Below are 57,231 nucleotides of genomic sequence, written 5' to 3'. Positions count from 1 at the left end.
CGTGCCGTCAGCGGCGACAGCCTCGATCTCGAGCTTCGAGCCCAACCGGTCGATCGCCTGGCGATGCAAGGAATTGACCTTGATGTCGCCCGCGCCGAACACGCCGGCGAGGCAACTGCCTGGCTTGATCGAAATGGTCTGGTGAATGGCGAAGCGCTCATCCTGTTTGTCGCTCACCGCCGCGCGGTGGTCCAGCGACCCCTCGCGCTCCTGGATCTCGGTGCCCAGTGTACCGCCAAGCGCCACGTTCAGCTCCTGGATGCCGCGGCAGATGGCAAGCAGCGGCACGCCGCGCTCGATCGCCTTGCGGATCAGCGGCAGCGTCGTGGAGTCGCGCGCGGTGTCATAGGGGCCATTGGCTTCGCTGGCATCGCCGCCATAGAGTGAGGGATCGACGTTGGATTTCGAGCCGGTCAGCATGACGCCGTCGACCGACGACAGGAGTTCGTCGAAGTCCAGCCGGTCGCCGAACGAAGGCACCAGCAGGGGGAAAACGCCGGCACCTACGATTGCTGCTTCCAGATATTGTTGGGGCGCGGCATGCCAGGTGTAGTTGTCGAATTGACGGACGTCGGTCGATATGGCGACGAGCGGCTGCTGCATTTTGGGTCTGTTTTCCATCTGGCAAGGGATGTCCTGCCTTTAAAATAAGCGATCCCCCGGCATTTTTCCAGCCAAGTTTCAGCGTGTCGCATGGGCCAGGAAACCGCCTGTTAGACTATAGTTGCAGGGTCGCACGGCTTCGCCACCAAATCCGGCCGCGGTGCTGGACTCGACTCCTTGCCCGTGTATTGTTTCGTGCGAACCGATGCGGGGGCCGAGGATTTCCCGAACGTCGGTCTGTTGATCCAAAAGGGAGGAACTGCATGGATCGTCGTTCATTCATCCGCAAGGCCGGCGTCACCGGCGTCGGCGCAGCCGCGGCAGCGGCCACGCTCGCCGCACCGGCAATAGCCCAGTCCAATCCCAAGGTGACATGGCGGCTGGCGTCCTCCTTCCCGAAGTCGCTCGACACCATCTATGGCGGGGCCGAAGTGTTCTCCAAGATGCTGTCTGAAGCCACCGACGGCAATTTCCAGATCCAGGTCTTTGCCGCAGGCGAACTCGTTCCCGGTCTGCAGGCCGCCGACGCCACCACGGCCGGCACGGTCGAGGCCTGCCATACGGTGGCATATTATTACTGGGGCAAGGACCCGACATGGGCGCTGGGTGCGGCGGTGCCCTTCTCGCTCAACGCGCGCGGCATGAATGCCTGGCACTACCATGGCGGCGGCATCGACCTATTCAATGAGTTCCTCGCCACGCAAGGTCTGTTCGGCCTGCCGGGCGGCAACACCGGCGTGCAGATGGGTGGCTGGTTCCGCAAGGAGATCAACACCGTCGCCGACCTCTCCGGACTCAAGATGCGCATCGGCGGCTTTGCCGGCAAAGTGGTGCAGAAGCTCGGCGTCGTGCCGCAGCAGATCGCCGGCGGCGACATCTATCCGGCGCTGGAAAAGGGCACCATCGACGCCGCCGAATGGGTCGGCCCCTATGACGACGAGAAGCTCGGCTTCTACAAGGTCGCCCCCTATTACTACTATCCGGGCTGGTGGGAGGGCGGCCCGACCGTCCACCTGATGTTCAACAAGGCGAAATACGACGAGCTTTCGCCGACCTACAAATCGCTGCTGCGCACGTGCGCCCAGGCCGCCGATGCCAACATGCTGCAGAAATACGACTACGTGAACCCTCCGGCGGTGAAGCGGCTGGTGGCCGGCGGGGCGAAACTGCGTCCGTTCAGCCAGGAGATCATGGCCGCGTGCTTCGAGAAAGCCAACGAGGTCTATGCCGAAATGGAAGCCTCGAACGCGCCGTTCAAGAAGATCTGGGAATCGATCAAGGGCTTCCGCAAGGAGCACTATCTCTGGGCGCAGGTGGCCGAATACAACTACGATACCTTCATGATGGTCCAGCAGCGCAACGGCAAGCTGTAGGCGATCGCACTTTGTTTGTTCGAAAGCCTCGGGGCTTTTCTGTCCCGGGGCTTTTCTTTGCTCAACGGCGACGGCAATTGCCAGACGCCCGAAGCCCGCGCCTCAGCCCAAACCCGGCACCACCAGCACCTTCACTTCGCCTGGAGCCGGCGCGTTGGCGATCACCGTCGGCGCCTCTTCGAGCGTGACTTGCCTGGAGATCAGCCGGTCGATCTCGATCGCGCCCGACGCGATGAGCGCGGCGGCGCGGCGGTGCGTGTAGGGGTTGAGAAACGAGCCCAGCACCTTCAGCTCCCGGAACAGCAGGTCGAAGGGCTCGAATTCCGCCTTCATGCCTTGCGGCGTCACGCCGACGATGACGACGGTGCCGCCGGCCCTTGCCAGCCGCATCGACTGCTCGACGGTCTCGCGCACACCGGCGCATTCGAACACGACGTCGCCGCCGTCAGGCATCAGGCCGGTCGGACCGGCGATGGCGTCGATCACATCGGCGGCGGTGGGATCGACCGTCGCCGTCGCACCGAGTTCCCTGGCAAGCGCGCGCCGCGAGGCTTGCCTTGTCGACAGGATGATGGTGGTGGCCCCGGCAAGCCGCGCCAGTTGAACGGTGAGCAGGCCGATGACGCCGCCGCCGAGCACGACAACCGAACTGCCCGGCTTGATCTCGGCAAGGTCGACGCCGTGCAGGCAGCAGCCGAGCGGCTCGCAGAAAGCGCCATGTGTCGGCTTCATATCCGCGGGAAGAACAAAAGCCTGTTTCTGCGGCATCACCACATAGTCGGCAAAGCCGCCGTCGCGGTGGATGCCGATGGCGGTGAGATTGCGGCACAGATTGACGCGGCCGGCATGGCAGTGGCCGCAGCGTCCGCAGGCAATGTTGGGATCACCAGTGACCCGGTCGCCGACGGCAAAGCCGGAGACGGAGGTGCCGACCGCCTCGATGATGCCGGAGAATTCGTGCCCGGGCGTCACAGGCGGCTTGCAGGGGAATTCGCCGTGGAAAAGATGCCGGTCTGTGCCGCAGACACCGCAGGCCTCGATCCGCACCAGAAGCTCGTCCGGGCCGGGGGCCGGCTTGGCGACTTCGCGTAGCGCGATGCTGCCCACTCTCTCCAGCCGCACGGCTTTCATGGCGTCTTCCCCTCCTCCGAGCTCAGTTGAAATTCGGCGGCTGCGACAGGTCCGGCGTCGGTGTCGCCGGCTTGGCTGGCGGCGTATCGCCGAAATTCGGCGGTTGCGACAGGTCGGGCGTGCCGGGCGTCGCCGGTGCGCCACCGCCATTGGCAGGCGCGCCGCCACCTTCCGGCGTACCAAGCGGCGACAGGCTGGGCATTTCCGGCACCTTGTAGTCGATCGTGCCGGAATCGACGGCCGCGCCCTTGTAGCGCATCACCATTTGCGGGAAGGCGATGGTCAGGCCGATCATGATCACCTGGATGCAGACGAACGGCACCGCGCCCCAATAGATCTGGCCCGTCGTCACCGGCGCGATCTGCTTGCCGGTCAGGCGGTCGAGGTAGGGCACGCGCGAGGCGACCGAGCGCAGGTAGAACAGCGCGAAACCGAACGGCGGATGCATGAAGCTGGTCTGCATGTTGACACCCAGAAGCACGCCGAACCAGATCAGGTCGATGCCGAGCTTGTCGGCGGCCGGCGCCAGCAGCGGCACAATAATGAAGGCCAGTTCGAAGAAATCGAGGAAAAAGGCGAGGAAGAAGACGAGCAAGTTGACGCCGATCAGGAAGCCGACTTCGCCGCCCGGCAGCGAGGTCAAGAGATGCTCGACCCAGATCTGGCCGTTGACCCCATAGAAGGTCAGCGAGAACACCCGCGCGCCGATCAGGATGAACAGCACGAAGGACGACAGCCGCGTCGTCGAGGCCAGCGCCTGCTTGATCACGTCCATCGACAGCCGGCCCTTCATCGCCGCCATCGCCAGCGCGCCGACCGCGCCCATGGCGCCGCCCTCGGTTGGGGTGGCGATGCCGAGGAAGATGGTGCCGAGCACCAGGAAGATCAGCGCCAGCGGCGGGATCAGCACGATCACGACCTGCTGTGCCAGCCGCGACATCATGTTGATGTTCAGGCCGCGGTCGAGAATCGCGACGACGTAGATGAAGATGACGCCGACTGCCGCGCCGAGGATGTCGGCATTGTCGCCATGAGCGGGCACCAGGTAATGGTAGGCCGCATAGGCGATGGTCACGGCCGCTACCAGCGCGATCAGCAAGGACACCACGCCATGGCCGAGTGTCCGCGCCGCGAGCGGCAGGGCCGGCATAGATTTGGGCCGGACGATCGACATGATCACGATGTAGAGCGTGTACAGGCCGGTCAGCACCAGGCCGGGGATCAGGGCGCCGGCATACATATCGCCCACCGAGCGGCCGAGCTGGTCGGCGAGAACGATCAGCACCAGCGATGGCGGAATGATCTGGGCAAGCGTGCCCGACGCCGCGATGACGCCCGATGCCACCCTGCGGTCATAACCATAGCGCAGCATGATCGGCAGCGAGATCAGCCCCATGGCAATGACGGATGCCGCCACCACGCCGGTGGTCGCCGCCAGCAGCGCGCCGACGAAGATCACCGCATAGGCGAGGCCGCCGCGGATCGGTCCGAACAACTGGCCGATCGTGTCCAGCAGGTCCTCGGCCATGCCGGATCGCTCAAGCACGATGCCCATGAAGGTGAAGAACGGGATGGCCAGCAGCGTATCGTTCGACATCACCCGGCTGCCGTAGAAATTGTCCGGCAGCGCATAGAGCAGCGGCCAGGCGAGATTGATCGCGCCGCCCGAATAGGGCGTCAAAAGCACGCCGATGAAGAAGAACATCAGGCCGTTGGCGGCGAGCGAAAAGGCGACGGGATAGCCGATCAGCATGAACAGGATCAGCGAGGCGAACATGATGGGCGCCATGTTCTGGGCGATGAACTCCATCACGAACGCACCTCTTCGGCGAGCGCCTTGGCTTCTTCAGCGAGCGCCTTGGCTTCGAGTTCAGCCTGTTCGTGCACGGAAATGAATGGGTTGGGATCCTCAATGACGCCGCGCATGATGGCGATCTTCTTGATGATCTCGGAAATGCCCTGCAGCGCGAGCAGGAAAAAACCGACCAGCAGGATGGCCTTGGCCGGCCACACGATCAGGCCGCCGGCGTTGGTCGACATTTCACCGCTGTGGAACGACAGCGATACGTAGGGCACGAAATAGAACACCATCAGCGTCACGAACGGCATCAGGAAGAAGACGTGGCCGAAGAGGTCGATCCAGTGCTGCACGCGGCGTGAAAACAGGCCGTAGACGATATCGATGCGGATATGCTCGTTCTGTTTCAGCGTGTAGGCGGCGGCCAGCATGAAGGCGGCGCCGAACAGGTACCATTGCAGCTCGAGCCAGGCGTTCGACGACGTGTCGAACACCTTGCGGATGACCGCGTTGGCCGCACTCACCAGGATCGCCAGCAGGATCAGCCAGGATACCGATTTGCCGATGAACTCGTTCATACGATCGATCGTTCTGGATAGAGCGAGAAGCCCTGCCATGCATTCCTCCCTGATGCGGTGACGCGCGATCCCCCTTTTTGGTCGCGCCGCCTGGCCCAACCGTATGCAGTGCGTGGTCCGGTTGGTCAACAAGAGGAGGAAGGATGCAGGCCATCGGCTCTTGCGGCACGGTGGAAAACCGCAGCCTGACGATACGTCATGCAACCAAAGTCTGATGGGGTTCAGACGACCTTGCCGGTGTCGCGGCCGGCGCCGATCAGGATCAGCATGGCCACCAGGAACAGATACATCCACGCATCGCGCCATTCGACCGGGAAATAGCCGGCCCACAATGATTCGGCCATGCCGAAAGCGGCCGCTCCCAGCGCGGCCCTTGGCGGCGAGAGATAGCCGCCGACAGCCGTCACGAACAGGATCTTCAGGCCGTAGACCAAGCCGGAACCGAAGCTGACATTGCCGTAATAGAGACTGGCCATGACCCCGGCCAGTGCGGCGCAGAAGCCTCCGAACAGCACGGCGCGCCTAAACACGCCACGCACGTCGACGCCGCACAGGGCGGCGGCCCTGGGGTCGTCGGAGACGGCACGCCAGCACCGGCCGAAGTTTGAGTGGGCAAACGCCCATGTAGCGAGTGCGACCGCCGCCAGGACCACGACGCAGTCGAGCACCTGGATCAGCGTCAGCGTCGCCTTGAAACCGGAGCCTTCGGCGAAAACGATGGGTTCGGCCAGCATCGGCGGCAGCCACAGATCATGCGTGTCGGCCGCGATGCGGCTTGCTTCCGACAGGACGATCAGGATGCCGAGCGTCGTCACCACGATGGCATTGGGCGAGCGGTCCGCCAATGGTTCAAAGACGCTGCGTGACAGGACATGGCTGATGAGCGCGGCATAGAGAAACGCCGCGACGACGCCGAACAGCACCGAAGCCAGCAGTGTGAACCACAGCACCTGGTAGCCGAAGGCGACGCTCAGGATCATTGCCTGGCCGCAGAAGGCAAACAGCGCGCCATAGGCGAGGTTGGTGCGGTGCAGGATGCCGTTGGTCAGCACGTAGCCGAAGGCGAGCAGGGCATAAAGCGCGCCCGAATGCAGCCCGTTCAGCACCTGCTGGAAGAAATAGAGCATGCTCGACAACACCAGAAGCATCCCGCCCAAGAGCGGATCGGACAGGAGCGGATCGGATAGAGGCGATCATACCGTGCGCATCTGAGGTTTGCATCGCCGAATCTAACTTGTCAAATGCGATTTATCGGTTAGATTTTCGGAATGACAGTCGCCTGGACCCCGCACCGCTTCACCGGCGGCCTGCTTGCGCTCGACACGGCAAACACCGTCGTGCTCCGTGGCGATCCGGCGCGCACGTTCGACCGCTTCGACGATCCGGCCGAAATCGCACGCTTCTCCGACGCGGCCAGCGGCTTTCGCGCCGTCGAGCTTGGCGACAGGCGGCTGGCGGTGTCCTCGCCGGCTGCAATCGCGCCCGTCGTGCTGTCGATCCGCGAGACGACCGACCGGCTGTTCCGGGGCGCGGTCTCGAAGGGCGCTGTCGCCACCGCCGACCTGCCCGAATTCCTGCGGGCCTGCGCCGACGGCCTGGCCGCCGGCCGGACCGAGATCGGGGCGCCGGGACGGCCGTTCGGCGATCCGGCGACGCCGATCGCCTTCGAGGCGGCGCTGGCGGTTTCAGCTCTTTCACTGCTGCGCGACGACACGGTCGCGAGGCTCAGGATCTGCCCCAACTGCACCTGGCTGTTCGTCGACAGAAGCCGCAATTCCAGCCGCCTTTGGTGCGACATGGCGGTGTGCGGCAACAGGCAGAAGGCAAGCCGCCACTATCGCCGCCGCATCGCGGCCAATGAGGTCAGGAATGGCTAGAATTCTTTCCCGCTTGATCGTTGTTGGCGTGGCGCTGGTAACGGCGATGGCACTCGGCGCCTGTCGCGATACCGGCGGCGAGGGCAAGCTGTTCGAGGTATCCGGCAAGATATTCATCTTCAATTACCGTCTCGCCAGGGCGACCTATGTCGTGACGCTGCGGCCCTTGCGGCCGATGGGCGAGGGTCAGGTGGCGGTCGCCAGTTTCCAGAATCCGGCCGGCGGCGCGCCCTTCGTGGTCGAACAGAAGATCTGGCCGAAGCTCGACAAGGTGAGCCTGGAAAGCCCGGCGCTCACCTGCGTCGTCAAGAACAAGCCCTATGCCATCGCCATCAGCATCAAGGGCGCCGACGGTGCCGTCCTGCAGACCATCGACACCACGCTGATGTCGACCGAAGACCAGTCCATCCTGCCTGACCGGCCATTGGTCATCGACCAGCTCTACACGGCCAATCCCGATCTCGTCGGCCATCCCGACGGCAAGCTGCCGGGCGAGCCGAAGCTGGACTGCTCGAAAGCCGGCTGACGCCGTCCGACGGCATCGATTTCGCCCGGAATTTTTGTGCACCGTCGCGCTGTCGGCCCACGCTTTCATGCGCGGCCCAGCACCCGCCGGACTGTTTGTTGCGCGTTGGCTGGTCCTTTCGATTTTGTTTGACCTGTCTTGCAAGGGAAGAAAGGATGCGTCATCCGATCCCGACGTTGGCCGCTGCCGCGCGCGGCCTTCGCAGAGGAAATGCCTGATGACGCTGCATGATGTCGCGCTCGACGACAAATTCGATCTTGGTAAGGAGCGCATCTTCCTGTCCGGCGCGCAGGCGGTCATCCGCATGCTCCTGATGCAGCGCGAGCGCGACCGCCGCGACGGCCTGAACACGGCAGGCTTTGTCTCGGGCTATCGCGGCTCGCCGCTAGGCGGCCTGGATATGCAGCTTTGGAAGGCGAAAAAGCAGCTCGCTGGCGCCGACATCGTTTTCCAGCCGGGCCTCAACGAGGAGCTTGCCGCCACCGCCTGCTGGGGCTCGCAGCAGACGGAACTGCTGGGCGAGGGCACCCATGACGGCGTCTTTTCGGTCTGGTACGGCAAGGGTCCGGGAGTCGATCGTTCGGGCGATGTGTTCCGCCACGCCAATCTCGCCGGCTCGTCTAGATATGGCGGCGTCCTTGCGCTCATGGGTGACGACCACATGGCCGAATCCTCGACCAATGCGCACGCCACCGAATTCCTCTTCGTCGACACCATGGTGCCGATCCTGAACCCGGCCGGAGTCCAGGAGATCATCGACTACGGCCTGTATGGCTTTGCCATGTCGCGCTTCGCCGGCACCTGGGCGGCGATCAAATGCGTCAAGGACAATATCGAATCGACAGCTTCGGTCGATGCCTCGCTCGAACGGTTGAACATCGTCGTCCCGGATTTCGACATGCCGCCGGGCGGGCTCAACATCCGCCACGAGATCGACATGCTCGGCCAGGAAGAGCGGTTGCATGAGCACAAGCGTGCCGCGGCCTCCGCCTTCATCCATACCAATGGGCTGAACAGGATCGTCTATTCGGGCGGCCGCAATCCGAAGCTCGGCATCATCACGCTGGGCAAGAGCTATCTCGACGTCCGCCAGGCGCTGGAGGATATCGGCATCGACGAGGCGGAAGCCAACCGCATCGGCGTGCGGCTGTTCAAGGTCGGCTGCCCCTGGCCGCTCGACCTGCAGCACATCGCCGAGTTCGCGCGCGGTCTCGACACCATCGTCGTCGTCGAGGAGAAACGCTCGCTGATCGAGGTGCAACTGCGCGAAAGCCTTTATGGCACCGCCATGCAGCCGGTCATCGTCGGCAAGAAGGACGAGCGCGGCGACTGGCTGTTCCCGGCCAAGGGGGCGCTGGACCCCAACGAGATCGCCATTGCACTGGGCGAGAGGATCGTGAAGACCATCGGCCCGTCCGAAGAGATTTCGGCAAGGGTCGCGAAGTTGCGCCAGTTCCAGGCGATGCTGAAGGACGCTACCGACATCGGATCGCGCACGCCCTTCTTCTGTTCGGGCTGTCCGCACAATTCCTCGACCAAGGTGCCGGACGGCTCGATCGCCGCCGCCGGCATCGGCTGCCACTTCATGGCGCTCTGGATGGACCGCAACACGCTCGGCTTCACCGCCATGGGCGGCGAGGGCGCGCAATGGGTAGGCCAGGCGCCGTTCTCGAAGCGCGGCCACATCTTCCAGAATCTCGGCGACGGCACCTACAACCATTCCGGCACGCTGGCGATCCGCTTCGCCCTGTCGAGCGAAGCCAACATCACCTACAAGATCCTCTACAACGACGCCGTCGCCATGACCGGCGGCCAGCCGCATGAAGGCGGGCTGACCGTGGACATGATCGCCAGGCAGGTGCGGGCGGAGGGCGTCGACCGCATCGCCATCGTCACCGACGAGCCCGACAAATATGCTGGGAAGGCCGAGTTTCCGGCGGGCGCGACTATCCACGACCGCGACGACCTCGATCTGGTCCAGCGCGAGCTGCGCGAGGTCAAGGGCGTATCGATCCTGCTCTACGACCAGACCTGCGCCGCCGAAAAGCGCCGCCGCCGCAAGCGCGGCACTTTTCCCGATCCTGACAAGCGCGTCTTCATCAACGAACTGGTCTGCGAAGGCTGCGGCGATTGCGGTGTGCAGTCGAACTGCGTCTCGATCCAGCCGGTCGAGACCGAATTTGGCCGCAAGCGCAAGATCGACCAGTCGAGCTGCAACAAGGACTTCTCCTGCGTCAACGGCTTCTGCCCGTCCTTCGTCACCGTGCACGGTGCCAAGATCCGCAAGGCAGAAGGCCTGGCCGGCAGGGCCGACCCGCTCGAAGGTGTACCGACACCGGCCGAATTCCCGCTCGGCGTCGAGGGGTGGGCGGCGATCATCGACGGCGTCGGGGGCACCGGCGTCGTCACCGTCGGCGCCGTGCTCGGCATGGCGGCGCATCTGGAGGACAAGGGTTGCGGCATGATCGACATGGCCGGCCTCGCCCAGAAGGGCGGCTCTGTGTTCACCCATGTCCGCATTGCCCGCACACCCGAAGACATCAATGCCATCCGCGTTTCGGCGGGCAAGGCCGACCTCGTGCTCGGCTGCGATCTCGTCGTATCGGGGGCCAAGAAGGTGCTGACGGCGGTGCGCGAGGGCCATACGATCTTCCTTGCCAACACCGCCGAGATCATGCCGGGCGAATTTGCCCGATCGGCCGATTTCTCGCTGCCGGTCGAGCGCCTGAAGAAGGCGATCCGGTCCGCCGCCGGCGACGACAAGGCCCATTTCTTCGACGCCACCCGTACCGCCACCGCACTGTTCGGCAATTCGCTCGGCGCCAATATGTTCATGCTTGGCTTTGCCTTCCAGCACGGTGGTCTGCCGCTCTCGGCCGAAGCCGTTGAAAAGGCCATTGAATTGAACGGCGAAGCGGTAGCGATGAACATCGCCGCTTTCCAGTGGGGCCGCCGCGCCGCACATCAGCCGGATTTTGTGCGCGGCCTCGTCGCCCAGCCGGGCTCAACCTTCGCCGACAAGACCGGGCAGACCGCGCCGGTCGCCGAGACGCTCGACGAGATCATCGCCCGCCGAGGCACTTTCCTCACGGCCTATCAGAACGCTGCTTACGGCAAGCGCTACGCCGACAGGATCTCGACGCTGCGAGCGGCGGAAACCAAGGCCATGCCGGGTTCGACGACCGTGACCGAGGCCGCCGCCAAAAGCCTGTTCAAGCTGATGGCGATCAAGGACGAATACGAGGTGGCGCGGCTCTACACCGACGGCTCCTTCGCCGCCGAGCTTGGCAAGCAGTTCCAGAGCTATGAGAAGCTCGAATTCCATCTCGCGCCGCCGATCATGGGGCGTCGCGGCAATGACGGCAAGCCGAGGAAATCGAGCTTCGGGCCTTGGATGATGAAGGGCTTTCGCCTGCTGGCGGCGATGAAGGGCCTGCGCGGCACGGCTTTCGACCTGTTCGGCTACACCGCCGAGCGGCGCATGGAACGGCAATTGCTGGCGCAGTACGAAGCCGATCTGCAGCTCGTGGCCAGCTCGCTGGCGCCGGGCAAAATCGAGGCCGCGGTAGCCCTGGCCTCGGTCCCGGCGCTGATCCGCGGCTATGGCCACGTCCGGCGGGCAAGCGCCGAAAAGGCGGCGGGCGAGCGTTCCAGACTGCTCCAGCGGCTGACCCAAACGATGCCGATACCGGTTCTCAGTGCCGCTGAGTGATTCCCCCACCAAGCCTTTTTCGGGCTGTAAGGCCCTCTCGCCTTGGCAGGCGGACCGAAGCCGTTGCTAACCCCCCTGTTCTAAGCCTTTCTTAAGGCGGTTGTGGCATGACAAGGCCTAGCGTTGGGCCGACCATATGGGCAAAACAAAGACCGAAAGCATCCCCGCGGATGTTTATATCCAATTTGTGCGGTCGTTGTTCGACAACGCGCACATGTTGGTAATCGGTGGTGCGTGCTACTGGATCCTCGGGTTCACGATTTATCTGCGCACGCAAAATCCGTTGTTTCTGGCCTTTTCCTTTATTCTGCTGCCGATCAGCCTTCTCCGTTATTTCGGTATTCGCAGCTTCCTGAAGACGGGCGGTGTGATTGCCGATGTAGAACACGCGCACCGACTGGAGCGCAGCTACATCCTCAAGGGCTGCTTGCAGGGCCTCGGGTTGGGTGCGCTGTGCTTCGTGTCGATCTATGTGTATCCCGACCCATTCGCCGAACTGGCGGCGATGTCGCTGACGCTGGCAACCCTGGTCACGGTTGTCGCCCGCAACTACGGGTCTCCGCGCATGGTGCGGATTTTTTCGGTAACCTTCATCGGTCCGGCGGCACTTGCACTCCTGCTGCGTATGGATGGCCCGTCTCTCGTCCTAGGTCTGATGATCTTCCCGATGACGTTCATCACCATCAATAGCGCCGACCATGTTCGTAATGTGCTGTTTTCCGCGGTCATCGGCCACCAGCAGGCGAAAAGCATAACGCGCAGGTTCGACCGTGCGCTCAACACCATGTCGCACGGCCTGGTCATGCTCGGCCCTGACGGGCGCGTCGCGGTCGCCAACGCCGAGGCCGCTCACCTGATGTCGCTGAAATCGGCCGACGCGCTGCTCGGGCGCTCCATCCACGGCCTTCTGATGCGCGGCGTTGCCGGCGGCATGCTGGCGCCGAAGGACTGCCGCTACGTCGAGGCGCAGCTGACGCGCGCCCTGCGCGAGGGCAGGGACCGCAAGGTGCTTGTTTCGCTCGCCAACGGCCAGCATTACGAATTCTCCGCGCGTGAAGGCAGCCAGGAACTCGGCGTGATCACCTTCGAGGATGTTACGGCGCGCGTCGAAGCGGAGGACAAGATCCGGTTCATGGCGCGCTACGACAATCTGACCGGCCTTCCCAACCGCGCCTATTTCCATGAACTGGTCGGCGAGCTGATGGCCTCCGGCGACCGCGATCGCCTGTGCGGCCTCGCCGTGATCGACCTCGACGATTTCAAGAGCGTCAACGACACGCTCGGCCATCCTGTCGGCGATGGCCTGATCTACGCCGTCGCCGACCGCCTGGCGGCCATCGCGGGGCAAGGCCTTACCGTCAGCCGCTTCGGCGGCGACGAGTTCATGCTGTTCTTCGACCGCATCGATGACGAGAGCCACCTGGAGAGCCTGCTCGACCGGATTTTCGCCGAGCTGCAGGGCGAGGTCGACGTCGCGGGCCACGGGTTACGGATCCAGGCCAGCGCCGGCGCGGTGCTGTCCAAGGTCGGCGGGACCGATGTCGACGCCATGATCGTCAAGGCGGACCTGGCGCTCTACAAGGCCAAGGAGCTCGGCAAGAACGGTTGGCGGCTGTTCGAGGCGGCGATGGATGCCGCGTTCCGCAACCGCCAGCTGATGAAGGCGGATCTGCGCAGTGCCGTGGAAAGCAGGGACCTGCGGGTCGTCTACCAGCCGATCGTTGCTATGAACACTATGCGCATCGCCAGCTGCGAGGCGCTCTGCCGCTGGGACCATCCCGATCTCGGACCGATTTCGCCCAGCATCTTCATTCCGCTGGCCGAGGAGATGGGCATCATTTCCGAGATCAGCACCTTCGTGCTTCATGCAGCTTGTACCGAATGCGCCAAATGGCCTGACCAGACCAGCGTCTCGGTCAATCTCTCGGCCAGGGATTTCCGCAGCCGCGACGTCATCCAGAAGGTGCGCGATGCGTTGGCGAACTCCGGCCTCGCCGCCAGCCGCCTGGAGATCGAAGTCACGGAAACCGCGCTGCTCGATGACAAGTCCTTGACCCGCCAATATATCGAGGAACTGAAGCAGCTCGGCGTCCGCATCGCCCTCGACGATTTCGGCACCGGCTATTCAAGCCTGAGCTATCTGCACAAGCTTCCACTCGACAAGATCAAGATCGACCGATCGTTCGTGATGGACATCACCCACAATCCGCGCTCGCTCGAGCTGTTGAAGGGCGTCGTCGACCTGACCCGTATCCTGGGGCTCACCGTCACCATCGAAGGCGTGGAGACATTCGAGCAGCTTAAGGTCCTCATGGATTCGGTGAAGCCGGATCTTGTCCAGGGCTTCCTGTTCGGCGCAGCGCTCAGCGCGTCGGGCATCGAGACGATGTCGAACGTCACCTGGCCATTTGCCGCGGACCTGCGTCTCGCCGCCAAGCGTACAGCCGGCTAGCTTTCGCCGCAAATTCCCGCCCATTGAAGTCAATGATGTGCCTTGCTTGGATCGTGCAGCGGGCTGGTACGAACCAGCATATTTGAGGCACATTTGATAGCGACTAGGAACAATTCCAAGCAAAGCGCTCAGTAGTTTTCGCGCGAACTTGGATATGGACTCCCAAACTGCTCCTTTAGCTAGCATCACTCTGCCGCCAGGATCTCCGGTTGTTAAGGTTAACAAGTGGTAAATCGGGAGGGTCGAATTTTCGGCTTGTGTCTCATTTCAACTCGAATAGCCTGTTCAGAGGCGGATACGAGGACTTGAGAATGGATGCTGCGAGAAACGATGCGCGGGCTGGCGCCGGCGCAAATGCTGGGTCGGCGCTGAACCAGTCGATCATGCAATTGCTGGAGCACGTCGACTATCGTCTCATCACTGGAGGCGAGGACCTGGAGGCGATCTACCGCCTCCGCTATCAATCTTACCTTCAATCGGGCATGTGCGGCCCGATCGCCAGCGGGATGTTCGAGGATCGCTGGGACAATCTGCCGAATTCCTATCGGTTCGGCGTCTATTTCGATGGACACTTGGTCAGCACACTACGGCTCCACTACATTTCCCGAGAGCACCCCTATTCGCCGTCCGTCGACGCCTATCCGGAAATATTGACCGAACGGCTCGCCCGCGGAGAGACGTTCATCGACGGGACTCGCTTCGCAACCGATGCCGACAGTGCGCCCGCGCCCGGAGTCCTGCCTTTTCTGACGCTCAGGCTTGGCATGGTGGCCGCCAGTTACTTTAACCTCACGGCAGTGCTTACGCCAATCAAGATCGAGCATTCCGCTTACTATGCTCGCATCTTCCATGCCATTCAGAGGACAGAGGGCAAGGTATTCCCGGGTGTTCTTGCGCCGATCGCTCTGTTCGAGATCCCCTGCGGCGAAAACTTGCGCCAGACACTCGATCGGTTCCCATTCTTTAAGTCGACGGCGGTGGAGCAGCGGATGATGTTCGCCAATCCGGCCATCAACCGGCTGACGCCGCTGTCCATCGTACCGACGGCGAAATATTATCGCGACGCTGCCTGAACGGGCGCCGTCCCTGGCATCATGAACCTTTCCCGCGGCTTCGCCGTTATAAGTAGTGGCGTCGCCATCGAGTGTCGCCGCAATTCTGCCCAACGGGCGTTCGCCCCGGGCCCATGTCGGATTGTTCGTGGGAAGGAATACGGGTCATGACCATCCACTCGCTCGCGCTCACGCCGCTGATCTCGCTGATCGCCGGTGTGCTGATCCTGATCATGCCGCGGCTGCTGAACTATATCGTCGCGCTCTATCTGATCATCGTTGGGCTGCTCGGGCTTTTTCCTCACCTTGCTGGCTGAGACGCTGGGCAGGCCTCGCGCAAAACCCATCCCTTCGGACATCGGCCCGCCGGCTTCAATTTTCCCTTGAGGCAGTTGTCGGCTGCGATGCGGCAATAGCGCCATTGCTCTCCGCGCGGCTTTTCGGTATGTGCCTGAAAGATGTCTTCGAAGGGGTATTCCTATGGCTGAGCATACGCCGAGCGGTCCTGCAGAACTGGGCGCGAAGATGGACTATGCCGAGCATGACCGCACCTATGCGGGCTTCCTGGCGCTGGCCAAATATGGTTCGCTCTTCTGCGGTGCGCTTCTCCTGGCGATGGCTTTCGGCTTCTTCGCGGGCGGCTTCTTCTCTGCGCTGATCCTGTTCGTGCTTATTCTGGCCGTCGGCGCCTTCATTCTGCGATAGACCTTCCAAAAACCCTCTTGCGGTTGAAGTAGCCGGATATCCCGGCCGACACTTCGCGCAGACAGGTTCCAGCCGAAAGGATCATGCGGTGGGACAGACGGTTTTCATCCCTCGTGAGCTCGATGCGAACGAGCCGCGCGTTGCCGCCTCGCCCGATACGGTGAAGCGGCTGGCGGGGCTGGGCTTCGACATCATCGTCGAAGCCGGTGCCGGCACCCGCTCGCGCATCCCCGACGAGGAGTTTGCCAAGGCAGGCGCCGTGATCGGCAAGGCCGCCGATGTCGCCAAGGCCGACGTCGTGCTGAAGGTTCGCCGGCCAACGCATGCTGAGCTGAAGGGCTACAAAGCCGGCGCAGCGGTGATCGCCATCATGGATCCCTACGGCAATGATGCTGAAGTCGCGGCCCTTGCCAACGCAGGTGTCACCGCCTTCTCGATGGAGTTCATGCCGCGCATCACCCGCGCGCAATCGATGGACGTGCTGTCCAGCCAGGCCAATCTTGCCGGCTACCAAGCGGTGATCGACGGAGCCGCCGAATATGACCGGGCGCTGCCGATGATGATGACGGCCGCGGGCACGGTGCCGGCGGCGAAGGTCTTCATCATGGGTGTCGGCGTCGCCGGCCTGCAGGCGATCGCCACCGCGCGCCGTCTCGGCGCGGTCGTCACCGCCACCGACGTTCGGCCCGCCGCCAAGGAACAGGTCGCCTCGCTCGGCGCAAAATTCCTGGCGGTCGAGGACGACGAGTTCAAGGCCGCCGAGACCGCGGGCGGCTACGCCAAGGAAATGTCGAAGGACTATCAGGCCAAGCAGGCGGCACTCACCGCCGAGCATATCGCCAAGCAGGACATCGTCATCACCACGGCGCTGATCCCCGGCCGGCCGGCGCCGAAGCTCGTCTCGGCCGCCATGGTCGCCTCGATGAAGCCCGGCTCGGTGATCGTCGACCTCGCCGTCGAGCGTGGCGGCAATGTCGAGGGTGCCCAGCCAGGCAAGATCGTCACCACCGCCAACAATGTGAAGATCGTCGGCCATCTCAACGTGCCGGGTCGCATCGCGGCATCCGCCTCGCTGCTCTATGCCAGGAACCTGTTCGCATTCCTCGAGACGCTGGTCGACAAGACCACCAAGACGCTGGCCATCAACCGCGAAGACGATCTCGTCAAGGCGACGATGCTGACCGATGGCGGCAAGGTCGTCCATCCGGCCTTCGCCAAGGCCGACCAGCAGCCTTATATCGAGCCGCCCGCGATCCCGGCCACGACCATGGTCGCCGATGCTTCGGCTGCGCCGAAGAAGTCAGCGACCCGGAAGACCGCCGCATCCAAGTCACCCTCGCCGAAGCCGAAAGGGACCGCGTGATGGATCAGACCTTGCAGAAAGCCCTGGACCAGCTCGACCAGGCGAGTGCCGCCGTCAGGCTCGCGGTGAAGAACCTGGCTAATGCCCCGGGCGGCACTGAGGCCGCCGGTGACGCCGCGCACGCGCTGTCGGGCGGCGCCATCGACCCCTTCGTCTTCCGTTTCGCCATCTTCATCCTGGCGATCTTCGTCGGCTACTACGTCGTCTGGTCGGTGACCCCTGCACTGCACACGCCGCTGATGGCGGTCACCAACGCCATTTCCTCGGTCATCGTCGTCGGCGCGCTGCTCGCGGTCGGCATAGCGGCCTCCGGCGTCGCAGCCGGCTTTGGCTTCGTCGCGCTGATGCTGGTCTCGGTCAACATCTTTGGCGGCTTTCTCGTCACCCAGCGCATGCTGGCCATGTACAAGAAGAAGGACAAGTAGAGCGCCATGAACGCCAACTTCGCGTCCTTCCTCTATCTGGTTTCCGGCGTCCTGTTCATCATGGCGCTGCGCGGCCTGTCACACCCGACCACCAGCCGCCAGGGCAATCTCTACGGCATGATCGGCATGGGCATCGCCATTGCCACCACATTGGCGCTGGCAGTCCCGTTGGTCCCGTCGGCCGGCCGCTACGGTCTGATCGTGCTCGGTCTCGCCATCGGCGGCGGCGTCGGGGCCGTGACCGCGCGCCGCATCGCCATGACCTCGATGCCGCAACTGGTCGCCGCTTTCCACAGCCTCGTCGGTCTCGCTGCCGTCATGGTCGCGGCCGCGGCCATCTACGCGCCCGAAAGCTTCGGCATCGGCACTATGGGCGACATCCATGCCCAGGCCCTGATCGAGATGAGCCTGGGCGTCGCCATCGGCGCCGTCACCTTCACCGGCTCGGTCATCGCTTTCCTGAAGCTCGACGGCCGCATGTCCGGCAAGCCGATCATGATCGGCGGCCGTCATTTCATCAATGCCGCACTTGGCATCGCCCTGATCGTGCTGATCGTGCTCCTGGTCGCCACCGAATCGAAGCTCGTGTTCTGGCTGATCGTCGCCGCATCGCTGGTGCTCGGCGTGCTCCTGATCATTCCGATCGGCGGCGCCGACATGCCGGTCGTCGTGTCGATGCTGAATTCCTACTCGGGCTGGGCGGCCGCCGCACTCGGCTTCACGCTCGGCAATCTGGCGCTGATCATCACCGGCGCGCTGGTCGGCTCGTCCGGTGCGATCCTGTCCTACATCATGTGCAAGGGCATGAACCGGTCGTTCATCTCGGTCATCCTCGGCGGCTTTGGCGGCGAGACGGCGGCAGTCGCCGCCGACGGCATCGAGCGCACCGTCAAGCAGGGCTCGGCCGACGATGCCGCCTATCTGATGATGAACGCGCAGAAGGTCATCATCGTGCCAGGTTACGGCATGGCGGTCGCGCAGGCGCAGCACGCGCTGCGTGAAATGGCCGACAAGCTCAAGGCCAATGGCGTCGACGTGAAGTACGCCATCCACCCCGTCGCCGGCCGTATGCCTGGCCATATGAACGTGCTGCTCGCCGAAGCCAACGTGCCCTACGACGAAGTGTTCGAGCTCGAGGACATCAACTCGGAGTTTGCCCAGGCCGACGTCGCCTATGTCATCGGCGCCAACGACGTCACCAACCCGTCCGCGCGTGATGACAAGAGCAGTCCGATCTACGGCATGCCGATCCTCGACGTCGACAAGGCGCGCACCTGCCTGTTCGTCAAGCGCTCGCTCGGTTCCGGCTATGCCGGCATCGACAACACGCTATTCTACAAGGACGGCACCATGATGCTGCTCGGCGACGCCAAGAAGATGACCGAGGAAATCGTCAAGGCCATGGATCACTGACCGGGCGGCCTTGAGACAAGATACGCCCGGCCTAGCGCCGGGCTTTTTCTTGGCTTGACGGCGGTTTCGAGGTTACGATGTCGAATTCCCGTCTTGCCGACGGGATTGTCGTCAACGGAGACGTTGGTGCCTGACCCCGTCGCATCACCGGCCACCGGAAAAGCGCCGCGCAAGCTTAGCCAGGCGGTGGTGATCGTGCATGGCATGGGCGAACAGCGGCCCATGGGGACGTTGCGGGGTTTTGTTCAGGCTGTCTGGAGCCATGATCCCGCCCGCGCGCCGTTTTATGCACATGTGGCCGATCCGGACGATCCCGCTGGCGCGAAGATCAACCAGAGCTGGATCACACCTGACAGCCGGACAAATTCGTACGAACTTCGCCGGATCACCACGCCCTATGATGTCGATGGCCGCCGCACCGATTTTTACGAGCTCTACTGGGCCGACATCACGCAAGGCACGACACGGGGCCGGCTTGCCGCATGGGTGACAAATCTGCTGTGGCGCAAGCCCGCCGACGTTCCGCGCGACGCCCGCGGGCTCTATCTCGTCACTCTTTTTGCCGTCATCGTCGTCCTGTGCGCGTCGCTGGCGCTGGCGACGTCGGTTTGGCAAGGCTATGTATCCTGGGCCGCCGGCGTGCTCGTCACGATCCTGGCCTCATTCATCATCTGGTCCGTGGACCGGTTTGGCCTTCCCTATTTTGGCGATGTCGCGGCCTATGTGCGAGCGGAAGCGGCAACGGTCGAGAAGCGCGCGCTGATCCGCGATCGCGGCCTGAGGCTGCTGAAGCGTCTGATGATGGACGATGCGTACGACCGGATCGTGCTGGTTTCGCACAGTCTTGGGTCAATGATCGCCTATGATCTCCTGCAGATATTGTGGGCCGATTTCAGGCCCCGAAAACTCGAGGCCATCCGCGACAAGGCGAAACTGAAGGCAATCCGAACTATTGAAAAGGAAACGCTTGTTGCCGATGGATCTGGATGGCCCGATGGCCTGGGTGATCTCGCCGGCTTCCGGCGCGATCAGTGGGAGCTCTACCGGCAACTCCGCACCAGGGATGCCGACCATCCACTGCCGTGGAAGATCAGCGATTTCGTCACGCTTGGCAGCCCGCTGACCCACAGCGAATTTCTGGTGACGTATAATCTCGCCGAATTAAGGCGCGGCATTGCCGAGCGGCTGTTCTCGGCATGCCCGCCGATTGCCGAAGGGGCGGTGGCCGGCGGCACTGTCCTTTATCAAGAAGGGCGCGGCCTTTCAGGCAAGCCGCAGCGCGCGGTGCACCATGGCGCGGTGTTTGCCGCGACGCGGTGGACCAACATCTTCGACAGGGGCAATGGCTGGTTGACGGGCGACCCGATTTCCGGATCGATGACGGAGAATTTCGGTCCCGGCGTCGAGAATGTCCAGGTCAAGCTGCGCGGTTCCCTCGGCCGTATCTTCACGCACACACTCTATTGGTCGCTGACGGCAAACGGCGTCGAGGTCGCGATGCCGGCTGGCGTTGCGTCGCGCTCGCATCTTGCCGTGCTGCGCGACGCTGTCGACCTCGGCCGCAAGCTGGAGCCGAGCCAGGCCAAAGCACCGGCGATCCGGCAGGGTCTTCCGTTCCAGCAGGTTATAAAATGATTTTGTCTGCCGCGGATGGAAACAATTGGCGCGCCGCGGCGCGCCAATTTCGAGATCCGGGGTCGAGATCAAATATCCAGATTGGCGACCGACAGTGCGTTGTCCTGGATGAATTCGCGTCGTGGCTCCACCTCGTCGCCCATCAGCCGCGAGAACAGGCTGTCGGCATCGGTCGCGTCGTTGACCTTGACCTGCAGCAGCGAGCGCACATTCGGGTCGAGCGTGGTCTCCCAGAGCTGCTCGGCATTCATCTCGCCGAGACCCTTGTAGCGCTGCATGGTCAGTCCCTTGCGTCCTGTCGCGAAGACCGCGTTGAGCAGCGCCAGCGGTCCCGAGACGGTTTCGGACAACTCCTTGCGGCGCAGCACCGGCGGCGTCCCGTAGACCTCGCTGAGGCGCTGGGCGTAGCGGTCGAGCTGGCGTGCGTCGGCGGAATTGATCAGTGCCATGTCGAGATGGGCATATTCCTTGACGCTGCGCACGGTGCGTTCGAAGACATAGCCGCCGATGCCCTCGTTCGAGGTCGACATGCGGCCGGTCCAGCCGCGCTCGGTGTCCTCGGCAATGATGTCGAGGCGTTGCGCGATCCGCTCGGCCATCGCGTTGGCGCGACCGAGATCGGCGAAGACATCGGGATTGAGCCCGCCGGCGATCGCCGCCTGCTCGACGACATTGCGGTTGTAGCGCGTGTGCAAGCCGTTGATGAGCTGGCGCACAGCCAGCGCATCGGCAACGGCGCCGTGCAGATCCTGTCCGGTCCGCACTTCCCCTGAGCCAAGCGTAAGGGAAGCTTCCTCCAACCCTGAAACGATCAGGAATTCTTCGAAGGCGCTCTCATTCTTGATGTATTGCGAGCTCTTGCCGCGTGTCACCTTATAGAGCGGCGGCTGGGCGATGTAGAGATGGCCACGCTCGATCAGCTCCGGCATCTGCCGGAAGAAGAAGGTGAGCAGCAGGGTCCTGATATGGGCGCCGTCGACGTCGGCGTCGGTCATCAGGATGATCTTGTGATAACGCAGCTTGTCGGCGTTGAATTCGTCCTTGCCGATCGAGGTGCCGAGCGCGGTGATCAGTGTGCCGATCATGTCGGACGAGAGCATGCGGTCGAAGCGGGCCCGCTCGACATTGAGGATCTTGCCGCGTAGGGGAAGGATCGCCTGGTTCTGGCGCGAGCGGCCGCCCTTGGCGGAGCCGCCGGCCGAGTCGCCCTCGACGATGAAGATTTCGGACTTCGCCGGGTCGCGTTCCTGGCAGTCGGCCAGCTTGCCCGGCAGCGAGGTGACGCCGAGCGAGGTCTTGCGGGTGATGTCGCGCGCCTTGCGCGCGGCTTCGCGCGCCGCCGCGGCCTGGATCACCTTGTCGACGACAACCTTGCCCTCGGCCGGATGCTCCTCGAGCCACGTGCCGAGCGCTTCGTTGACCAGCCCCTCGACCACGGGACGGACTTCCGACGAGACCAGCTTGTCCTTGGTCTGCGACGAGAATTTCGGATCGGGAACCTTGACCGACAGCACCGCCGTCAGGCCTTCGCGGCAATCGTCGCCGATCAGCGAGACCTTTTCCTTCTTGGTGAGGCCCGAGGATTCGCCATAACCGGTGATCTGACGGGTCAGCGCGCCGCGAAAACCGGCCAGATGTGTGCCGCCATCGCGCTGCGGAATGTTGTTGGTGAAGGCGAGCACATTCTCGTGGTAGCTGTCGTTCCACCACATCGCCACTTCGACGGTGATGCCGTCACGCTCGGCCCTGATGGAGATCGGCTTCCCGATCAGCGGTTTCTTGACGCGGTCGAGATATTTGACGAACTCTTCGAGGCCGCCGTCATAGTGCAGTTCATGCCTCACGACATCGGCATGGCGGGCGTCTGTCAGCACGATGCGCACGCCGGAGTTCAGGAAGGCGAGTTCGCGCAGCCGGTGCTCCAGCGTGCCGAAATCGAACTCGACCATGGTGAAGGTCTCGGACGACGGAAAGAAGGTGACCTCGCTGCCGCTGCGGCCCTCATTCGTGCCCGGGCGCTTGTCCTGCTCGTAGCTGCCGGTCGCCTTCAGCGGCGCGTCGGCATTGCCATGGGTAAAGCTCATTTCGAAGATCTGCCCGTTGCGGCGGATCTTGAGCTTCAGCCAGGCCGATAGCGCGTTGACCACCGAGACGCCGACGCCATGCAGGCCGCCAGACACCTTGTAGGAGTTCTGGTCGAATTTTCCGCCGGCATGCAGCTGCGTCATGATCACTTCGGCCGCCGAAATGCCCTCGCTGGGGTGAATGTCGGTCGGAATGCCACGGCCATTGTCGATAACCGTCACCGAGCCATCGGGGTTGAGCGTCACCGAAACCAGGTCGGCATGGCCCGCCAGCGCCTCGTCGATGGCGTTGTCGACCACCTCATAGACCATGTGATGCAGGCCCGAGCCGTCATCGGTGTCGCCGATATACATGCCCGGCCGCTTGCGGACAGCATCCAACCCCTTCAAAACCTTGATGGAATCGGCGCCGTATTCGGCTTCAGCGCCGTTGGTGTTCTCGGTCTGGTCGCTCATGAAAACCTATTGTCTAGATGCCGTTTTTGCAGCGCGAAAAATTGGCCCCGAATCGCGCTTCTGAGATCGACTAGATATAGGCGCTAAAGGCGGTTTTTCCAAGGTTTGCAGGCATTTCCGGCGCAAATCCCAAGCCGGCAGCCGGCTATTTTTTTCGGGCGTTGATTTTGGCGAGAAGGCCGCGCAAATATTTGATCGTGGATTTGTCCCTGGGCGTCAGCCGGCCCGTGCGGTCGAGCTCCAGCGTCAGGTTCAGCGCCTTGGTCAGCACCGCCTTCGGATCCTTAGCCACATACGCATAGTTGATGTAAGCCTGCACCAGATCAAATTGCCAAACCGCGTTGTTCGGATCGGACTGAGCCAGTTGCTGGCGGATGCCGAGGCTGGCTTCGAAGGCCTTCTTGGAGCCCTCGAAGTGGCGCTGCTTGGTCTCCAGCATGCCGATTTCCGACAGAGTGATCGACAGGTCGCGTTGCCAGTCGGAATTGCCTGGGTCGAGCTGGGCCAGCCGGTCGGCAATGGCAAGACTGTCCTGGTAGTTTTGCAGCGCCTCGCTGACATTGCCCTGCGCATCAAGCACACCGGCAACCTTTTCCAGACAGACCGACAGGTCGCGCTGCCAGCCGGTGTTGCCGGGGTCGCTCTGGGCAAGGTCACGCGCTACGGCCAGCGCTTTCTGATAGGAGACCAGTGCTGCCGGCCAGTTCTCCTGGTCGTTGAGCGCGTTGCCGATCTTGGCGTAACTGATCGACAGATCGCGCTTCAAGTCGGTATCGTTAGGGTCGCGGCGCACCAGGCTCCCGGCGATCGCCTGGCTCTTGTTGTAGGCCACAAGCGCCCCGGCGGCGTCGCCTCGCTCGCGCAGCACGTCGCCAATCCTCTCGTGGCTGACAGAGACAGCCCGCTGGCGCTCAAGGTCGTCGGGTTTGTTCTCGGCCAGCGCCAGCCGGATTCTCAGGCTCTCTTCAAAGGTGGTCTGGGCGCTGTTCAACTGGCCGGCGGTACGGGCAAGGTCGCCGATTTCGTCATAGGTTATGGTCAGGTCGCGCAGCAGATAAGCGCTGTTCGGCTCGGCGTCGGCCAATTTCTGCTTGATCGACAGGCTTTGTTGATAGGCCTGGGCCGCCGCACCCACATCGCCTTGCGTCGCCAGCACGTTGCCGATCTTGTCATTGGCCATGGCAAGATCACCGAGCCAGTCTTTCTTGTCCGGCACGCTTGCGGTCAGCTCCTGCAGCATGCCCCTGGCCGCCTCATAGTTTTCGAGCGAGTTTGGCAGGTCGCCTTGCGCCATCTCTATGTTGGCGAGCTTGATGTGGCTGATGGCGAGATCGCGTTTGACGCTGGGATCGGTTTCCCGAAGCGACCGCTGCTCGAGGTTGGCCAACAGGGCGGTGAAGGCCCGGCCGGCCGCCTCGACATTGCCGACCGTCGTATAGAGCAGACCGAGCTCGTCCAGCGTGCTGCTCTGGCGGTCGGCTTGTTCCAGGCTGAGCGAGGTCTGCCCGGCCTCGCCATACAGCGACAGCACCGTTTCATAGCCCTTGATGGCCGCTGCATAATCGAGGTCGGCGCGCGCCGTGCCCGCCGACAGGAACAGCGTCGCGGCCTGCGACAGCGTTCGATCGACGAAATTCACCTTCAGCGCCTTGCGCGACATTTCGTCGATGCCGACCGCCTCGGCCAACTTCGCCTGTGCGGTGCCGAAGGCGCCCAGGGCCAGCTGCTCCTCGGCCTGACGGCGCAGGTCCGTCACACGCGGATCGTCGGCAGCCAGCGTCTTCATCTCGGCGCGCACCTTGACGAAGGCGTCCGCCGCCTCGCGCAGCCGGGCATTCAGGCTCTCCGCCGACAGATGGCTGGTGTCGGCGCTGATCAACGCCCCATAGAGCGGCGCCAGCGGCATGTCAGCGTCGCTGGCGATCCGCTCGACCTCGCCCCGCGTCTCCGGCGTCACGTCGGCCATGGCCAGCAGCAGCCTTTCGCGCTCCGGCAATTGCTCCTTGGCGGCAGCGGCGAAAAACAGCTTAGGCAGGCCGCTCTCGACATAGGGTAGTTGCTTGCCGCGCGACAGGTCGTAGACCTCCTGCTGCACCAGCGTCAGCACCGAGCGAATCTCGAGCCCGTCGGTGCCGAGATATTTGGTCAACGCCGTAGTGAAGGGTGAGTTCTGGCCGGTGCCATCGACGGCCGTCTCGCCGGGTGCGGCCGAGAACGCGAACAGGATGTTTTCCGCCCGCCCGATGCGGCCAAGACCCGGTTTTACGCTGTCGGCGACATCCTTGGCCAGCGAGGTGGCGCCACGACCGGTGCCGCTGCTCCCCGAGAACGGATCGCTGCGGCAGGCATCGAGCACGATCAGCCCGACTTTCGCGGTGGCGGCGACCGCGTCGCGCACCTCTTCCAGCGGCAGGCTGGTCTTGTCCAGCGCATCGAGCGAAGACGCGTCGGCATCGACCGGCAGCAGCCGGTTGTCGCCCGATATTTCGACGCCATGGCCTGAGAAATACACCAGCGCCACGTCCGCGCCCTTGGCGTCTTCGCGGAAGTCGTCGAGCGCGCGGCGCATGCGCCTGAGGTCGCGGTTGGTTTCGAGCACCACCTCGAAACCAAGTTTCTTCAGCGCCGCCTCCATCGCCTCGCCGTCATGGATGGGGTTGGCAAGCGGCCGGACCAGCCGGTAGTCGTCATCGGCCATGACCAATGCCACGCGCCGCTCCGCCACCGCCGAGGCGGTGGTCGCAAGCATCAGCAGCAAGGCAAACAGCAAACGCAAGTCGAACCGCCCCCGGCTCAGTCATCTGCCGACCATTCCACCTCTTTATGGCGCGAGCAAGCCGCGCTGAGAGCGGCTCTATCAGGCAGCGCGCATCGGTTTCAACGCCTCGCTCCAGCGCAACAGTTCGTCCAGCATGGTCCTGGTTCCGCCCCGCACCTGCTCGCTGGCATCGAAGGCGCCATTCTCGTCGAGCAGTTTCTGGTACAGCGGCAGCGCGACACCTTCCGGGATCGGCATGATCCCGACCGCGGTCAGCAGCGGTTTCAGCGCCTGCGCCGCGCGCAGGCCGCCGGAAACACCGCCATAGCTGAAGATGGCGGCTGGCTTGTATTTCCATTCGCGGGCGAGATAGTCGATCGCGTTGACGATCGCGGGCGCCACGAAATAATTGTATTCCGGCGCCACGAAGACTAAGGCGTCTGCGGCGTCGATCGCCTTCGACCAGACCTTGGTGTGGTCGTTTTGATAATTGCCGAGCCTTGGATGATGGGGTTCGTCCAGCACCGGCAGACCGAACGCGGCGATGTCGGTCAGCACCGGCTCAAATTTTCCGTGCTCGCGCGCGAACGCCTCCAGCCACTCGGCAAAAACCGGGCCGGCGCGGCCGGGCCGCGTGCTGCCGATGATGATGTTCAACTGGTGCTTCAAGGCAGGCTCCTCTGTCGGGCGGTATCCGTTGGTGACCGTCACTACGGCAGAGCGTTCCAGCGGACAAGGTCGGAGCCCTGACGGAACGGTCACGATCGGATGAACAGACCGTCTGCCCTGCGTTCCTGAAGTCATGGTCCGCTCTGCCGTTTGGCCACATGGACGCCCGGTGTGCCAGCCACTACATTGATGGGAACAGCGGAGCACTCCATGGATATTCAGCCCGCCCCCTTCGTTCCTCCCGCCCCGAAGCCGCGCACGTCGCCGCCTTCGACGCTGGAGATGATCCGCATCGTCTATCGCAACCCGCTCGAACTCTGGGGCGAGCCGACCTACAACGAACCCTGGATTTCGGCCAAGGGCGCCGGCGGGCCGCTGGTCATCGCCAATGATCCCGCCCTGATCCGCCATGTGCTGGTCGACAACGCCAAAAACTACAAGATGGCGACGGTGCGCCAGAAGATCCTGAGGCCGATCCTGCGCGATGGCCTGCTGACCGCCGAGGGCGAGGTGTGGAAGCGGTCGCGCAAGGCGATGGCGCCGGTGTTCACACCGCGCCACATTTTCGGCTTTGCCCAGCCGATGCTGAAACGCACGCTGGAGTTTGTCACCCGTTACGAGGCGGGCGGCACGTCCGATATCGCCCATGACATGACGCTGCTCACCTACGACATCCTGGCCGAGACGCTGTTTTCCGGCGAGATCGCAGGCGAGCCGGGCAGTTTCGAAAACGAGATCGACCGCCTGTTCGAGACCATGGGCCGCGTCGACCCGCTCGACCTGTTGCGTGCGCCCGACTGGCTGCCACGGCTGACCCGCATCCGCGGCCGCAAGACGATGGCCTATTTCCGCAAGATCGTGACCGACACGGTCAAGATGCGCGAAGAGAAGTTCGGGCGCGACCCCGATGCCGTGCCTCAGGATTTCCTGACGCTGCTGCTCAAGGCCGAAGGCCCCGACGGACTGACACGCCCGGAAGTCGAGGACAACATCATCACCTTCATCGGTGCCGGCCACGAGACCACGGCGCGCGCGCTCGGCTGGACGCTTTATTGCCTGGCCGAATCGCCCTGGGAGCGCGACCGCGTCGAACAGGAGATCGACCAGGTGCTGGCGCGCGAGCCCGATCCGACGAAGTGGCTCGACGCCATGCCGCTGACACGCGCCGCCTTCGACGAGGCGCTTCGGCTCTACCCGCCGGCGCCATCGATCAACCGCGAGCCGATCGTGCCGGAAATGTGGAGGGATCTTTATATTCCCAAGCACGCCGCCGTGCTGGTGATGCCGTGGGTCGTCCACCGCCACAGGAAGTTGTGGGACCGGCCGGACGCCTTCCTGCCCGAACGCTTCCACCCGGGAAACCGTGAAAAGATCGACCGCTTCCAGTATCTGCCCTTCGGCGCGGGACCGCGGGTCTGCATAGGCGCCAGTTTCGCCATGCAGGAGGCGATCATCGCGCTCGCCATCCTTTTGTCACGCTTCCGCTTCGACGCGACCGCTGAAACAAAACCCTGGCCGGTGCAGAAACTGACCACGCAGCCGCAAGGCGGGTTGCCGATGCGGATCACGCCTCGTCAGCGTTGAGGGCTGACGCTTCTGGAGATTATACCGCGGGCTTGCGCTGCTGGAACTGGCCGGCGGCGCGGAAGCGCCAGAGATAGCTGGGCAGGATCGTCGCGATCGATTGCGGCTGGATGCCGAGCCCCGCCAGTGTCCGGTTGGCCTTGGCGGCTTCGTCCGAAACGATGTTGTGCTCACGCAGCTGCATCACTTGGTCCTTGGTCAGCATCGGGTTGGGCAGCAGGCCGAGGATCGAGGCCTGGATGTTGGCCACCCACCAGGGCACCGGCACCAGCAGGCGCTTGCGCTCGATCACGGTGAGCATTTCCTGCATGCACTCCTTGAAAGTGAGCACGTTGGGGCCGCCAAGCTCATAGACCTGGCCGCCATCGATCTTGCCGTCGACCGAGCGCGCAACAGCTTCAGCAACATCGCCGACATAGACCGGCTGGAACTTGGTCTGGCCGCCGCCGATCAGCGGTAGCACCGGCGAATAACGCGCCATGTTGGCGAAGCGGTTGAAGAACGCATCCTCCGGCCCGAAATTGATCGACGGCCGGAAAATGACGGCGTCCGCGATCGTCTCCAGAACGGCCTTTTCACCCAGCGCCTTGGTGCGTGCGTACACCGATTCGGACTCCAGATCGGCGCCGAGCGCCGAAATATGGGTGAGCCCGGCGCCGACGGCGCGCGCGGCCTCGGCGATAGCGCGAGCACCGAATTCGTGCACGGCGGAGAATTTCTGACGGCCGCTCTCATGCAGGACGGCGACGAGATTGACGACGTGGTCGGCGCCTTGCACGGCGCGGTCGACGGACCAGCGTACGCGCACATTGGCCTGCACCGGCTGGATCTGACCGACATTGCCGAGTGGCTGCAAATGGCCGGCAAGATCGGGCCGCCGGCAGGCGACCCGGATGCGATAGCCGCGCTTGGCCAGCGCCCGCACGACATGACGGCCGACAAAGCCTGACCCGCCAAAGACGACGACGAGCTTTGGGGTCTGCAGGATTTCGGTCATGGAGGGCTCCGGCGCGCGTTCCAGATGGCTTGGCTGAGCCGTTTCATAGTCCGTTTTGCGCTAAAGGCAAAGGGTGACGCGTCGTCGCGTCATCCTTGTCTCTTGGACAATTCCAGAAAAAGTGTGAAGCGGTTTTCCGCGAAAGCGCATGGCACTTTCATCATGTTTTGGCGCCGCGAACGATAAACGCAGAAAACCCCGCCGAAGCGGGGTTTTCCGGGTGACGTTCGCGCCGAAAGCAGGGTCCAACGAGGCGGCCTGACCTGAGACGGTATCAGCGTGGCGTGAAGCAAGTACGCCCGCCCCAGCCCTGAACGCATCCGGCAGAAGACACCGACCGGGCAAACCCGCCCCGGACAGCCATTGGTCGTCGGGACGCGTGGAAAGGTTCACCGACGCGCGGGAAATTTCGTCAGTTTCTTCAGGCCGAATAGCGCTCGGCGAATTCGGAGATGCGCTGGATCACCGCCTTGGGCGCGGTGATGCCGCGCGCCTGCGCCTTCTCGACCGCTTCGGCCCGGGCGCGGCCGGGCACATGCACGCCATAGCGTCGGCGCAGCCGGTCGAGCTGGTCTTTCATGCGCTGCTCGAAATCCGGATCGAGCAGCTTCGGCTCGACCGCGAGCACGAACAGGCCGGTTCCCGGACTGTCGGCGCCGCCGCTGAACCACGGTGCGTCGAGCGACCAGTTGGCGCCCGACAGGCCCGCCGCCAGCACTTCGACCATCAGCGCGATGTTGGCGCCACGCTGGCCGCCAAAGGCAAGCATGGCGCCCTTCATGGCGGCGGCCGGGTCGGTCGTCGAATTGCCGCTGGCGTCCAGCGCCCAGCCTTCGGGAATCTTCTTGCCGTCTTCCGCCGCCTTGCGGATGTTGACGAAGGCGGTGGCGCTCGACGACTGGTCGATGACCAGCGGCGCGCCGTCGGCGGCGGGCGCGGCGAACGACATCGGATTGGTGCAATAGACCGGCTTGACCGACCCCGAGCCGGCCAGGACGGCCGGGCCGTTGGTGGCGGCGAAGGACACCAGTCCCTGCGCCGCCAGCCGGCCGGTGAAGTAGCCGAGCGCCCCGCACGTATAGGCGTTTTTCTGCGAGAAGATGGCCACGCCGAACAGTCTTGCCGCCTTGGCGAGGTCGTCGATGGTGCGGTCGAATCCGGTATGCGCCAGCCCGCGGCGCGCGTCCGAGAGATAGATGGCCAGCGCCGGCCGCGTGATCACCGGATCGGCATTGCCGTCGATGCGCCCGGCCTCGAACGCCTCGAGGTAATCGATGAAATGCGACAGCCCGACGGTGGCAAGTCCTTCCGCCTCGGCCGCGATGATCGAGGCGGTGAGCGATTGCGCCGCTTCCTCATTGGCGCCGGCGCCAAGTGCCGCCATCCGGCACAGTCCTTTTGCCTGGTCGAGACTGAGTTGCATTGTGCGTGCCTTTAGTGTGGTCGTTAGTGAGTAGTGAGTAGTGAAAGGGCTGGCCAGCCGGTCACCACTCACTACTGACTACTCACTGAACTTACCCGATCTTGACCGGAATCCGCGCCTCGATCCGGCTGAACGCGAAGACCAGAATGCCGGTGATCGCCATATAGATCAACGCCAGGAGCAGCAAGGGCTCGTAGGTGAGGTAGGTGTCCTGCCGCACCTTGGACGAGACGGCGAAGATGTCGATCACGCTGATGGTCGCCACCAGCGGCGTCGATTTCAGCTGCAGCACGGTCTCGCCGGTCAGCGTCGGCAGCGCCCGGTAGAAGGCTTGAGGCAGCCAGATGCGGCGGAAGATCTTCCAGCGGCTCATGCCGAAGGCGCGGGCGGCTTCCAGCTGCCCCTTTTGCACGCCGGCAAAGGCGCCGCGCATCACTTCGCCTTCATAGCCGGCAAAGGACAAGGTCAGCGCCAGCACGCCGTACGGCCAGGCCTGCCTGAGATAAGGCCACATCCAGGATTCGCGGATCCATGGATATTGCGGGAACAGCGAGCCCAGCCCGTAATAGAGCAGCCATAGCTGCAGGAGCAGCGGCGTGCCGCGAATGATGGTGCAGAAGACTTTCGCCGGTGCCGCGACCCAGATCGAACCGGCCGCCTGCGCCAGCCCGACGGGCAACGCGATCATGAAGCCGAGCGTACAGGTGACGGCCAGGATCCACAGGGCACGCCAGATGCCCATCAGGCCCATTTCCCAATATTGCGGCAGCCAGTCCCAGCGCATGAAATAGGCGGCCGACGCCACGAGCCCCAACGCGATGAGGATCAGCACGATGCGATGTGGCTGCAGCCAGAGCGAAGCGCGCGCCGCCGTGTCGATGACGGCTGTTTCGCTGGTCATCAGCGTGCCTCCTTGATGGAAGGCATGCCGCGCCGCGCCCATTTCTCGGCGCGGCCAAGCAGGAAGTTCGAAACCAGCGTCACGCAGAGATAAAGCACGCCCGCGGCGAGGAAGAAAACCAGATAGGCCTTGGTGACGCCCGCCGCCTGTCGTGTCGCCAGCGTTAGTTCGAAGAAGCCGACGACGGCCAGCAGAGCGGTGTCCTTGGTGGCGATCAGCCACAGATTTGCGAGGCCCGGAATGGCGAAAGGCAGCATCGCCGGCAGCGTGATGCGCCGCAACAGAAGGCCGGGAGACATGCCGAAGGCGCGGGCGGCTTCGATCTGGCCCTGTGGGATGGCGAGGATCGCGCCGCGGATGACCTCAGTCGAATAGGCGCCCTGGACGAAGCCGAGCACGGCAATGCCGGCCACCAGCCCGCTTATATCGACACGCTGGTATCCCGTCGCGGTCAGCACCTGGTTTATCAGGTCGGTGCCGGCATAATAGAGCAGCAGTATCAGCACCAGTTCCGGCACGGCGCGCACCACCGTGGTGTAGACCGCGAACAGGTCGCGCACCACGGGCCCGCCGTAGAGCTTGCCATAGGCACCCCAGGTTCCAATCAGCAGGCCGACGATCGTGGCGCCGACGGCGATCTCGAGCGAATGCAAGAGCCCGAGCAAAAGGGTCCCACCCCAGCCGACGGGCGCCGGCGAGAGGAGTTCGACGATGCCGGCCGCGGAGGCCGGAAGAAAGGATTCGATCAGCGTCGCCCCCGGATTGCTGGCTCGATCCGCCGGCACCAGCGGCCGGCGGCAAGCATGCGTGGACTGGCTAGCTGGAGGACGGGGACGTCAGCGCCCCGTCCTCCAGCCCATGCGAGGGTCGTCAGTTCGACTGCGTGGCGCCGCCGTAAATGTCGAAATCGAAGTATTTCTTCGAGATCTCGTCATATTTGCCGTTGGCGCGGATCGCCTTGATGCCGGCGTTGATCTTCTCTTTCAGATCGGTGTCTTCCTTGCGCACGCCGGCGCCGACGCCCGGTCCGAGCACTTCGTCGTCAGGGGCCACCATGCCCTTGAGATCGCAGCAGGCCTTGCCCTGGTCTGTCTTGAGGAACTCCTTGAGCGCGATGGAATCGGCCTGCACCGCGTCGAGGCGGCCGGCGGCAAGGTCATTGTTGGCTTCGTCCTGCGTCTGGTATTCCTTGATCTCGGATGCCGTGGGGCCGAAATGCTTCTTGGCGTAGACGGCATGCACCGTCGACACCTGGACGCCGAGGACCTTGCCCTTGAGATCGTCAGGCGTGGCGCCGAACTTCTGGTCCTTCGGGCCAATGATCGCGGTCGGCGTGTTGTAGTACTTGTCCGAGAAGTCGATGGTCTTCTTGCGTTCGTCGGTGATCGACATCGACGAGACGATGAGGTCGATCTTCTTGGTGGTCAGCGCCGGGATGATGCCGTCCCAGGCGACAGGGGTGATGACGCAATCGAGCTTTTCCTCGGCGCAAACGGCGTCGATGAACTCGATCTCCCAGCCGACCCATTTGCCTGAAGCATCGGGCGAGGTGAAGGGCGCGTAGGGTTCGGCAGCGACGCCGATCTTGACCGGATCGGCTTTGGCCACGCCCATGGCGGCGACGCCGAGCAGCAGCGCCGCGGCGAATGTCTTCAGAACAGTCTTCATTTTCAGAACTCCCAGTTTGTTGTTGGTTCCCGGTTTTCTTCCGTCCCGGCCGTTCCCTAGCCGATGTTGCGGATGAACTGCTTGAGCCTTTCGGATTTGGGCGCGCCGAAGATCTGCTCCGGTGGTCCCTCCTCCTCGACCAGCCCGTTGTAGAGGTAGACGACGTGGGTCGCGACCTCGCGGGCGAATTTCATTTCGTGGGTGACCAGCACCATGGTGCGGCCTTCGCGCGCCAGATCGCCGATCACCTTCAGCACTTCGCCGACCAGTTCAGGATCGAGGGCCGAGGTCGGTTCGTCGAACAGCATGACGCGCGGATTGATGGCCAAGGCGCGAGCGATCGCGGCGCGCTGCTGCTGGCCACCGGAGAGATAGGCCGGATAGACGTCGCGCTTCTCGGCGAGCCCGACGCGCGCCAGCAGCTTTTCGGCCTGGGCGACAGCCTCGTCGCGCTTGACGCCCAGCACATGCACGGGAACCTCGATGACGTTTTCGATCAGCGTCATGTGGCTCCATAGGTTGAAGTTCTGGAACACCATGCCGAGCTTGGAGCGGATGCGTTCGATCTGCCTGCGGTCGGCCGGAATGGTGTGGCCATGGCTGTCCGCCTTGAGCTTGATCTCCTCGCCATTGACCCGGATGATGCCGCTGGTCGGATTTTCCAGGCAGTTGATGCAGCGCAGCAGCGTCGATTTGCCTGAGCCCGAGCCGCCGATGATGGCGATGACCTCGCCGTCGCGTGCCGACAGCGATACGCCCTTCAGCACATGCAGTTGACCGAATTTCTTGTGCAGGTTCGCGACATGGATGGCTTCTGCGGCGCAGTCCTGCGCCTCGCCGGATGAGATCTTGGCAGCTGCCACAGCGCTCACCAAATGACCTCCATATGGCCGCCGGCGGTTCGTCGAACGTCTATCCGGCTAATCAACATACGCTGTACTGCCCTGCTCCAGATTTCAAGCATGGACTCAACAGAGCGAGCCCGTCAATCCCGCTCATTACGGCACTTGCGGCCTTGTTGTGCAAGTGTATAAATAACCTCTCATGAAATTTTCTCGATTTTTTTCAGCTTAAAAAGGGCATTGATGAGCGCTTTCGGATCACAGTCCATGGCGGCGCCGCTGCGGCGCGTGCTGATGCGGTCGGCGGCCAACGCCATGCGCGACGCCGACAGGGCCAAATGGCATTATGGCCCGGGATTCAACCCGGCGAAAGCAGCCTCGCAGCACGCGGTCCTTGCTGAACTGGTGGCCGCTTCAGGCGCCGAGATCGAATGGATCGAGGACAAGGCCGACGGACTTTCGGATTCGGTGTTCACGCACGATCCCTCGCTGATGACCGACCGCGGCGCGCTGATCCTGTCCATGGGTAAGTCGTTGCGCGCCGGCGAGCCTTCGCTGCATGAGGAAACCTACAGAAGACTGGGCATTCCGATCCTCGGCCGCGTCGAGGCTCCTGGCCAGGTCGAAGGTGGTGACTGTGTATGGGTCGATGCCCGCACGCTGGCGATCGGGCGCGGTGTCCGCTCCAACCAGGAAGGCATCCAGCAGGTTTCCAATCTGCTGACGCCGCTGGGCATTTCCGTCTACGGCTTCGATCTGCCGCTGTGGCAGGGCGAAGAGGCGTGCCTGCATCTGATGTCGGTGATCAGCCCGCTGGCCGACGACCTGGCGCTGGTCTATTCGCCGCTTTTACCGGCCCCGTTCTATCAGACGCTGAAGGCGCGCGGCATCCGGCTGGTCGAAGGCGATGCCGAAGAGTTCGCCGCTTCCAATGGCCTCAGCCTGAACGTACTGCCGACTAGCCCGCTCAACGTCATTGCCGTCGCGGGCTTTCCCAGGACCAAGGCCGCGATGGAAGCCGCCGGCTGCACGGTTGAAATCTTCGAGGCGGATGCGCTCTGCATCGCCTGCGAAGGCGGGCCGACATGCCTGACGCGGCCGATCCTGCGCCAATGAATGCGCGCCGCAAGTTCCGTCGCGAGGGCGAGGGGCGGCGGCGGCAGGATCTGATCGAAGCGACTCTGGACAGCGTGGCGGAACATGGCCTGCAAGGCGCTAGCCTGCGCACCATCGCATTGCGTGCCGGCGTCACCGCCGGGCTGATCGGGCACTATTTCCCGGGCAAGGAAGAATTGCTGCAGGAAGCCTATACGGCGCTGGTCAGCCGCATGACCGAGCAGGCGAAGGCGGCGTTGGTCATGGACGGCGCCTCGCCGCGCCAGCGCCTTGCGGCCTTCGTCACCGCCAATCTCAATGCGCCGATCATCGACGCGCGGGTGTTTTCGCTCTGGGCAACCTTCATCGGCCGCGCCAGTGCGGATCCTGCCCTGGCCCGTGCCCACCGCGAAGGCTACCTTGGCTTTCGCAACGAGGTGGAAGCGGTTGTGGCTGAAGTGCTCGCCGCCGAACAGCACAAGCCGGACGCAAGCGAGTTGCGCCACCATGCCATCGCGATCAATGCGATCATCGACGGGCTCTGGATAGAAGGCTGCCTGGCCGGCGAGATGTTCTCGTCCGGCGAATTGGCGGCGATTGGCATCAAGGCTGTCGAGGCCGAGCTCGGCCTCGCGCCGCTAAAGCAATTCCAGGAAAAGTGAGAAGCGGTTTTCCCGGGGAAAAGCGCGTAGCGCTTTCCCTTCGGAATTGCGTAAGAAACAAAGAGACAGAGCGGGAGAAAACCAATGACCACCATCGGCGAAGCATTGATTTCGCTACTCGAGGCCCATGGCGTCGACACCGTCTTCGGCATCCCCGGCGTCCACACGGTCGAGCTCTATCGGGGCCTGGCGAGGTCGAAGATCCGCCATGTCACGCCGCGCCACGAACAGGGCGCCGGCTTCATGGCCGACGGCTATGCCCGCGCCAGCGGCAGGCCGGGCGTCGCCTTCGTCATCACCGGGCCGGGTCTGACCAACACCATCACCGCCATGGGCCAGGCACGCGCCGATTCGGTGCCGATGCTGGTGATTTCTGGGGTCAACGCCACCGATACGCTCGGCAAGGGGCTGGGCTTTCTGCATGAATTGCCTGATCAGCGCGGCATGATGGAGAAGGTGGCGTTGTTGTCGGTACGCGTCACCGGGGCCAGCGAGTTGCCCGGTGCGCTGGCGCGGGCCTTCGCCCTGTTTTCCTCCTCGCGCCCCGGCCCTGTGCATATCGAGATCCCGACCGACGTCATGGTCAAGCCGGCGGACGGTGTCGCCGCCCTGCTCAGCAATGCGGCGCCTCCGGCACCGAATGGCGCGGCAATTGCGAACGCGGCCAAGCTCATCGCCGCCGCGCGCCGTCCGCTGATCCTTGCCGGCGGCGGCGCCAAGAAGGCGGAAGCCCCGCTGCGGCGCCTCGCCGAAAGGCTGGGCGCTCCCGTCGTCGAGACGACCAATGCGCGCGGGTTGCTGCACCGCCATCCGCTCTGCGTACCGGCAAGTCCGAGCCTGAAGGCGGTTCGCGCGCTGATGGCCGATGCCGATCTGGTGATCGCCGCCGGCACCGAATTCGGCGCGACCGACTATGACGGCTATGGCGACGGCGGCTTTGTGCTGCCTTCAAACCTGATCCGTATCGACATCGGTGCCGACCAGCTTGCGCGGCGCCCGGTAACGGTCGCCATCCAGGCCGACTGCGCCGAGGCGATCGAGGCCCTGCTTGCGGCGATCGATCCTGCCCACAGAGCCGGTGAAGACGGCCATGGCCGCGCCATGACGGGGCGAAAGGCCGCGTTTGCCGAGTTGAGCCCGGCCTATGCGGCTCAGGTACGTGCGGTGGAAATGATCCGCGATGCCTTGCCCGGGGCCATCATCGTCGGCGACTCGACGCAGCCGATATACGCCGCCAACCTCTATTACGACCACGACCGGCCTGGCGGATGGTTCAATGCCGCGACCGGCTTCGGCGCGCTGGGCTATGGTCCTCCGGCGGCGATCGGTGCGGCACTCGCCATGCCCGGTGCACCGGTGGTCTGCCTGACCGGCGACGGCGGCTTCCAATTCACCTTGCCGGAGATAGCCGTAGCGCTGGATTCCGAGGCGCCTGTCATCTTCGTCGTCTGGAACAACAGGGGCTATCGCGAGATCGAGACCTCGATGCTCGATGTCGGCGTGGAACCTGTCGGCGTGTCGCCGGCGCCGCCCGATTTCTGCAAGCTGGCCGAAGCCTATGGCATTGGTGCCGAAAGGCTGGCCGACATCGACGCCTTGCCACAGGCGCTGAAGCACGCCCGGGCAACGGGACTGCCGCGCGTGATCGAAATCACGGTCGTTTGAACCATCCAGGCCTGCCTTGGTCCCCCGTCCCGAAGCGGATCATTCGCCGGCTTAGTCCTGAAAGGCGTGTGCTGCTTCCGGGTGGCTTCGCTATTCGACGATGTCCTGACGCATGCAAAGACGTGACGGCTGCCATGTCGAGATATCGGTTGAGTGATCGGCTGAAAGGCGCGACGCTTCGCGTCGGCGCGGCAAACCAACGACAAAAGTCATAAAAATGACAGGAGCGGTCCAGGATGATGGAAACACTTGAAGGCAGGCATATCGTTGTGACCGGTGGAACCGGCGCGCTCGGTGGGGCGGTGGTCGGCAGGCTGCTGGAGCAGGGCGCGATCTGCCATGTGCCGAACGCGCACGCCGCCGCGCCTTCACATTTCCCCTTCACCGCGCATGACAATGTGAAGCTGGCGCACAATGTCGACCTGTCGGACTCCGCCAAGGTCGAAGCCTTCTATTCCCAGGTCCCTGCCTTGTGGGGATCGATCCATCTGGCGGGCGGCTTTGCCAAGGCACCGGTGGAAAAGATCGAATCGGCATCCTTTGCCGAGATGATGGACACCAACGCCCGCACCACCTTCCTGTGCAGCCGCGCGGCTATCCGCTCGATGCTGGCGTCGGGCTCTGCCGGCCGCATCGTCAATGTCACCGCGCGAGCCGGGCTCGACCCCAGACGCGGCGCCGGGATGGTCGCCTACACCGCCAGCAAGGCGGCGGTGGCCGCCATGACGGTGGCAATGGCGGAAGAGCTCAAGGCCAATGGCATCCTGGTCAATGCCGTCGCCCCCTCGACGCTTGACACGCCGGCAAACCGCGCCGACATGCCGGATGCCGATTTCACCAAATGGGTCAGCCTCGAAGCGGCGGCTGAAGCAATCGCCTATCTCGCCTCGCCCACCAACCAGGCGATGAGCGGAACGCTGGTGCCGCTTTACGGACGCGCTTAATGCATGTCGCCCGGAAGTGTCCTCGGTTCCGGGATAACGACATGCAAAAATCAGAAGCTTACAGCCGGTCGGGCGAACCCTATTCGCCGCGACATGCTGTAGCCGGCCTCCGACAGCATTCGTCAAAGAAAAACCCCGCCGGAGCGATCCGGCGGGGTTTTGTTTTCAAGGCTGCGAGAAGAGCTTAGCTGCCCTGCTTCTTCAGCGCGGCACCCAGGATATCGCCCAGCGAAGCCCCGGAGTCGGTCGAGCCGTACTGGGCGACCGCTTCCTTCTCCTCGGCGATTTCCAGCGCCTTGATCGAGACCTGCAGCTTGCGGGTCTTCTTGTCGAAGGCGATGACGCGGGCGTCGACCTTCTGGCCGACGGTGAAGCGCTCGGGGCGCTGCTCGTCGCGATCGCGGCTGAGGTCGGAGCGCTTGATGAAGGTCTCGATGCCGCTGTCGACCAGCCGCACTTCCAGACCGCCATCCTTGACGCCGATGACTTCGCAGGTGACGACCGCGTTCTTGCGCAGTTCTCCGCTCGTCGCTGCTTCGCCGACCGTGTCCTTGGCCAGCTGCTTGATGCCGAGCGAGATGCGCTCCTTGTCGATGTCGACGTCGAGCACCTGCGCCTTGACCATGTCGCCGCGATTGTACTCTTCGATGACCTGCTCGCCCGGACGGGTCCAGTCGAGATCGGAGAGGTGCACCATGCCGTCCACGTCGCCTTCGAGGCCGATGAACAGGCCGAACTCGGTCTTGTTCTTGACCTCGCCCTCGACCTGGCTGCCGACCGGATGGCTGGAGGCGAAAGCCTGCCACGGATTCTCGAGCGTCTGCTTGAGGCCGAGCGAGATGCGGCGCTTGGCCGGATCGACCTCGAGCACCACCACGTCGACTTCCTGTGTCGTCGACAGGATCTTGCCGGGGTGCACGTTCTTCTTCGTCCACGACATTTCCGAAACGTGGATGAGACCCTCGATGCCCGGCTCCAGCTCGACGAACGCGCCGTAGTCGGTGATGTTGGTGACGGTGCCCTTGATCTTCTTGCCGATCGGGAACTTGGTGCCGATCTCGGACCACGGATCGCTCTCGAGCTGCTTCATGCCGAGCGAGATGCGGTGGGTTTCCTGGTTGATGCGAATGATCTGCACCTTGACCGTCTGACCGATGTTGAGGATTTCGGTCGGATGGTTGACGCGGCGCCAGGCCATGTCGGTGACGTGCAGCAGGCCATCGATGCCGCCGAGGTCGACGAACGCACCGTAGTCGGTGATGTTCTTGACGACGCCCTCCACAACCTGGCCTTCTTCGAGGTTCTGCACGATTTCCGAACGCTGTTCGGCGCGGCTCTCCTCGAGTACGGTACGGCGCGACACCACGATGTTGCCGCGGCGGCGATCCATCTTGAGGATCTCGAAGGGCTGCGGGTTGTGCATCAGCGGGGAAACGTCGCGGATCGGGCGGATATCGACCTGGCTGCGCGGCAGGAAGGCCACGGCGCCGTCGAGGTCGACGGTGAAGCCGCCCTTGACCTGGTTGAAGATGACGCCTTCGACGCGCTCACCCTTGGTGAACTTCTCTTCGAGACGGACCCAGCTCTCTTCGCGGCGGGCCTTCTCACGCGAAAGCATGGCTTCGCCAAGCGCGTTCTCGATGCGCTCGACATAAACTTCGACGGTGTCACCGACCTTGAGGGTGGTGTCCTTGCCCTTGACGCCGAATTCCTTCAGCGGCACGCGGCCTTCGACCTTGAGGCCGACGTCGATGATGGCCATGTCCTTTTCGATCGCGGTGATCGTGCCCTTGACGACCTGGCCTTCGCCGGAGTGGCCGGCGGTGAATGATTCTTCGAGCAGGCTCGCGAAATCATCGCGAGTGGGATTTGCAGTTGACATTGTTTCTCCTGGAGTGCCCCGCATCTCAAGCGGGACGGGCGCCGTGGGTTAGCGTTGCGTTGGCCTGCCGGCGTTCCGGGCTAAAAGCCCTGGGCCGCTTTTTGGGCGGCAATTCCGGCGCATGAAGAATGCTGGCAGGCTGGTTCGTGCCCGATATGGGTATTTTCTTCGCCTCCGGCAATCGGAAGCAGCATGAAAACCCGGATCAGGCCTTGTTTCTCTTGGCCAGCACGTCGTCGATGACAGACATGGCCGCGAGAAACGCGGCTTCTATAGCCATTTCGCTGGTATCAAGCAAGTGCGCGTCGGCGGCCGGCTTCAGTGGCGAGTCGGTTCGGCCCATGTCGCGCTCGTCACGGCGTTGGATATCGGCAAGGATTTCGGCGAAATTGGCGGTGCCGCCGATGCTTTCGATCTCGGCCAGCCTGCGTTGTGCCCGCACTTCGGCGCTGGCCGTCACGTAGAGCTTTATGTCGGCGTCGGGGCATACGACGGTGCCGATGTCGCGGCCGTCAAGCACCGCGCCCGGCGGTGTCCTGGCGAAGTCGCGCTGCTTTTCGACCAGGATGCGGCGCACGGTCGGGAAAACCGCGATTTTCGAAGCCGCTTCGCCAACCGCATGCGCCGACAGCACCGCCCGGTCGAGTTTTGCCAGGTCGACCTGGCGCGCCGCTGTCTCGGCCGCCGAGACGTTGTCGAGCGGCAAGCCAAGCCGCAGCAGTGCGTATGCCACCGCGCGGTAAGTGAGGCCGGTGTCGAGCAGGTTCAGCCGGTAGTGGTCGGCGAGCCGCCGCGCCAGCGTGCCTTTGCCGGCACCGGCGGGGCCGTCGATGGCGATGGTGAAGGTAGCAGTCATTGGCTGGTCACCATGATCGATTCAGTCAGAGGGGGACGCTGTCCCGCTAGCATCTCGGTTTGGCTCCAACCCATCGGTCGCTACCCAATCTCCGCGCCAAGTCCCTTCATCAACCCCATGAACTCCGGAAAGCTCGTCGCGATCATCGCCTGGTCGTCGATCGTCACCGGCTTCTCCGTCGCCAGTCCCATCACCAGAAAGCTCATGGCGATGCGGTGGTCGAGATGGGTCTCAACGGTCGTGTCCCGCCCGTTGGGATGACCGCCCAGACCCTTGCCGCCCGGCTTGCCGCGCACGGCAAGCGAAGCTTCGCCCTCGGTGCAGTCGACGCCGTTGAGCTTCAGTCCGCTGGCCACCGCCGACAGCCGGTCGGATTCCTTGACGCGCAGTTCTTCCAGCCCTTGCATCAGCGTCTCGCCCTCGGCGAAGCTCGCGGCAACGGCCAGCACCGGATACTCGTCGATCATCGACGGCGCCCGCTCGGGAGGCACGGTGACGCCTTTCAGTTCGGAATAGCGCACGCGCAGGTCGGCGACGTCCTCGCCGCCGGCATTGCGCGGGTTCAAGATGTCGATCTGGCCGCCCATCTCCTGCAGCGTGAGAAGCAGGCCGGTGCGGGTCGGGTTCATCAGCACATTTTCGATCGTGATGTCCGAGCCCGGCACGATCAGCGCCGCCACCAGCGGGAAACCCGCCGATGAAGGGTCGCCCGGCACCGCGATGGTCTGGCCGGTCAGCTTGCCCTGGCCTTCGATGAAGATGTGGCGCACGCCGCGCTCGTCGGTCTCGACCGACAGATTGGCGCCAAAGCCTTTCAGCATCTTTTCGGTATGGTCGCGCGTCATCACCGGCTCGATCACCGTGGTGATCCCCGGCGTGTTCAGCCCGGCCAGCAGCACCGCCGACTTCACCTGCGCCGAGGCCATCGGCACGCGGTAGGTGATCGGTGCCGCGTGTTTTGGGCCATGCAGCGTGATCGGCATGCGGTCGCCGGGCGTGGCTTTGAGCACCTGCACGCCCATCTGACGCAAGGGTTCAAGCACGCGCCCCATCGGCCGGCCGGATAGCGAAGCATCGCCGATGAAGGTCGTCTCCATGTCATAGGTGCCGACAAGGCCCATGGTCAGCCGGGAGCCGGTGCCGGCATTGCCGAAGTCGAGCGGTCCTTCCGGCTGCAGCAGCGCGCCGTTGCCAGTACCGCGGATCACCCATTCGGCGCCGTGCTTCTCTATATGCGCGCCCATCGCCTTCATGGCCGCCCCCGTGCGCATCACGTCCTCGCCCTCGAGCAGGCCGGTGATGCGGGTTTCGCCGGAGGCGAGCCCTCCGAACATGAAGGAGCGGTGCGAGATCGACTTGTCGCCCGGCACGCGGGCCGTGCCGGAAAGGGCTGGTGACTTGCGGGCGGTGGCCGGCTTGGCAGCGGCGGCGTGAGACATGAAATTTCCCTGGACGGATGCCGGCTGACCGGCGCTTTTCATTTGTTGCGGCGGTCTCGTATCACGGCGAGGCGAAATGGTCATCCCCATGGTCGTCACTTGGCGCGAGGCCTTTCAATGCTTGGTTTTGTGACGCCGGCTTTTCGCTTTGACAGCGCTGCAAACTGTGGTTAAGGGGACCACTCTTTTATTGACGAGGCTTGGCCGTGGTAAAAACCGAACTTGGCACAAAACGCATCGACCCTGAAACGGGCCGGAAATTCTACGACCTGAACAAGGACCCGATCGTCTCGCCCTATACCGGCAAGAGCTATCCACGTTCCTATTTCGATGAAGGCAAGATCGCCGCCGTCGAGGAGGAGGAGGAAGTAGCCGAGAAGGAAGTGGACGCCGAGGACGAAGAGGGCGTCGAGGTCGTCTCGCTCGAAGAGGCGGAAGACGATGCCAAGAGCGACGATCTTCCCGATCTCGGCGACGACGAGGATGACGTCGACCTCGGCGACGACGAGGATGACACCTTCCTCGCCGACGAAGAGGAAGCAGAAGACGACGTTTCCGACATGATCGGCGTCGGCGACGACGACGACGAGGTCTGACAAGGTCTCGAACGCGAGCCTTTGCCGGCTTTCACCGCCTGTGAAGAAAAAGCCGCCGATGAAGGCTTGATATCTGGGAAAGGCGGGGTTAGAAGCCGCCTGCACTAACGGCGCGGTCTTCCAACCCGCGCCGATCTCTCGCCGGAAACGGCGCCGGCTGACTGCCGGGAGTGGGGCCATAGCTCAGTTGGGAGAGCGCTTGAATGGCATTCAAGAGGTCGTCGGTTCGATCCCGATTGGCTCCACCAAACAGTCTCCGGGGTGTTTAAGACAACCCTTTGATTTCAAGGCATTACTTTGAAATGTACTGATCTGGCGTGACGTCTCCAGCTTCGCGGTGACGTCTGACTTGGGTTGCGCATCCGGATGCGCATTCAACAGATCAGGGACGACCGAGCTCGAACGGTCACGGAACGTCGGCGTCGAATTCGATGGCAAATCCCGCATCGATCGCGCTTCGCGCTATGTGGTCGCCAAGTTCCCAATCCGTGAGCTCGCAAAGCGGAAACATCTTTCTCACGGCGCGGATAACCCTGGATAGCGAAACGCTGGGGCTGTCGACATTGTCGATCAGGTAGCGGACAATGGCCTGGCGAACGTCCGTGGAAGCAGTCCTCTGTGCAAGCGCGGACATCTCCCGTCTACGAATGGAGACGCGGTGCCGAGCCATCCGGCTCGGCTGCGTCGAAAGCGACGGGCACCATGTGAGCGATGCAGGCCGCCGCCAGCATTTCCTCCAATTCGTGATCGGTGGCCTTGCATGCCGGCATAAGTGTTCGGATGGCGCGGATTGCTTGTGCAATGGAGAGAAAGCGGGCCTTGCCCCTGGAAAGGACATAGGCTTCGGCCGCTCCTTCCACCGTGATGGTGTGAAACGTGTTGGTCATCAAGAATGCCTCCCTGAAATCCAAGCCAAATACGACTTTCGACCAACATGCGGCGGTCTTCAAGGCTATGTCCGATTCCGGACATTCAGCCGGAGGCGATGCCGAAGTGACGCTGCTCCTCCTCGCCATATGCGCCGTGCGTGAGTTTTATCATTCCGGTGCGGTCGACAATCGTGATCTCGCCGCGCTTGGCGTGTACCAGCCCTCGATATTCAAGCATCTGGAGAGCCGTGGTAACGCCGGGGCGTCGGGAACCAAGCATGGTGGCCAGAAATTCATGCGTCAGATAGATGATGTCTCCTTCGGCGCGGTCGTTGACCATGAGCAACCAGCGGGCCAGCCGTTCCTCGATTTTCGAGTGGCCATTGACCAGCGCCGTTCGCGACGACTGGATAAGGAATTCGTGGGCGTAGCGAAGCAGTGACGGGCGAAGGGTCTGGCTCCCGGCAATCGCAATGCGAAGCGGTTCAACCGGCAGGGACCAGCCTTTGCTGGCGACCTGGATATAGGTTTCATTGGGAGACCTGTCCTGGCCGAGGACGACCGCAATGCCCGTCATGCCGTCATAGCCGATCAGGCCGACTTCGCTTTGCCGCCCTCCGGTCATGGCGGCGACCACCGATGCGATACCGGTCTCGGGGAAATACACCTGCTCGATCGGCTGATATGCGATCTCCAGCCGGGCTTTGATGGCCAGTTCGACGTGATGCATCGATGGCCGTAAAAGCGCGAAATCCTCAGGCGTGAGGGTTTTCAAAACATGGTTGCGAAAAGTGGATTGAGGCATGGCTCTTCTCCCTGACGGGCAAGAGCGCGTACCTCTCACGTCGGCTGCACCCGGATAAATGGCGGCCGATGGTTAAGTTTACGCTCCACAGGCGGGCTTGGCAAACAATTGCGCCCGCGTCGGGCGAGGCCAGCCCAAGACCATTCTTCCTGCGACGGAACGCCATTCCTTTTCGACGGAACGAAGGAGCGGCTTTGGGCGCCGTCCCGTCACCACTCGGCGAAGGAGCCGTCCTTGTGGCGCCAGATTGGATTGCGCCAGCGGTGGCCTTCCTTGGCTCGCTCCTTGACATAGTCCTCGTCGATCTCGACGCCCAGCCCGGGGCCGTCGGGAATGGCGACATAGCCATCCTCGTAACGGAAGACATCCTTGTTGGCGGCGTAGTCGAGCAGGTCGTTGCCGGCGTTGTAGTGGATGCCGAGGCTCTGCTCCTGGATGAAGCAGTTGTAGCTGACCGCGTCGAGCTGCAGGCAGGCGGCGAGCGCGATGGGTCCGAGCGGGCAATGCGGCGCCACCGCCACGTCATAGGCCTCCGCCATCGCCGCGATCTTGCGGCACTCGGTTATGCCGCCGGCATGCGACAGGTCTGGCTGAATGATGTCGACGATGCCTTCCTCGAACACCGACTTGAAGTCCCAGCGGCTGTAGAGCCGCTCGCCCAGCGCGATCGGCGTCGAGCCGAGGGCGGCGATCTCCTTCAGCGCCTCGCGGTTCTCGCTGAGCACCGGCTCCTCGATGAACATCAGCCTGTAGGGCTCCAATTCCCTGACCAGGATGCGCGCCATCGGCCGGTGCACGCGACCGTGGAAATCGACGGCGATGCCGATATTGGGCCCGACCGCCTCGCGCACCATGGCGACGCGCTCGACGGCGGCATCAATTCTGTCGTGGCTGTCGACGATCTGCAGTTCCTCGGTGCCGTTCATCTTGAGCGCCAGGAAGCCGCGCGCCACCATTTCCTTGGCGCCCGCCGCCACTTCCGCCGGCCGATCGCCGCCGATCCAGGAATAGACCTTGATGGTGTCGCGCAGCCTGCCGCCGAGCAGTTCATGCACGGGCACGCCGAGCGCCTTGCCCTTGATGTCCCACAACGCCTGGTCGATGCCGGCAATGGCGCTCATCAGGATCGGCCCACCGCGATAGAAGCCGCCGCGATGCATAACCGTCCAGTGATCCTCGATCAGGCGCGGATCCTTGCCGATGAGATAATCGCCAAGCTCCTTGACCGCCGCTTCGACGGTCAATGCGCGGCCCTCGACCACCGGCTCGCCCCAGCCGGTGACGCCGGCATCGGTCTCGATCTTCAGGAACAGCCAGCGTGGCGGAACGATGTAGGTGGTGAGCGAGATGATTTTCATGCGCGGTCTCAGTTGTTCTTGAGTTTCTTGGCGCTGACGAGGTCGCGCGCCGCAAGGTCGAGGATAAGGTTGGCCGCACTCCGCGCCGCCTCGGCATCGCGCATGCGCAGCGCCTCCACCACTTCGCGGTGCGCGGCGACCGCTTCCATGCGCCGTTCGAGCGAGATCGTCGCCGAGGCTTCCAGCGAGAATTTCAGGCCGGTGTCGATCAGATTGCCGATCTGGCGGAAGATCGGGTTGTGGCTGGCGGCATAGACGATCTGGTGGAAAACTATGTCGCTGCGCGAGAAGGCGGCGAGGTCTTCGCCGGCTCCGGCCATGCCGCGCCATGCGGCTTCCAGATCGGCGATCTCCTGCAGTGTCGCGCGCGTGGCGGCAAGCTCGGCGACCAGCGGCTCGATGGCCCGGCGCGTTTCCAGAATGGCATCGAACAGCTTATCGTCCAGTGCATGCGGCGCATGCCAGGCCAGCACCTGGGGGTCGATGATGTTCCAGTCATCCTCGTTGCAGACGATTGTGCCGACGCGCGGCCGCGACAGCACCAGGCCCTTGGCGGCGAGAACCTTCAAGGCTTCGCGGATGACGGTGCGGCTGACGCCATACTCGACGCCGAGTTCGTTTTCGGTGGGCAGCGAAGAGCCGGCCGGATAGCGTCCGGAAAAGATGTCGGAGGCAATGGCCTTCGTCACATCGGGCATGACGCGCGGGCGGCGCGGGGCCGTATCGGCTGAAGCCTTCTTAGACGTTTCAGTCACCTCAGCCCTCCTCCAAGGCAGCGAACCCACTGACTTCGCACAACCGGCCCGGCCTTACCGGATGCGGATGATTTGCGCCAGCGATCCTTGGTCGGAGCATGTAGCTTAATTATCATACCAGATCAATTGACGAGTATGATAAAACCGAATACAGACTCCGGCACCCGGGCCGAGCGCCCGGCCTATCGCTGGGAGGTAATCATGCGACTTTTGAAGACCGCGCTCGTCGCGGGCGCGCTTGCCGTGCTGTCCGTCACGACCATCGCCGCATATGCTCAGGACACCAAGATCGGCTTCATCGTCAAACAGCCCGAGGAGCCGTGGTTCCAGGACGAATGGAAGTTCGCCGACCAGGCCGCCAAGGAGAAGGGTTTTACCCTCGTCAAGATCGGCGCCGAGGACGGTGAGAAGCTGATGTCGGCGATCGACAATCTCGGCGCGCAGGGCGCCCAGGGCTTCATCGTCTGCACGCCCGACGTGAAGCTCGGCCCCGGCATCGTCGCCAAGGCGGCCGCCAACAATCTCAAGCTGATGACCGTCGACGACCGTCTGGTCGGCGCTGACGGCAAGGCGCTGGAAGACGTGCCGCATATGGGCATCTCGGCCACCAAGATCGGTGAGGGGGTCGGCCAGGCGATCGTCGACGAAATGAAGGCACGCGGCTGGAAGGCCGACGAAGTCGGCGCGATCCGCGTTTCCTATGACCAGTTGCCGACCGCTGTCGACCGCGTCGAAGGCGCCATCTCGGTGCTGAAGGCGAACGGCTTCAAGGCCGAGAACATCTTTGACGCCCCGCAGGCCAAGACCGACACCGAAGCCGCGCTCAATGCGGCGACGGTGGTGCTCAACGCCCATGCCGACATCAAGAAGTGGGTCTCTTTCGGCCTCAACGACGAAGCGGTGCTCGGCGCCGTGCGTGCTTCCGAAAGCGTCGGCATCCCTGCTGATGGCATGATCGGCGTCGGCATCGGCGGCGCGGATTCGGCGATCAACGAATTCAAGAAGCCGACCGCCACCGGCTTTGTCGGCACGGTGATCATCTCGCCGAAGCGCCATGGCTACGAGACGGCGCTCAACATGTATGACTGGGTCGCCACCAACAAGGAACCGGAGAAGCTGATCCTGACCTCCGGCGCGCTCGCCAAGCGCGACGACTACCAGAAGGTCCGTCAAGGCCTCGGCATCGAATAATCCTCCATGTACAAACAGGCGGCGGCTCATGCCGCCGCCTGTTTGCCGTGGCATAAGAAGGATCGACGCCCGTGTCCTTTCTCGAATTTTCGCACATCACCAAGACCTATCCAGGCGTCAGGGCGCTGTCGGACGTCTCGTTCGGCATCGACAGGGGCGCCGTGCATGGGCTGATGGGCGAAAACGGCGCCGGCAAATCGACCCTGATCAAGATCCTGTCCGGCGACCAGCATGCCGATGTTGGCGAGATACGCATCGACGGCAAGGTCCAGGCCTATGCCTCGACAAGGGATGCCTTCGACAATGGCGTCATCGTTATCCACCAGGAACTGCAGCTCGTCCCGGAACTCACCGTCGCCGAGAACCTCAGCCTCGGCCGCTTTCCCGCCAGTGCCGGCGTCATCGCGCGCGGCAAGATGCTGGAAGACGTCGGCGCCAAGCTGAAATCGGCCGGCATCGACATCGATATCGGCCGCAAGGTCAAGACGCTGTCGATCGGCGAACGCCAGATGGTCGAGATCGCCAAGGCGATTATGCTCGATGCGCGTGTCATCGCACTGGACGAGCCGACATCTTCGCTGTCCTCGCGCGAAAGCGAAATCCTGTTTGCCCTGATCGACCGCCTGCGCGGCGAGGGCAAGGTCATCATCTATGTCTCGCATCGGCTCGACGAGGTGTTCCGCCTCTGCGACAGCCTGACCGTGCTGCGCGACGGCAAGCTCGCGGCGCACCACGCATCACTGAAAGGCGTCACCCGCGACCAGGTCGTCGCCGAAATGGTCGGTCGCGAAATCTCCGACATCTGGGGTTTTCGGCCACGCAAGGCCGGCGGCATCAGGCTGAAAGTCGAAGCTATCTCCGGGGCAAAACTGAAGACGCCGGCCAGCTTCGAGGCCCGCGCTGGCGAAATCGTCGGCTTCTTCGGCCTCATCGGCGCCGGGCGCTCGGAACTGATGCGGCTGGTCTTCGGCGCCGACCCGCGGTCGGGCGGCACCATGACGGTGGATGGCAAGACGATCCATGCCAGCGACCCGCATGGCGCGATCCGCGCCGGCATCGTCTTGTGTTCGGAAGACCGCAAGCATGACGGCATCATCCAGGGCCGCTCGATCGAGGAGAACATCAACATCTCGTCGCGGCGCCATCACGCGCGCTTCGGCATCTTGAACCGCGCCAGTGAGATCGCCACGGCCGAAACCTTCATCAAGAAGCTCAAGGTGCGCACCCCCTCGCGCAAGCAGGACATCATCAATCTTTCTGGAGGCAACCAGCAGAAGGTCATCCTTGGCCGCTGGCTGTCGGAGCAGGGTGTACGGGTCCTCATCGTCGACGAGCCGACACGCGGCATCGATGTCGGCGCCAAATCCGAGATCTATGAACTGCTCTACCAGCTTGCCGAGGACGGCATGGCGATCGTTGTCGTCTCGTCCGAACTGCCGGAGGTGATGGGCATTTGCGACCGCATCCTGGTGATGTGCGGCGGGCGCATCAACGCCGAGCTTACACGGGAAAAATTCGCCGAAAAAGCGATCCTGGCCGCGGCACTTCCCGACACCAAAACCCCCGACGCGATCGCATCCTGAGGACCTGACATGACCGATCAGTTGAAGAAGATCCTGCTCGGCGAACAGGGGCTCGTCGTCATCTTCGTCGTTGCCTTCGCGCTGGTCTCCCTGCTGGTTCCCAATTTCCTCACCGACCGCAACATGCTTGGCCTGTTGCAGTCGGTGGTCACGGTCGGCATTGTCGCCTGCACCATGATGTTCTGTCTCGCGGCGCGTGATTTCGACCTGTCGGTTGGCTCGATCGTCGCCTTTGCCGGCATGGTCGCGGTGATGGCGTCGAACTACACTGGCTCGATCCTGCTTGGCCTCTTGGCGGCGGTCGCATGCGGCGCCTTCGTCGGCTTCATCAACGGCGTCGTTATCGCCAAATTCCGCATCAACGCGCTGATCACGACGCTGGCGACCATGCAGATCGTGCGTGGCTTGGCGCTGATCGCATCCGACGGGCGCGCCGTCGGCATCAACAGCCCGGATTTCTATCAGCTCGCGCTGTCGAAATTCTTGGGCATACCGACACCCGTCTGGATGCTGGCCGTCCTGTTCGGCATTTTTGGCTTCGTGCTCAACCGCACCGTCTTCGGCAAGAACACGCTGGCCATTGGCGGCAATCCCGAAGCGTCACGGCTTGCCGGCGTCAATGTCGACCGCACGCGCATATGGATCTTTGCCCTGCAGGGTGTCGTCTGCGGCATCGCCGGCATCCTGCTGGCCTCACGCATCACCTCGGGACAGCCCAATGCGGCGGTTGGGCTTGAACTCTCGGTCATTTCGGCCTGCGTGCTCGGCGGCGTGTCGCTTGCCGGCGGTCGCGCCACAATGTCGGGCGTCATCGTCGGCGTGCTGATCATGGGCATCGCCGAGAATGCCATGAACCTGCTCAACATCCCGGCCTTCTACCAGTACATCGTGCGCGGTGTGATCCTGCTGCTCGCCGTGCTACTCGACAATCTGCGCTCGTCGGCTTTGGGCCGGCGTTGATCATCTTCGACTGGAGGGACACCCATGGCTGAGCGCCTGTCCGGCAAACGCATCTTCCTGACGGGTGCCGCGCAAGGCATCGGCCTCGCCATCGCAGAGGCTTGTCTTGCCGAGGGTGCGAAATTGTTCATTGTCGATCAGGACGGCACGTTGCTGGACAAGACCGTCGCTGGCCTACCGGCACCCAAGGGGCATCTCGGGCATGCGACGGCCGACATCAGCGACGGCGCGGCGATAAAAGCAGCAGTTCATCGGGCGAACGCCGAGATCGGCCCGATCAACGCGCTGATCAACAATGCCGGCATGAACGTCTTTTCGACGCCGCTCGAGGCCACCGAAGAGGAGTGGAACCGCAATTTCGATGTCAACGTCAAGGGCGCCTGGAACTGCAGCAAGGCGGTGCTGCCGGACATGCTCGCAAATGGCGGCGGCGCGATCCTCAACATCGCCTCGACCCACAGCTTCACCATCATCCCGCACACATTCCCCTATCCCGTCGCCAAGCACGCCCTGCTTGGCCTGACCAAATCACTGGCACTTGAATATGCCGGGCAAGGCGTGCGCGTGAACGCGCTCGCGCCCGGCTATGTCGCGACGCAGAAGGCCATCGACTACTGGAACAGCCTTCCCGATCCGGCGGCAGCGCGCGCCAACACCATGGCGTTGCATCCCGGCGGTCGCATCGCCTCGGTGCGCGAGATCGCGCTGGCCGCCGTGTTCATGATTTCCGACGAGTGCCCGTTCATGAACGCGGCGACCCTCGTCGTTGATGGCGGGCTGAGCCAGCTTCAGCATCCCGCTTGAATCCCGGGCGCGCGCCATCAATCTGCCGCCCGGCCGTTGATGGGTGCGCCGAAGCCTGCGCCGCGCTTTAGTAGGTTGTCCGACCGCCCGACAGATCGAAGGTCGAGGCCGTGGCGAAGCTGTTTCCCTGGAGAAGAGCCAGCTGATCGCCTCGGCCTTCTATACAAAGCCTCATTCTCTTCACGTGCTGATCGTGTCCGGTCGCGGGTTTTCAGCCGAGAAGGTCGGCGGCGACCTCGAGCGTGTTGCGGAACGACGTCTCGAGGTGGTTTTCCATCGCCTGTGCCGCGCCCTCGGCATCGTGTCGCTTCAGGGCGTCGAGAATGGCTTCGTGCTGCTCGATCGTCTGTTCGCCATAGCCGGGCTTTGGAATGGCGAGGTAACGGCCGCGGTCCATCTGCGCCTTCGAGATGTCGACCGCCCGCCAGATCATCGGCAGGCCACAGATTTCGGCAATAGTGCGATGGAAGACATCGTCGAGCTGGATCGCGGTCGCGTATCTGCCGCGCGATATGGCAAGCTTGTGCGCCGCCATATTGTCCTCCAGCAGTTCGGCGGACGCCGGCGTGAGCTTGACGGCCGCGCGCCTGGCGCTCTCCATCTCCAGGGCTCGGCGGATGACATAGGCTTCCTCGAGATCGGCGCGGCTGATCGGCGCGACATAGGTGCCGGTCTGCGCCAGGATCTTGACCAGGCCTTCGTCGCTGATGCGCTTGACCGCTTCCCGCACCGGCGTGCGCGAAACGCCGAGCGCCTCCGCGATGGCCACCTCGTTGATCACTTCCCCCGGCTTCATCTGTCCGACGACGATCAGGTTGCGGATCTTCTGATAGATCTGATCGCGGAGCGGTAGCGCCCGATTGAGGGTCGAAGGGTCCAGGTCCATGGCAAATCCATAGCTTCGTTCACCGGGAATGGTCAGATTATATTAGAATGTAAATCGGAATGCAGCCAATGAGAGGTTGGTCTCTGTCGACAAGCGCGCTCGATCTTTTCGGGCGCTGGAGCTGATTTATCACCGGCGGCCGGGACGAGCGGCACCGTCGAGCTAAGTGGGTTCGCCCATGTCGGTTATCCCGGGTGAAAGCTTACCCGCAATTTACGACCATCGGTTACATCAGTTCCTGTCTGATTCGCCCGGGACAGGAACATCATGAGCAAAGCCCTCACATCCTTCGCACTGGTCGCGGTGCTGACCGCCTTGCTCATGGCGCTGAGCCTGGCGGTGGCAAGGCACGGTTATCCCTATGGCGCGATCGGTGTGAGACGGCTAGACGGCATCGCCGATGCCGGCACGTTCATTCCACTTGCAGCGGTCTATTTCTTCAGCGCCCTGCTGATGATGATCCTGCCGATCAGGGCAGCCAGCATTGTCCTGACCAACGCCGCGGACGCGGTCTTCTGGACCGTCGTCGTGCTGTTCGCGGCCATCCTTGGCTGCCTCGTCGCCAGGTGGGCGTTCGGTCAGCGGGATGTCTTGTGGGCGGTGTTGAACTGGCGCTTCCTTTTTGCGGCCGCGATCATCGGCTGCCATTTCGTCATGAACGAGTTGCGCCGCAATGTGCTGCTGCGCAGCCTGTTCTTCGTGGTCTTTGCCGCCGCCACGCTGGCCTGCCTGTTCTGGTCGTTTACGCTTTGAGCATGATCAGCGCTGGCTAATTTTCGGCGGCGATGTCGCCGACATGGATGCGCAGCTTGCTTCCAGGGGATGGCTACCGGCTGCGGGAGACGGTCTTCTCGACGTAGCGCGAGAAATCCTCGATATCCTGGGGCGAGGGCTCCCGGCCGGTGAAGCTGCGCAGATAGGCGGCAACATGCGACAGGCGGCTGCTCATCGGCTCGTTGAGTTCCAGCGAATAGTAGCCGATCTGCATGAAATAGAGCACGCGAGCGCGCACGAACGCGTCTTCCTCCTCATAGCCATGACGCATGAACATGTCGCGTATGGCATTGACGCGTTCTTCGTCGGCCTCATCGAGTGCACGCCGGATGGTCGGGGAGCGGCGCGCCCAGGCCCGGATCGCGAAATCCAGCCGGGGGTCGAACAGCTTTTCGTCCACCCAGCATTCGAAAATGCTCATCACCCCGCGAATGACAGTCGCGGAAGGGCGTTGGGCGCGCTCGACGATGAATCGGGTATTGGTCTGTCGCCAGTGGTCCAGCAACTGGTCGAGCAGGTCCTGGCGGCTCTTGAAATACCAATAGAAGCTCGAGCGCGAGACGTCGAGCTGCTGGCCTAGCGTCAGCACACGGACGCGTTCGACGCCATCCGAGATCAGGGTTTCAAGCGCGAGCTTCAGCCAGTCGTCGCGAGTGGCCTTGATGTTGCCGGTGGCGCCGGCACGCTGGATCGTCGTCTCGAGTGCTGCCATCAGCACGACGCTTGACACGCCGCATCGGGCAAATCAAGGTCGTGGACATATCTGTACAGGGCAATTCAACCTTGACCCGGAGCGCTATCCACCGATGTTAGCCGGATTGGTGTCGACGCGGCACTGTCGCCGCTGCACCGAAGGCATGAGCGCGGGCCCGGGGACTTTTGTCGCGGCCTTCGAGCCCAGTGCGTGCTTTCCCGCAGCGCAATTGTCTGGCAAATACCACTTCAGACGGATGCGGCCGCGCGGCCAGCAAGCAGGAAGGCAAGGACATGACAGCGTTTCGAAAGAACCTCATCGATGGCGAATGGGTCGGCGATGCCGGGTCCCGCAACATCAATCCTTCGGATACCGGCGACGTCGTCGGCGAATATGCCTCGGCGGGCGTCGAACAAGCGGGCCAGGCGATAGCGGCAGCCAAGGCGGCGTTTCCGGCATGGTCGCGCTCCGGTCCGCTGGCCCGTCATGCGGTGCTGAAAAAGGCGGCCGACGAGATCATGGCGCGCAAGGACGAACTCGGCCGCAATCTTGCGCGCGAGGAAGGCAAGACGCTGGCCGAGGGCATTGGCGAGACCATTCGCGCCGCCCAGATATTCGATTTCTTTGCCGGCGAAACATTGCGCCTGTCGGGAGAGGTGGTGCCAAGCGTGCGGCCGGGCGTCGGCGTCGAGATCACGCGCGAAGCGGTCGGCGTGGTCGGCATCATCACGCCATGGAATTTCCCCATCGCCATTCCCGCCTGGAAGATCGCTCCGGCGCTGGCTCACGGCAACACCATCGTCTTCAAGCCGGCCGAACTCGTTCCCGAGAGCGCTTGGTCCATCGTCGACATCCTGCATCGCGCCGGCCTGCCCAAGGGCGTGCTGAACCTCGTCATGGGCAAGGGCTCGGTGGTCGGCCAGGCAATGCTCGACAGCCCCGACGTCAACGCCATCTCCTTCACCGGCTCGGTGGGAACCGGCAAGCGCGTTGCCGCGGCAAGTGTCGAGCACATGCGCAAGTTCCAGCTCGAAATGGGCGGCAAGAACCCGCTGGTCGTGCTCGACGATGCCGATCTCGCGGTCGCCGTCGATTGCGCGCTGAACGGCGCCTTCTTCTCGACCGGCCAGCGCTGCACGGCCTCGTCGCGCTTGATCGTCACCAACGGCATCCACGACCGTTTCGTCGACGCGCTCAAGGAGCGCATGGAAAAGCTGGTGATCGGCGACGCGCTCGACGCGCAGACCCAGATCGGCCCGGTTGTCGACGCGACCCAGCTCAAGCAGGACGAGGACTATATCGCCATCGGTGTCCGGGAAGGCGCCACGCTCGCCTTCGGCGGCGAGCGGCTCGACCGCAAGACGCCGGGTTTCTATCTTAAGCCGGCGCTGCTGACCGAGGCCACCAATGCCATGCGCAGTTCGCGCGAGGAGATTTTCGGCCCCGTCGCCAGCGTCATCCGCGTCCAGGACTATGACGAGGCACTTGCCGTCGCCAACGACACGCCGTTCGGGCTGACCTCGGGCATCTGCACCACGAGCCTCAAGCACGCCACGCATTTCAAGCGCAACTCCGAAGCCGGCATGGTGATGGTCAACCTGCCGACGGCGGGTGTGGACTTCCACGTTCCCTTCGGCGGGCGCAAGGGCTCGAGCTTCGGCCCGCGCGAACAGGGCCGCTACGCCATGGAGTTCTACACCACGGTAAAGACCGCTTATACGTTCGCGGGATGAGTTGGTTCGCCGGCTGACCGGCCGGCGAACCGTCACCTCACCAGAAACCGGACCGGTGCAAGCGATGACGTTGCAGGACCTGACCTGGCTCAACCCGCCGCCGCACCACGCCATCGAAGGTGATGGCGTGCGTGTGCGCACCGGCAAGGAGACCGATTTCTGGCGCGAGACCTTCTATGGTTTCTGGCGCGACAACGGCCACTTCCTGTCTCGGCGGGTCGAGGGCGACTTCACCGCCGAGGTCACCGTCAAGGGCGACTACAAGGTGCTTTACGACCAGGCCGGGCTGATGGTCCGGCTGAGCGAAACACACTGGATCAAGGCCGGCATCGAATACACCGACGGCCTTGCCTATGTCTCGGTCGTTGTCACCAACGACACCTCGGACTGGTCGCTGGTGGCCATCGCCGCTGGCCCGGACGGCGTCAGGATCCGCCTGACCCGCCACGGCGAAGCGATCCGTGTCCAGTATCTCGACGCTTCCGACGGTCATTGGAAGCCGGTGCGGCTCGCCTATTTCCCGATCTCGAAGATGGTCGATGTCGGCATGATGTGCTGTTCGCCGCAGCGTGAAGGTTTCGAGGTCACGTTCTACGGATTTTCGGTCGGCCCCCCGATTGCGCGGGACCTGCACGACTGACGCCCGCAAACTATCTGGAGCCTCTGCGCGAGGAGCTTCGGCGGGCCACGGGACGTGTAGGATTTCCAGCTTGGGCAGGCCGACCGGCCGGATGCCGAGGTCGTTGGCAAGGAGGCGCGACGAATCGAGCAGCATCCGGTCGCTCCTTTCGGGATTTTCGACGAGTTCCACACCAGGCAATCCGGCAGCGTCCGCACGGTTGCCTCGGGGATCGTCGGATAGAGGCTGTCGGTCGCGGCTTCGGCGGGCGGCACGTTGGGAATTCCATTGGGAGCGACATCGCTCGGCACCTTGTGCCGAAAGACCGATCAGCTTGTCGCAGTGGTTTTTGGGGTTATCGCCTGGACCATGCCAGCCAGCGCGCCGCCAGGCGCCTGCGCATGGAGGTGAACCGCGTCCGCCTGTAGGCGTCGCCCGCCATCTTGATGCCTTGCGTCTGTGTCGGGAAGGGATGGATGACATCGGCCAACGCATGCAATCCCATGCCCGATCGGATGGCGAAGGTCACCGTGTTGATCATCTCGCCGGCATGGCTGGCGACGACCGTCGCCCCCAGGATGCGGTCGGATCTCTCCCTGACATGGATCTTGACGAACCCTTCCTCCTCGCCGTCCATCACGGCGCGGGCGACATCGTGCATCAGCACGGTGTAGGTCTTGACCGGAATGCCGTTGCCGCGCGCCTCCAGGGGGTAGAGACCGACATGGGCGATCTCCGGATCGGTATAGGTGCACCAGGGAACGACGAGTTCACTGAGCCTTTCGCGGCCGCGAAACAAGGCATTGCGCACGACAATGCGCGCCGTTGCCTCGGCGGTGTGGGTGAACTTGTATTCGAGGCAGACGTCGCCCGCCGCGTAGATGTGCGGGTTGCTGGTTCGCAGATAATCATCCACCTCGATGCCGCTGGCGTCATACGCCACGCCAGCCTCTTCGAGGTCGAGACCCGCGACATTGGGTGAACGGCCGACGCCGGTGATGATCTCGTCCACCGAAATCGTCGTCGTGTCGCCATC

50 protein-coding genes and 1 tRNA gene (2 of these 51 only partly in view) are annotated in these 57,231 nt (G+C 63.4%); 26 read left to right on the top strand and 25 right to left on the bottom strand.

From position 1 onward, the window contains the following. On the bottom strand, nt 1–603 hold the 5' portion of the coding sequence (locus O7A70_RS20475; RefSeq protein ID WP_140506725.1) for a gamma-glutamyl-gamma-aminobutyrate hydrolase family protein. 171 nt of this gene lie to the left of the window's left edge; only the first 603 of its 774 coding nucleotides appear in the window; it begins with the start codon at nt 601–603; its stop codon lies off the left edge, out of view. A 263-nt stretch (nt 604–866) separates the two neighbouring features. Here O7A70_RS20475 and O7A70_RS20470 point away from each other — a divergent pair, with 263 nt between their 5' ends. Next, nucleotides 867–1,976, top strand: a complete 1,110-nt coding sequence (locus tag O7A70_RS20470) for a TRAP transporter substrate-binding protein (RefSeq protein WP_027142806.1) — start codon at nt 867–869, stop codon at nt 1,974–1,976. Nucleotides 1,977–2,078: 102 nt separating this feature from the next. On the opposite strand, the gene O7A70_RS20465 is transcribed toward O7A70_RS20470, so the two are convergent. The 4 genes from O7A70_RS20465 to O7A70_RS20450 form a co-directional block, all read right to left on the bottom strand. After that, nucleotides 2,079–3,107: a zinc-dependent alcohol dehydrogenase family protein gene (locus O7A70_RS20465; protein WP_337142001.1), complete on the bottom strand. Its 1,029-nt coding sequence runs from the start codon at nt 3,105–3,107 to the stop codon at nt 2,079–2,081. A gap of 22 nt (nt 3,108–3,129) precedes the next feature. After that, a complete protein-coding gene (locus O7A70_RS20460) occupies nt 3,130–4,917 on the bottom strand; it encodes a TRAP transporter large permease (RefSeq protein ID WP_337142000.1) in 1,788 nt (595 codons plus the stop codon). Further along, nucleotides 4,917–5,522: a TRAP transporter small permease subunit gene (locus tag O7A70_RS20455; RefSeq protein ID WP_337141999.1), complete on the bottom strand. Its 606-nt coding sequence runs from the start codon at nt 5,520–5,522 to the stop codon at nt 4,917–4,919. The genes O7A70_RS20460 and O7A70_RS20455 overlap by 1 nt, the downstream gene beginning before the upstream one ends. Before the next feature lie 182 nt (nt 5,523–5,704). Next, on the bottom strand, nt 5,705–6,610 hold the full coding sequence (locus tag O7A70_RS20450; protein ID WP_337142278.1) for a branched-chain amino acid ABC transporter permease: 906 nt from the start codon (nt 6,608–6,610) through the stop codon (nt 5,705–5,707). A 141-nt stretch (nt 6,611–6,751) separates the two neighbouring features. Here O7A70_RS20450 and O7A70_RS20445 point away from each other — a divergent pair, with 141 nt between their 5' ends. From O7A70_RS20445 to O7A70_RS20395, 11 genes are all read left to right on the top strand, one after another. Next, a complete protein-coding gene (locus tag O7A70_RS20445; protein WP_337141998.1) occupies nt 6,752–7,360 on the top strand; it encodes a CGNR zinc finger domain-containing protein in 609 nt (202 codons plus the stop codon). After that, nucleotides 7,353–7,886: a hypothetical protein gene (locus O7A70_RS20440; RefSeq protein WP_337141997.1), complete on the top strand. Its 534-nt coding sequence runs from the start codon at nt 7,353–7,355 to the stop codon at nt 7,884–7,886. Before O7A70_RS20445 ends, O7A70_RS20440 begins: the two co-directional genes overlap by 8 nt. A gap of 217 nt (nt 7,887–8,103) precedes the next feature. Next, a complete protein-coding gene (locus O7A70_RS20435) occupies nt 8,104–11,598 on the top strand; it encodes an indolepyruvate ferredoxin oxidoreductase family protein (RefSeq protein ID WP_337141996.1) in 3,495 nt (1,164 codons plus the stop codon). A gap of 136 nt (nt 11,599–11,734) precedes the next feature. After that, nucleotides 11,735–14,050, top strand: coding sequence for a putative bifunctional diguanylate cyclase/phosphodiesterase (locus O7A70_RS20430; RefSeq protein ID WP_337141995.1), 2,316 nt, complete (start codon nt 11,735–11,737; stop codon nt 14,048–14,050). A 311-nt stretch (nt 14,051–14,361) separates the two neighbouring features. Then, complete coding sequence (locus O7A70_RS20425; RefSeq protein WP_337141994.1) at nt 14,362–15,123, top strand: N-acyl amino acid synthase FeeM domain-containing protein; 762 nt, start codon at nt 14,362–14,364, stop codon at nt 15,121–15,123. 146 nt (nt 15,124–15,269) lie between these two features. Next, nucleotides 15,270–15,419 (top strand): DUF3096 domain-containing protein, encoded by a 150-nt coding sequence (locus O7A70_RS20420; protein WP_337141993.1) that lies wholly within the window; start codon nt 15,270–15,272, stop codon nt 15,417–15,419. A gap of 163 nt (nt 15,420–15,582) precedes the next feature. Beyond that, on the top strand, nt 15,583–15,807 hold the full coding sequence (locus O7A70_RS20415) for an aa3-type cytochrome c oxidase subunit IV (RefSeq protein ID WP_027142816.1): 225 nt from the start codon (nt 15,583–15,585) through the stop codon (nt 15,805–15,807). A gap of 88 nt (nt 15,808–15,895) precedes the next feature. Then, the gene (locus tag O7A70_RS20410) at nt 15,896–17,170 is read left to right on the top strand and encodes a Re/Si-specific NAD(P)(+) transhydrogenase subunit alpha (RefSeq protein WP_337141992.1); all 1,275 of its coding nucleotides are present in this window, start codon (nt 15,896–15,898) and stop codon (nt 17,168–17,170) included. Next, nucleotides 17,170–17,595, top strand: a complete 426-nt coding sequence (locus tag O7A70_RS20405) for an NAD(P) transhydrogenase subunit alpha (protein ID WP_442921196.1) — start codon at nt 17,170–17,172, stop codon at nt 17,593–17,595. Before O7A70_RS20410 ends, O7A70_RS20405 begins: the two co-directional genes overlap by 1 nt. Before the next feature lie 6 nt (nt 17,596–17,601). Further along, a complete protein-coding gene (locus tag O7A70_RS20400; protein WP_337141990.1) occupies nt 17,602–19,008 on the top strand; it encodes an NAD(P)(+) transhydrogenase (Re/Si-specific) subunit beta in 1,407 nt (468 codons plus the stop codon). 126 nt (nt 19,009–19,134) lie between these two features. Further along, the gene (locus O7A70_RS20395) at nt 19,135–20,643 is read left to right on the top strand and encodes a hypothetical protein (protein WP_337141989.1); all 1,509 of its coding nucleotides are present in this window, start codon (nt 19,135–19,137) and stop codon (nt 20,641–20,643) included. A gap of 68 nt (nt 20,644–20,711) precedes the next feature. Here the strand turns inward: O7A70_RS20395 and gyrB are convergent, their stop codons facing one another. The 3 genes from gyrB to O7A70_RS20380 all read right to left on the bottom strand — a co-directional run bounded on the left by gyrB (nt 20,712) and on the right by O7A70_RS20380 (nt 26,610). Then, the gene (gene gyrB / locus O7A70_RS20390; protein ID WP_337141988.1) at nt 20,712–23,183 is read right to left on the bottom strand and encodes a DNA topoisomerase (ATP-hydrolyzing) subunit B; all 2,472 of its coding nucleotides are present in this window, start codon (nt 23,181–23,183) and stop codon (nt 20,712–20,714) included. Between the two features lie 145 nt (nt 23,184–23,328). Further along, nucleotides 23,329–25,959 carry a caspase family protein gene (locus tag O7A70_RS20385; RefSeq protein WP_337141987.1) on the bottom strand — a complete coding sequence of 877 codons (2,631 nt, stop codon included), beginning with the start codon at nt 25,957–25,959 and terminating at the stop codon, nt 23,329–23,331. 81 nt (nt 25,960–26,040) lie between these two features. Then, nucleotides 26,041–26,610 carry an NADPH-dependent FMN reductase gene (locus tag O7A70_RS20380; RefSeq protein ID WP_337141986.1) on the bottom strand — a complete coding sequence of 190 codons (570 nt, stop codon included), beginning with the start codon at nt 26,608–26,610 and terminating at the stop codon, nt 26,041–26,043. A 210-nt stretch (nt 26,611–26,820) separates the two neighbouring features. Between O7A70_RS20380 and O7A70_RS20375 the strand changes: the two genes are divergently transcribed. Further along, entirely contained in the window at nt 26,821–28,194 is a 1,374-nt protein-coding gene (locus O7A70_RS20375; protein ID WP_337141985.1) for a cytochrome P450, read from the top strand. Between the two features lie 19 nt (nt 28,195–28,213). Here O7A70_RS20375 and O7A70_RS20370 read toward each other — a convergent pair whose 3' ends face one another. From O7A70_RS20370 to O7A70_RS20345, 6 genes are all read right to left on the bottom strand, one after another. Beyond that, complete coding sequence (locus O7A70_RS20370) at nt 28,214–29,191, bottom strand: complex I NDUFA9 subunit family protein (protein ID WP_337141984.1); 978 nt, start codon at nt 29,189–29,191, stop codon at nt 28,214–28,216. Between the two features lie 421 nt (nt 29,192–29,612). Beyond that, nucleotides 29,613–30,614, bottom strand: a complete 1,002-nt coding sequence (locus O7A70_RS20365; protein ID WP_337141983.1) for an Ldh family oxidoreductase — start codon at nt 30,612–30,614, stop codon at nt 29,613–29,615. 91 nt (nt 30,615–30,705) lie between these two features. Then, the gene (locus O7A70_RS20360; RefSeq protein WP_337141982.1) at nt 30,706–31,515 is read right to left on the bottom strand and encodes an ABC transporter permease; all 810 of its coding nucleotides are present in this window, start codon (nt 31,513–31,515) and stop codon (nt 30,706–30,708) included. Then, the gene (locus tag O7A70_RS20355; RefSeq protein ID WP_442921199.1) at nt 31,515–32,228 is read right to left on the bottom strand and encodes an ABC transporter permease; all 714 of its coding nucleotides are present in this window, start codon (nt 32,226–32,228) and stop codon (nt 31,515–31,517) included. Before O7A70_RS20355 ends, O7A70_RS20360 begins: the two co-directional genes overlap by 1 nt. A gap of 157 nt (nt 32,229–32,385) precedes the next feature. Further along, nucleotides 32,386–33,183 carry a transporter substrate-binding domain-containing protein gene (locus O7A70_RS20350; RefSeq protein WP_140709360.1) on the bottom strand — a complete coding sequence of 266 codons (798 nt, stop codon included), beginning with the start codon at nt 33,181–33,183 and terminating at the stop codon, nt 32,386–32,388. Between the two features lie 56 nt (nt 33,184–33,239). Continuing rightward, nucleotides 33,240–34,055, bottom strand: a complete 816-nt coding sequence (locus tag O7A70_RS20345; RefSeq protein ID WP_337141981.1) for an ABC transporter ATP-binding protein — start codon at nt 34,053–34,055, stop codon at nt 33,240–33,242. 213 nt (nt 34,056–34,268) lie between these two features. On the opposite strand from O7A70_RS20345, the gene O7A70_RS20340 reads away from it, so the two are divergent. The 4 genes from O7A70_RS20340 to O7A70_RS20325 all read left to right on the top strand — a co-directional run bounded on the left by O7A70_RS20340 (nt 34,269) and on the right by O7A70_RS20325 (nt 38,391). Beyond that, nucleotides 34,269–35,141 (top strand): dimethylarginine dimethylaminohydrolase family protein, encoded by an 873-nt coding sequence (locus O7A70_RS20340; RefSeq protein WP_337141980.1) that lies wholly within the window; start codon nt 34,269–34,271, stop codon nt 35,139–35,141. Next, complete coding sequence (locus tag O7A70_RS20335; RefSeq protein WP_337141979.1) at nt 35,111–35,782, top strand: TetR family transcriptional regulator C-terminal domain-containing protein; 672 nt, start codon at nt 35,111–35,113, stop codon at nt 35,780–35,782. Before O7A70_RS20340 ends, O7A70_RS20335 begins: the two co-directional genes overlap by 31 nt. Before the next feature lie 84 nt (nt 35,783–35,866). Further along, nucleotides 35,867–37,447 (top strand): 5-guanidino-2-oxopentanoate decarboxylase, encoded by a 1,581-nt coding sequence (locus O7A70_RS20330; protein WP_337141978.1) that lies wholly within the window; start codon nt 35,867–35,869, stop codon nt 37,445–37,447. 236 nt (nt 37,448–37,683) lie between these two features. Then, nucleotides 37,684–38,391, top strand: coding sequence for an SDR family NAD(P)-dependent oxidoreductase (locus tag O7A70_RS20325; RefSeq protein WP_027142833.1), 708 nt, complete (start codon nt 37,684–37,686; stop codon nt 38,389–38,391). A gap of 184 nt (nt 38,392–38,575) precedes the next feature. Here O7A70_RS20325 and rpsA read toward each other — a convergent pair whose 3' ends face one another. The 3 genes from rpsA to aroA form a co-directional block, all read right to left on the bottom strand. After that, a complete protein-coding gene (gene rpsA / locus O7A70_RS20320; RefSeq protein ID WP_027142834.1) occupies nt 38,576–40,273 on the bottom strand; it encodes a 30S ribosomal protein S1 in 1,698 nt (565 codons plus the stop codon). A gap of 205 nt (nt 40,274–40,478) precedes the next feature. Next, nucleotides 40,479–41,129, bottom strand: a complete 651-nt coding sequence (gene cmk / locus O7A70_RS20315) for a (d)CMP kinase (protein ID WP_337130126.1) — start codon at nt 41,127–41,129, stop codon at nt 40,479–40,481. An 80-nt stretch (nt 41,130–41,209) separates the two neighbouring features. Further along, entirely contained in the window at nt 41,210–42,568 is a 1,359-nt protein-coding gene (gene aroA, locus O7A70_RS20310) for a 3-phosphoshikimate 1-carboxyvinyltransferase (protein ID WP_337141977.1), read from the bottom strand. A 206-nt stretch (nt 42,569–42,774) separates the two neighbouring features. Here aroA and O7A70_RS20305 point away from each other — a divergent pair, with 206 nt between their 5' ends. Together O7A70_RS20305 and O7A70_RS20300 are read left to right on the top strand one after the other, a co-directional pair. Next, the gene (locus O7A70_RS20305) at nt 42,775–43,164 is read left to right on the top strand and encodes a TIGR02300 family protein (RefSeq protein WP_337141976.1); all 390 of its coding nucleotides are present in this window, start codon (nt 42,775–42,777) and stop codon (nt 43,162–43,164) included. A gap of 172 nt (nt 43,165–43,336) precedes the next feature. Continuing rightward, nucleotides 43,337–43,412: transfer RNA gene (locus O7A70_RS20300), tRNA-Ala, on the top strand. Nucleotides 43,413–43,570: 158 nt separating this feature from the next. Here O7A70_RS20300 and O7A70_RS20295 read toward each other — a convergent pair. The 5 genes from O7A70_RS20295 to O7A70_RS20275 all read right to left on the bottom strand — a co-directional run bounded on the left by O7A70_RS20295 (nt 43,571) and on the right by O7A70_RS20275 (nt 46,894). Next, the gene (locus O7A70_RS20295) at nt 43,571–43,798 is read right to left on the bottom strand and encodes a hypothetical protein (protein ID WP_337141975.1); all 228 of its coding nucleotides are present in this window, start codon (nt 43,796–43,798) and stop codon (nt 43,571–43,573) included. 7 nt (nt 43,799–43,805) lie between these two features. Beyond that, a complete protein-coding gene (locus O7A70_RS20290) occupies nt 43,806–44,114 on the bottom strand; it encodes a hypothetical protein (RefSeq protein ID WP_337141974.1) in 309 nt (102 codons plus the stop codon). A 22-nt stretch (nt 44,115–44,136) separates the two neighbouring features. Continuing rightward, nucleotides 44,137–44,838 (bottom strand): Crp/Fnr family transcriptional regulator, encoded by a 702-nt coding sequence (locus O7A70_RS20285; protein WP_337141973.1) that lies wholly within the window; start codon nt 44,836–44,838, stop codon nt 44,137–44,139. A 209-nt stretch (nt 44,839–45,047) separates the two neighbouring features. Further along, the gene (gene dgoD, locus O7A70_RS20280) at nt 45,048–46,196 is read right to left on the bottom strand and encodes a galactonate dehydratase (RefSeq protein ID WP_337141972.1); all 1,149 of its coding nucleotides are present in this window, start codon (nt 46,194–46,196) and stop codon (nt 45,048–45,050) included. A gap of 8 nt (nt 46,197–46,204) precedes the next feature. Continuing rightward, complete coding sequence (locus tag O7A70_RS20275) at nt 46,205–46,894, bottom strand: FadR/GntR family transcriptional regulator (protein WP_337142276.1); 690 nt, start codon at nt 46,892–46,894, stop codon at nt 46,205–46,207. 258 nt (nt 46,895–47,152) lie between these two features. Here O7A70_RS20275 and O7A70_RS20270 point away from each other — a divergent pair, with 258 nt between their 5' ends. The 4 genes from O7A70_RS20270 to O7A70_RS20255 all read left to right on the top strand — a co-directional run bounded on the left by O7A70_RS20270 (nt 47,153) and on the right by O7A70_RS20255 (nt 51,489). After that, nucleotides 47,153–48,142, top strand: coding sequence for an arabinose ABC transporter substrate-binding protein (locus O7A70_RS20270; protein WP_337141971.1), 990 nt, complete (start codon nt 47,153–47,155; stop codon nt 48,140–48,142). A 71-nt stretch (nt 48,143–48,213) separates the two neighbouring features. Continuing rightward, nucleotides 48,214–49,725 carry an L-arabinose ABC transporter ATP-binding protein AraG gene (gene araG, locus O7A70_RS20265; RefSeq protein ID WP_337141970.1) on the top strand — a complete coding sequence of 504 codons (1,512 nt, stop codon included), beginning with the start codon at nt 48,214–48,216 and terminating at the stop codon, nt 49,723–49,725. A 9-nt stretch (nt 49,726–49,734) separates the two neighbouring features. Further along, on the top strand, nt 49,735–50,685 hold the full coding sequence (araH, locus tag O7A70_RS20260) for an L-arabinose ABC transporter permease AraH (RefSeq protein WP_337104510.1): 951 nt from the start codon (nt 49,735–49,737) through the stop codon (nt 50,683–50,685). Nucleotides 50,686–50,709: 24 nt separating this feature from the next. Next, nucleotides 50,710–51,489 carry an SDR family oxidoreductase gene (locus tag O7A70_RS20255; protein WP_337141969.1) on the top strand — a complete coding sequence of 260 codons (780 nt, stop codon included), beginning with the start codon at nt 50,710–50,712 and terminating at the stop codon, nt 51,487–51,489. A 211-nt stretch (nt 51,490–51,700) separates the two neighbouring features. Here the strand turns inward: O7A70_RS20255 and O7A70_RS20250 are convergent, their stop codons facing one another. Beyond that, entirely contained in the window at nt 51,701–52,375 is a 675-nt protein-coding gene (locus O7A70_RS20250) for a GntR family transcriptional regulator (protein WP_337141968.1), read from the bottom strand. 267 nt (nt 52,376–52,642) lie between these two features. Between O7A70_RS20250 and O7A70_RS20245 the strand changes: the two genes are divergently transcribed. Further along, a complete protein-coding gene (locus O7A70_RS20245; RefSeq protein WP_337141967.1) occupies nt 52,643–53,128 on the top strand; it encodes a hypothetical protein in 486 nt (161 codons plus the stop codon). Between the two features lie 73 nt (nt 53,129–53,201). On the opposite strand, the gene O7A70_RS20240 is transcribed toward O7A70_RS20245, so the two are convergent. Continuing rightward, nucleotides 53,202–53,861: a TetR/AcrR family transcriptional regulator gene (locus O7A70_RS20240; RefSeq protein ID WP_337142275.1), complete on the bottom strand. Its 660-nt coding sequence runs from the start codon at nt 53,859–53,861 to the stop codon at nt 53,202–53,204. Nucleotides 53,862–54,136: 275 nt separating this feature from the next. On the opposite strand from O7A70_RS20240, the gene O7A70_RS20235 reads away from it, so the two are divergent. Both O7A70_RS20235 and O7A70_RS20230 read left to right on the top strand, forming a co-directional pair. Continuing rightward, nucleotides 54,137–55,576, top strand: coding sequence for an aldehyde dehydrogenase family protein (locus O7A70_RS20235; RefSeq protein WP_337141966.1), 1,440 nt, complete (start codon nt 54,137–54,139; stop codon nt 55,574–55,576). Between the two features lie 64 nt (nt 55,577–55,640). Next, on the top strand, nt 55,641–56,216 hold the full coding sequence (locus O7A70_RS20230) for a DUF1349 domain-containing protein (RefSeq protein WP_337141965.1): 576 nt from the start codon (nt 55,641–55,643) through the stop codon (nt 56,214–56,216). A gap of 334 nt (nt 56,217–56,550) precedes the next feature. Here the strand turns inward: O7A70_RS20230 and O7A70_RS20225 are convergent, their stop codons facing one another. After that, nucleotides 56,551–57,231: the final stretch of a mercuric reductase gene (locus O7A70_RS20225; RefSeq protein WP_337141964.1), read on the bottom strand. 849 nt of this gene lie beyond the right edge of the window; only the last 681 of its 1,530 coding nucleotides appear in the window; the start codon falls outside the window, past its right edge; the stop codon is at nt 56,551–56,553.

This window comes from Mesorhizobium sp. Cs1299R1N1 (assembly GCF_037179655.1).
GTDB lineage: Bacteria > Pseudomonadota > Alphaproteobacteria > Rhizobiales > Rhizobiaceae > Mesorhizobium > Mesorhizobium salmacidum.
The sequence above is the reverse complement of the archived record's forward strand: the minus strand, read 5'-3'. Positions and strand labels throughout refer to the sequence as shown.

Coding starts and splice junctions, on each gene's coding strand:
- O7A70_RS20285 (WP_337141973.1), bottom strand. CDS start 44,838: ATGCCTCAATCCACTTTTCGCAACCATGTTTTGAAAACCCTCACGCCT.
- araH (WP_337104510.1), top strand. CDS start 49,735: ATGACCGATCAGTTGAAGAAGATCCTGCTCGGCGAACAGGGGCTCGTC.
- dgoD (WP_337141972.1), bottom strand. CDS start 46,196: ATGAAAATCATCTCGCTCACCACCTACATCGTTCCGCCACGCTGGCTG.
- aroA (WP_337141977.1), bottom strand. CDS start 42,568: ATGTCTCACGCCGCCGCTGCCAAGCCGGCCACCGCCCGCAAGTCACCA.
- O7A70_RS20255 (WP_337141969.1), top strand. CDS start 50,710: ATGGCTGAGCGCCTGTCCGGCAAACGCATCTTCCTGACGGGTGCCGCG.
- O7A70_RS20435 (WP_337141996.1), top strand. CDS start 8,104: ATGACGCTGCATGATGTCGCGCTCGACGACAAATTCGATCTTGGTAAG.
- O7A70_RS20465 (WP_337142001.1), bottom strand. CDS start 3,107: ATGAAAGCCGTGCGGCTGGAGAGAGTGGGCAGCATCGCGCTACGCGAA.
- O7A70_RS20360 (WP_337141982.1), bottom strand. CDS start 31,515: ATGACCAGCGAAACAGCCGTCATCGACACGGCGGCGCGCGCTTCGCTC.
- O7A70_RS20415 (WP_027142816.1), top strand. CDS start 15,583: ATGGCTGAGCATACGCCGAGCGGTCCTGCAGAACTGGGCGCGAAGATG.
- rpsA (WP_027142834.1), bottom strand. CDS start 40,273: ATGTCAACTGCAAATCCCACTCGCGATGATTTCGCGAGCCTGCTCGAA.
- O7A70_RS20370 (WP_337141984.1), bottom strand. CDS start 29,191: ATGACCGAAATCCTGCAGACCCCAAAGCTCGTCGTCGTCTTTGGCGGG.
- O7A70_RS20365 (WP_337141983.1), bottom strand. CDS start 30,614: ATGCAACTCAGTCTCGACCAGGCAAAAGGACTGTGCCGGATGGCGGCA.
- O7A70_RS20330 (WP_337141978.1), top strand. CDS start 35,867: ATGACCACCATCGGCGAAGCATTGATTTCGCTACTCGAGGCCCATGGC.
- O7A70_RS20275 (WP_337142276.1), bottom strand. CDS start 46,894: ATGCCCGATGTGACGAAGGCCATTGCCTCCGACATCTTTTCCGGACGC.
- O7A70_RS20450 (WP_337142278.1), bottom strand. CDS start 6,610: ATGCTCTATTTCTTCCAGCAGGTGCTGAACGGGCTGCATTCGGGCGCG.
- O7A70_RS20230 (WP_337141965.1), top strand. CDS start 55,641: ATGACGTTGCAGGACCTGACCTGGCTCAACCCGCCGCCGCACCACGCC.
- O7A70_RS20420 (WP_337141993.1), top strand. CDS start 15,270: ATGACCATCCACTCGCTCGCGCTCACGCCGCTGATCTCGCTGATCGCC.
- O7A70_RS20270 (WP_337141971.1), top strand. CDS start 47,153: ATGCGACTTTTGAAGACCGCGCTCGTCGCGGGCGCGCTTGCCGTGCTG.
- O7A70_RS20325 (WP_027142833.1), top strand. CDS start 37,684: ATGATGGAAACACTTGAAGGCAGGCATATCGTTGTGACCGGTGGAACC.
- O7A70_RS20375 (WP_337141985.1), top strand. CDS start 26,821: ATGGATATTCAGCCCGCCCCCTTCGTTCCTCCCGCCCCGAAGCCGCGC.
- O7A70_RS20350 (WP_140709360.1), bottom strand. CDS start 33,183: ATGAAGACTGTTCTGAAGACATTCGCCGCGGCGCTGCTGCTCGGCGTC.
- O7A70_RS20235 (WP_337141966.1), top strand. CDS start 54,137: ATGACAGCGTTTCGAAAGAACCTCATCGATGGCGAATGGGTCGGCGAT.
- O7A70_RS20405 (WP_442921196.1), top strand. CDS start 17,170: ATGGATCAGACCTTGCAGAAAGCCCTGGACCAGCTCGACCAGGCGAGT.
- O7A70_RS20400 (WP_337141990.1), top strand. CDS start 17,602: ATGAACGCCAACTTCGCGTCCTTCCTCTATCTGGTTTCCGGCGTCCTG.
- O7A70_RS20445 (WP_337141998.1), top strand. CDS start 6,752: ATGACAGTCGCCTGGACCCCGCACCGCTTCACCGGCGGCCTGCTTGCG.
- O7A70_RS20460 (WP_337142000.1), bottom strand. CDS start 4,917: ATGGAGTTCATCGCCCAGAACATGGCGCCCATCATGTTCGCCTCGCTG.
- gyrB (WP_337141988.1), bottom strand. CDS start 23,183: ATGAGCGACCAGACCGAGAACACCAACGGCGCTGAAGCCGAATACGGC.
- O7A70_RS20240 (WP_337142275.1), bottom strand. CDS start 53,861: ATGGCAGCACTCGAGACGACGATCCAGCGTGCCGGCGCCACCGGCAAC.
- O7A70_RS20440 (WP_337141997.1), top strand. CDS start 7,353: ATGGCTAGAATTCTTTCCCGCTTGATCGTTGTTGGCGTGGCGCTGGTA.
- O7A70_RS20340 (WP_337141980.1), top strand. CDS start 34,269: ATGAGCGCTTTCGGATCACAGTCCATGGCGGCGCCGCTGCGGCGCGTG.
- O7A70_RS20250 (WP_337141968.1), bottom strand. CDS start 52,375: ATGGACCTGGACCCTTCGACCCTCAATCGGGCGCTACCGCTCCGCGAT.
- cmk (WP_337130126.1), bottom strand. CDS start 41,129: ATGACTGCTACCTTCACCATCGCCATCGACGGCCCCGCCGGTGCCGGC.
- O7A70_RS20295 (WP_337141975.1), bottom strand. CDS start 43,798: ATGTCCGCGCTTGCACAGAGGACTGCTTCCACGGACGTTCGCCAGGCC.
- O7A70_RS20470 (WP_027142806.1), top strand. CDS start 867: ATGGATCGTCGTTCATTCATCCGCAAGGCCGGCGTCACCGGCGTCGGC.
- O7A70_RS20425 (WP_337141994.1), top strand. CDS start 14,362: ATGGATGCTGCGAGAAACGATGCGCGGGCTGGCGCCGGCGCAAATGCT.
- O7A70_RS20455 (WP_337141999.1), bottom strand. CDS start 5,522: ATGGCAGGGCTTCTCGCTCTATCCAGAACGATCGATCGTATGAACGAG.
- O7A70_RS20430 (WP_337141995.1), top strand. CDS start 11,735: ATGGGCAAAACAAAGACCGAAAGCATCCCCGCGGATGTTTATATCCAA.
- O7A70_RS20245 (WP_337141967.1), top strand. CDS start 52,643: ATGAGCAAAGCCCTCACATCCTTCGCACTGGTCGCGGTGCTGACCGCC.
- O7A70_RS20335 (WP_337141979.1), top strand. CDS start 35,111: ATGCCTGACGCGGCCGATCCTGCGCCAATGAATGCGCGCCGCAAGTTC.